Consider the following 57,671-nt stretch of genomic DNA (forward strand, 5'->3'; position numbering starts at 1 on the left):
ATTTCAATTGATGAAGCATCAAGATAAATTTCTACTGTTTGTTGGTGAAGTTTTCTTAAAGCTTTTCGCGGTCCTTCAAAGTCTCAAGTTGGATGTGCTGTTTCTTTTGAACGATCTAAAATAATTTCTGTCTTAGCAAATTCTATTTGTAGCTTTTCACCCTTGGCGTTAGCAACTTCAATTATTAACTCATCATTTAGGTCAAATTCTAAATGTAAAGCTTTATTAACTTTAAGAGTTTGAATTTCTGCAGTTTTAGAATTTTCTAAAATATTGTGTTTAAACTCACTAAAAGGTCTTTGTACAAGAATATTCTTATTTCATGAAAGTTCACGAGGAATTGTTAACATTGAATGTCATGAATATTTGTCAGTTGGATATTGTACATCAACTGCACCCAATCATCCAATCATTAACAATTTGTTATTACATCAATATGTTTGGGGAGCATAAAAGTCATGACCATAATCCATAGTTTTCATAATTGCACTTTCACCCAGCTGATTATGTTCTAAATCTAAGCTTTTGATGGCAGTATAAACAACATTACGAGAGTTATTTAATTCATACTCATCTTGAGGATTAAATCATCCCTCAGCAGAAATCATGAATAGTAACTGGTCTCCTAACAAATCTAAGTTTGGACATTCTCACATATAACCATAATCTTGATTTTCTAAAGTCGGTTTTAAAATGCGATCAAAAACAAATGTTTCATAGTCTTCGGTTTTGTAAAGTGCTAAGCCTCCTAATTTGTCTGCTTGGCATTGAACTCCGAATATCATATAAATTTGGTCTTGATATTTAAAGATCTTAGGATCGCGAGCATGGGGAGTAAATAACTCTGGGTCATGTTCAACTGCAATGCGCTTATTGACAATTTTATCATCAACTAAGTCTGCGCTAATTTGTACTTCACGAAGCATGTTTCCCATACCATCTTCAATGTTTCCAGTGTAGTAAATTTTAACTCCTTTTGGGGTTTCAAAAGCTGACCCTGAAAATGCTCCAGTAATTTCTCCCTCATGTTCAGGAATAATTGATACTCCTAAATCTAGATAGTTAACAAAATCTTTTGTTTTCAAATAATATCAGTGTTTCATTCCATGATATGGTTGAATTGGACTTCATTGATAATGTACATGGTGGTAACCATCTTTATAAATTAACCCATTAGGATCATTTAGCAACCCATGAGGTGGGGCAATATGATACAACGGACGATATGACTTATCTTGAGCTACTAGTTCTTCTGCAGCTTTTAAATCTTTTAAATCATGTTGATTAATTTTATTCATTAATATTTTTTTATTTACTTTCATTTTAATTTACCGAAAAATCTCTTTCTAAAACTTTATCATTCATTTGTTTGAATACTTTCAATTTTGATAATCCTATTGTACTTACGAATGTTACTACAAAGGTAACTCCTATAGCGACTGCCATTCATAAGTATGGACCACCAGAAATGGTTTGAACATTTAGGCGATCTAATGTTGCTGGATCTGATGTTACAGATAAGAAAACTAACAATGATGCATTTCCTAAAGTACAAACAACTCCAGAAAAAGTAGTAATTAAAATCCCGACTGTAGCTCCAATGCTTGCAGCAATAACTGGGAACATAAAGCGTAATGTTATTCCAAATAATGCAGGTTCTGTTGAACCACTAATATATGCTAACGCTGATGATGGAATTCCGGTTTTACGTAATTCTTTATTACTTCGGTTAATAAACATCAATGCCAATAAACTTGTGGCAACAGCAATGTTTAGTTGAGTAAACATTGGCATAATTGTTGTTCCTCCAAAGTTCGTAAATTGTTGCATGTTGATAACCACAAAGATTTGAATAAATCCTGTAACAACCATTCATGGTAACAATAATCCAAATGCGGGATTAAAGATATATTTTGCAACACTATTGGTTGTTGCTCAAACAATACCTAAATTCATTCCATATGTAAGCATTAATCCAATTGGACCTACAACTAACATCGCAATAAAGAATGTTAGAATTGTTATCATTGGAATTGCAATCATTTCTTTAACAACTGGATAGTTCATTTTTTTGTTGGCAAATCTTTCAATGTAAACGGCAACAAAACTCATTAGAACTATTGGTAAGATTTGACCTTCATATGAGATTTTTCATGGATATGCTCCGATAATGCTACCAAATGAAGCATCTCATTTAAAGATTGGATCTTCTAATCCCATAATTTGGTCAGTCAACATTAAGTCTTTACAACATAATACGACTCCAATGGTAATTCCAATTGCTTGACTACCCTTCATAACTTTGAAAATTGATCAAGGAATTAAAATTGTGAATGCTAAGTTAACCCCAGATTGCAAAACTTTTAGCATATTTCCAATTGTTTGAGCAACTTCACTAGTAGAAGCTAAAGTTCCCCCACCAAAGTCAATTCCATTAAAGACGTTGGCTAATGTCGAAACAATTGCTAACGTAATTAGCAGTGGAATAATTGGATTCATAATAATTGCAATTCCATCAGTTAATCATTTGAAAAAACTTTTTTTACCGCTGCCTAATAGGTTTACTTCAAAGGTATTTGGTAAACTACTATAAGAAATTCTTAGACTTTTAAGAAAGGCAATAAAGATATTTTCAACATCATGTTTAATGATTAATTGAACTGTATTTTCCTTAATTAAATAGTTTTGAAAGATAGTAGTTGTTTGTAGTGCTGTTTGATTGACTTTGCTAATATCTTTAAGTGTGATTCGAATTCTTGTTGAACATCGATTAATGGTTTCAATATTTTTAGAGCCCCCTATTGACTCTTTTAAAATTGAACAATCCTTTATATAAGGACCATCTTTTCTTATAAATTTCATACTCTCTCCTATTTAGAATTATTTCCGAAAATAAATAAACATTTTGGAAATAATATATTTTCATTATAAAAATATATTTTGCTCTTTTGTAAATTCGAGTAAAAAAATCTAGAAAAGTTATGATTATAAGTAATTTTATTTTTAACGAAGCAAAACAAAAAACGGACTATAATAAAAAGCCTTTATGTGTGTTCACATAAAGGCTTAGCTTATTAAGTTAATAATCTATTATCTAATAATTCTGCGACGGAATATTCAAAATCCTAAAGCTCCTAATAAGATATATACTATTAGCATTGCAAAATAACTTAAGGTTACATTAAAAGTTTTTCCGACTAATACAATTTCTTCATAATTGCGACCACCCGCAAACTTTCTAAAACCTTCAGAATAATCTTTTTCTTTGTATCCTTTAACATCATAAATATATAGTGGACTGCTTGAAGCAGCTGAACTAGATAAGGAGAATCGACTTCAAGCTAAATTGAAAGTTTGATTTGCTTGTACATTAAACATTTGTTTTCACATAATTTCAAATGGATTAATAGCATTCATAAACGCTAAGTTTTTTTGCACTTCTTTAGCTGTTAACTCTGCATCATTTCTAGTATCTGCTTGATATAGTGCTTCATCAACATCAACTGTCAGTTCTAACAATTTAAAAGCTATTTTCTGAATAGTTCTTTGTCCTAAAGATGTTCGCATTCCTTCAGCTCAACTAAAATCAGTTACTTTTTGTTGAATTCAAGTACCACCAATAGTACCATTAATGGATTGATCAACAATAAATGAAAAGTTCGGATCATCATATCAATTGTATCTACTAAAAGGATTATTTTCAGTTAAATATTTTGATTTTGCAAAGTCATCAAGAATTTTTAAAAAATCTCTAACTTCTGAACTAGATGCTTTTCAAGCTTTTTGATAATCCTTATTATAGTTAAACTGTCCTTTGAAAATGTTTTTGCGATTTAGATTGTATGCCTGACCATAAAAACTAGATGACCCTGAAAATACAAACATTGAATTATGAATTCCTTCAGCTCCAAAATCATTTTCTTCATTAAAATAAGTTTGGTCGAAATTAATAATTTTAGTTAATTCTTCCATTAATTTATAAGTTTTTAGTCCTTTAACTTCAGGTTTTAAAACCGGTTTAATTTCTATGTACTGATAGTTCATTGTGGCGTTTCCATCCTCAGTAATATACTTTAATGGCTTGTTTTCAATTTCAGTAAATAAACCTTCACTTAAAAGATCATAGATATACTTATTTTGAAGATCATTATACGAATATCTATCACCTTTTCCTATTTTTAGGTTTGCTTCAACTACGTCAAAACTATAAAAACTAGCTTTTTCAAGTTTTTCTTTAGAAACTTCATTATTTTCTTTATCTACAAATTTTTCAATACCATTTTCAAATTGTGGAATGTCTTTGATCATTTCTTCAATAACTGAATCTTCTCCATACTTTGCGGCAGTTTTATTAACTCGACTAGCTAAGTTATACTTCAAACTTCTGTCGGCCAAATTTGAAATATTTTTACCATTAATTAACGTCGCAACGCTTCCCATAATCGGACTAATAGCAACAAATGAAAAGAGAACAGTTCCAAATACACCCATCAAAACTGAACTTTTTAAAGTCACAATTAGCAATAAAACTGAAGTTAAAAACATATCGAACAATAGAACAAAAAATAAACCTGCTGTTGATTTTATGGCAATTAGTTTACTAGACTCATACGGTGAAATAATATGAATCAAAAAGAATAGTAGAATAAAAATTACGATTGCGATAAGTGAAAATGCCTTATTTGCTAAAAGACGTTCATAAAAAAGTCTTGATTTGGAAATTCCACTACGAATCTCTAAATTCATAACTCCGTTTCGCATTTCTTTGGCAAATGACGAAGAAATATAATGAATTTCAAAATATGCTAAATAGAAAACCATAATTGCGATTGGTAAGAATACGGCCGCTGTTTTGCTTGGATTTGCAGCCTTAACAAAAACAAATGCCGATCCAATATTGATCATTAATATTGCTACAAAACATAAAGTAGTCATTATAATTCAAGTTTTTGATGTTAAAAAACTTTTGACAATTCGTTTAAAAATGGGGAAATTTATTGTTGTTTCAAAATTATTCACTTGTTTTTGCATTTTTCTTAGTCTCGCTTTCTTCTTTAACTATCGATTTAATTTTTTCATAATTAATCGTTGTTTCTTTGTCACCAATTGCTTTCATGTAGACATCTCGTAAATTTTCTTTAGTTTTGTCAAAGTCATTTTCGTAAATGATCTCACCACGGTTTACTAAAACAACTTTATCAATTAATAAATTTAGTTCATCAATATTATGACTGGTAATCATAATTGTTTTGCCATACTCACGAGCTAAAAATCGTAAAACTTCCATAAACTCTAAACGTGACTTAACATCTAAATTAGCTGTTGGTTCATCAAGAATAATCATTTCCGGATCTGTCACTAATGTTGCAAGTAACAATGCTCGCTTTTGCATTCCAGCTGATAATTCATCAAAACGGCTTTTGCGAAATTTTTCTAAACTTAAGGCTTCTAAAAAACGGTCAAAATATTGATCAACATATTCTTTCGTAATACCTTTTAAACTAGCACAATAATAAGCATATTCCTTAATTTTATATTGATGTGGGTAATTATTTTGGTCTGGGAAAAAGGCAATCTTAATAAGCGCTTCACGTTGCTCAGTAGAGACTCCCTTTAAGAATACCTCTCCGGTATCTTTTTTATGTTCTCCAAAAATAAGCTTAATAGTTGTTGTCTTCCCAGCACCATTGTCTCCAATGAATCCAACAATTTGTCCTTTATTAATTGTAAAACTTTCGTTTTTTACTCCTGCTCCAGTTTTAAAGATTTTTGTTAAATTTTTGACTTCAAAATACGGAATTTGCTGATTTTTTACTTGTTTCATGAAGACTCCTTATTTGCGATATATGTCTCAATTGTATATAAAAAAAGAGAACCAAGTTCTCTTTTCCCAAACAATATTTATTTTTTATCATTTATAAAACAAATTTGGTTCCTGACTTACCATCTAAAACTGCTTCAACTTTTTCCAGTGACCCTACATAAGCTGGCTTACCATTTGTCATTTCGACAAATGATAGTGCTGCTTCAACTTTTGGTAACATTGAACCTGGAGCAAATTGTTTTTCACCAATATATTGCTGTGCCATGGCTTTAGTCATAACTTCTATTTCAGTTTGATCTGGTTTCAGATAATTGATAGCCACCCGGTCAATTGCCGTTAAAATTACTAATGCATCGGCATTTGTGATTTCTGCTACTTTAGCTGCCGCAAAATCTTTGTCAACAACAGCTGCAATTCCTTCATAAATTCCTTGTTTTTTAATAACTGGAATTCCACCTCCGCCAGTTGAAATTGTAATATATCCACTATTAACTAAAGTATTAATCATTTCCCTTTCAACAATATCAATTGGCTTTGGCGAAGCAACAACTCGTCTTCAACCTCTTCCGGCATCTTCTTTAACACTTCAATTATTATCGTTTGCCAATTGTTTTGCTTCTTGTTCTGTCATAAAATCCCCAATTGGCTTTGAAGGATTTTTAAACGCTTGGTCATTAATATCAACTACTGTTTGAGTGATTAGAGTTGCTACTGACTTATCAATATTACGACTTTGAAGTTCATTGGTTATTGCTTGTTGCAAATGATAACCAATATAACCTTGACTCATTGCTCCGCATTCAGGAAAATCAACAAGCGGTGATTTAGGATTATGTTTATGCGCAATATCAAATCCATTATTAATCATTCCAACTTGAGGTCCATTTCCATGAACAATGATCATTTCATTACCTTTAATAATAAAATCTACTAAATGCTTGGCAGTTTTTTTAACAATTTCTTTTTGTTCTTCAGGACTATTTCCCAAAGCATTTCCACCAACTGCCACAACAACTTTTGCCATATTGTGTCCTCTATTCTAAATAATTATTAAATTATTAATTAACTATTTGGTAATTAAGCAATTGACCCACCAATTGCTCCACCAATTGATAACATTACGATTGAAAGAACTACTGCTCCTAAAACTACTGGTCAAATTCCTTTTAAGAATCGGTCATAGCCAACTCTTGAAATGGCAACAGCTCCCATTACCACTCCTGATGTTGGAGTAAATAAGTTTAAGATTCCGTTTGCCAATGAGAATGCCATTACTGATCCAGACGCAGCTGCTCCTTGGAAGGCAAATTCTGGACTACCAATTGCCCCTGTTGATACTGTTGAAACTAACAGTGGGAAAATGGCTGCAGCGAATCCTGATGATGACGGAATTAAGAATGATAGTGGTAAAAATAGAATAAATAATACTAAAATTTTTCCAACTTCGCTTTGAATTCCTCCAACACTTTTTCCTAAAGCATTAACAAATAATTCTTGCATATGAGTGCTTTGCAAAATAACCCCAACTCCAGCTGCAGTTGCAATTACTAAACAAACGCTTAAAATGTCTGATGTTCCAGTCATAAATTCTTTTAAGAATCCTTGTTCTCCTAAATTTAAAACTAGCGCTAACGAAATTGATGAAATTAAGAAGAATGCTGCAATAACATCTAATCCTCCTTGACCTCAACCTGGAATTAATGATGTTAAGTATGGTAGATTTTGATTAACTCAATCACCAGTTCTCTCCATGAAGTTTGTTCCAGTAATTGAATCTCAATTTACCAAATACATAATCATCACTAAGAAAGTGATACCAAAAATTGCTAATGTAGTTTTACGTCTTCAATTCATGTCAATTTTTTCAGTAGTTTCTGACAAGAAAAACTCACGATCTCCTTGTGAAGTTGAAAATGTGACTGATTTTGATGGGTTCATTTTAACCTTACGTGCATAGTACATTACATAAGCAATTGCAGCAGTCGTAATTACAATTCATGTTACAAATCTTCATACTAGTCCATCTCCAGCACTCAATTGTTGCGCTGAATCAGTAATTCCACTATTTAGTCCATTTAAAGCTATGGTAATTACAAATGGGTTAACTGTTGAAGCCATAACTCCAGCTCCAGCTCCTACTAAGACAATCATTAGTCCTGTAAATGTATCAAATCCTGCTGCAATCATTAAGGGAATACAAATCATGTAAAATCCTAATGATTCTTCAGCCATTCCCTCAGCTGTTCCACAAATTGAAAAGAACAACATTAGAGGAATAATTGCAAAAATTTCACGACCTTTTAATTTAGCAATAATTCCTTGTGAAAATCCTTCTAATGATTTAGAAGCTACCACTATTTGGATGAACGCTCCTAAAATTAGGATAAAGACAATTACATCGCTTTTACCTAAAAATCCTTTAATTGGAGCATAAAAGATATCGATAATTCCCGCTGCTCCAATTCCAACAATTTCTTTTTCTGTTTTACCTGGAACTGGTTTCCCGGTTGTCGGATCTCATTCTACAATTTTGTCTATTTCAGTAGTTACTCCTGATCATTTTAAAATTCATGATAACAAGACTAAAACTGCAATAATTAATAGCAAAATGGTAAATGCTGAAAACATTTTGAAGTGACGCTTACGTTTAGGGTCTTTTGGTTTTAACTTTTCAAATTCAGCATTACTTAGTTCTTTATTCTCAACAACATTTTGAGATTCTTTTGTCGTATTTTTCTCAGTTGTCATAGTGCCTCCTTTTCTTTTTTAATATTGGCTACATAAAAATAATTATATATTTATTTACCAACTGTTGCCACCATGACTGCTTTAATAGTATGCAATCTATTTTCTGCTTCTTCAAAAACAACAGAATGTTTAGACTCGAAAATTTCATCAGTAACTTCCATTGCTGTTAGTCCAAATTTTTGATAAATATCTTGGGCAACTTCAGTATTTAAATCATGGAACGCTGGTAAACAGTGCATAAACAAAAAGTCAGGTTTAGCATTTTTTACATTCTCTGCATTAACTTGAAATGGTTTAAGTTGTTTAATACGTTGTTCTCATACTTCTGGTGCTTCTCCCATTGATACTCAAACATCAGTATAAATTACATCAGCATCAGTTGCAGCTTGTTGAAGATTTTCTGAAAGTTCAATTACAGCTCCTGTTTCTTTAGCAATTTCCTGACATTGACTAATTAAATCTTGGTCCGGTCACAATTCTTTAGGTGCCGCTGCTACAAAATGCATTCCCATTTTTGCTGCTCCAACCATTAACGAATTTCCCATGTTATTACGAGCATCACCAGCAAACACAAATTTTAATCCTTTTAGACTGCCTTTATATTCTTCAATTGTTAAGAAGTCAGCTAAAATTTGGGTTGGGTGTCATTGATCAGTTAGTCCATTAAATACGGGAACTCCTGAATGTTTAGCTAATTCTTCAACATCACTTTGTTTATATCCTCTAAACTGAATTCCATCATACATTCTTCCTAAAACTCTTGCTGAGTCAGCAACTGATTCTTTTTTACCAAATTGTGAACCTGATGGTCCCAAATAAGTAACATGAGCTCCTTGATCTAAAGCCCCAACTTCAAAGGCACAACGAGTTCTAGTTGAATCCTTTTGAAAAAGTAACACAATGTTTTTGCCTTCCATCATTTTCTGTTCAGTTCCAGCATATTTAGCACGTTTTAAATCACGTGATAAGTCTAATAAATATCTAATTTCTCTTGGTGTGAAGTCTAATAGTTTCAAAAAACTTCTACCTTTTAAATTTACTGCCATGTTTGGTTCTCCTTTTAATTTCAATATTTTTAAATGTCTTCTCTTCACAACGGCATTGTCATACATCTTGGACCACCGCGACCACGTGATAATTCTGAAGATGGAGTTGTGATAACTTCGACACCAGCTTTTCTTAATAAATCAATTGTTACTCAATTTCTTTCATACGCAATTACTTTTCCTGGTTCAATTGTAATAACATTAGTTCCGTCATTTCATTGCTCACGGCCCGCTGCAATTACGTCATCGCCTCCACAGCGAATAATTTTAACTTCACGACCTGTTAGTTCATTTAAGACTTCTACTAAAGGTTTGAATATTTCTTGTGTTCCTTTAGGAGTAATTTCAAAAATTTTGAATTCATTAACATTGTCAAAAATTAATGGGTGGGCAATAAACTTGTCATAGTCAACATTTGTAAAGACTGTGTCAAGATGCATAAAGGCACGAGATTTTGGTAAATCTAAGGCAATAATACGTTTATAGCTACCTTCTTCAAATAGTTTTTGAGCAACTTGTTCAATTGCTTTCATAGTAGTACGTTGAGAAACTCCAATAATTAAAGTTTCTTTATTCAATACTAAAATATCTCCCCCCTCAATTGGGTCGGGTAAATTACGTTCATAAAAGTATGGAACTTGTCCCGCAAATCTTTCATGATTTTTAAACATGAAATCAGGGAATAAAGTTTCACGATTTCTAGTAGTTGATCACATACGATGTAGGGTAATTCCATTTCCAACAGACGCAAATGGGTCTCTTTGAAATAAGACATTTGGTAATGGGTCAGCTATAAATGGGTAGTTATCTTCATCAACAATTCCCATTTCAAGTTTTTTAGTTCCCGCAATCATTTTTTTAACCATTTCTAAGTTACTCATATTTAATAAAAATTCTTTGAACTGCGCTTGGTATTTGGGGTCATTAAGTCCTTCTTCAATGAACTTATCAACAAATTGCTCACGAAGATCAGGGTTTTGATCTAATGCTTCAGCTGTAAGCTCTTCAATATATAGAACTTCAGTTCCATTTTGACGCATCAATTCCACGAATTTATCATGTTCTTCAACTGCTACTTTTTTAAAAGGAATGTCATCAAATAACAACCTTTCTAATAAATCAGGAACTAAGTTTTCAACTTCATCTCCTGGTCTATGTACTAATACAGATTTCAACTTTCCAATTTCTGAAAATACATTAATTTTTTTCATAAGTCACTAATCCTTTCATTAAATATTCAGTTATAAATCATAAGTATCTGGCTGTAATACCCTTCATAGTTATTACAATTTAATTAAAGCACTTTAATCAATGTTTTTACATTTTTTCCAAAAAAATTGAACCTTTTTGGAAAAAAATCTATTTTGAAATAAAAAAATAAAGCCTTCGCTTTACTTTGTTTATAACCCTGCTCCATTAAGTTCACTCTGCAATTCTCGATAATTTGGCAAATATTGTTCTACAAATCTTCAAAAATCTTTTGAATGATTATGGTGACGTAAATGCGCCAGTTCGTGAACAATTACATAGTCAATAATTTCTGGTCTAAAGTGTAATAGTTTAGTATTAAAAATAATTTTTTGTTGAACCGGATAACAAACCCCTCATTTTAGATTCATTATTCTGACACTTAAATTTTTAAACTGCACATTCATTTTAATTGCTCATTGAGAAGAACGATTAATAAACCAATTTTTATAATGATTAGCTAAAAAAGCATACAGCTTTGTTAACTGCAGTTCTAAATCATGATAATCTTTCATCATAATACCATCGCTAGTTTGTTTAGCATGAACATTTTGATCAATTAAAGTGACATTTACAGTATTGTCAAAAAGTTTGATTCAAGGTTGTGTGCCATAAAAGTCATGCTTTGAGCGAACCTCATAATTTGTTTGAACTTTAATTATTTTAGATAAGTTTTTATAGATAAGTTTTTCCACTTCTCAATCAGGAGAGTTATATGGTGCTGAAACATAAATTGTTCCTTCTCTAACTCTTAAGATAATATTTTTTTGATTTCCATAGCGAATATAATAGTTAATTTTATTGCCATTGGATGTTAGCGTTTTTTTAATTTCTGCCATTATATCCTTTCTTTATTGTGCAATTATTATTATATAAAAAATAAACCTTATTGGTCTATTTTTAATTATTAAATTTAAAGAAGCAAACATCTCCATCTTGCATAATGTATTGTTTACCTTCTAAACGCATTTTTCCTGATTCTTTAACTGCCTTTTCAGTTCCGCATTCTAATAAATCATTAATGTGATAAATGTCTGCTTTAATAAATCCTTTTTCAAAATCAGTATGAATGATTCCAGCACATTGTGGAGCTGTTGCTCCTTTAGGAAATTGTCAAGAACGAGCTTCTTGAGGACCCGCTGTGAAATATGTTTGTAAACCTAGTGTTGCATATGCTGCTTGAATTAATGAGTCTAAACCTGACTGTGAAGCTCCTAAATCTGCTAAAAATTCACTTTTTTCTTCAGCCGATGCTTCTGATAAGTCTTCTTCAATCTTGGCACAAATTTTAACTACCTGAGAATTTGATTTTTTAGCAAACTCTTTAACTTGTTGAACGTATTGATTATCTTCTTGTAGCTCGTCATCATTGACGTTACATACATAAATAAATTTCTTTGAAGTCAATAATTGAAAACCTTTTAAAATTTTAGTTTCCTCGTCATTTAACTCTAAAGTATTTAATAACTCTCCAGCAGCTAAACATGCCTGCAGTTTTTGTAAAACTTCATTTTCAAATAAGTGAGCTTTGTCACCGCTTTTTACTTTTGGAGCAATACGTTCAATACGTTTTTTAATTGTTGCTTCATCTGCAAGCATTAATTCTAAATTAATTATTTCAATATCACGAATTGGATCAACACTTCCTTCAACATGGGTAATATCTTTATTATCAAAACATCTTACCACTTCACAAATTGCGTCAGTTTCACGAATATTTGCTAAAAAAGCATTCCCCAATCCTTCTCCTTTAGAAGCTCCTGCAATCAAACCAGCAATATCTACGAACTCAATTGTTGTTGCAATTTTCTTTTTTGATTCAAAAATTCTTGCTAATTCATCAAGTCTTTTGTCTGGTACTTCAACTACTCCAACATTTGGCTCAATAGTTGCAAATGGATAATTTGCTGCTTCAACTTTTGAATTTGTAATAGCATTAAACAATGTTGACTTTCCAACATTGGGCAAACCAACGATTCCTGCTTTAAATGACATATTTTATTCCTCTTTCTTTTTTATAATTTTTTTAAGTTGTTTATTAATCGTTTCACGTTTTAACTCGATAAACAAATCAAAAATTTTTGTGCTACGAAATTTATATTTAGCACCAATTCTAATTAATTCTCACGTAACTGTTTGACTTGGATGTGGCTTGTTAAATTCGACTACATCACCAATTTCAAGTTCTTCTCAAGCCATTATTGAGACTCCTTTTTAATTTGCGAATACTTACGAGGATACATTGAATTTGTTGATCCTGTTTTTAGATAAAATAAGTTAACTCTAGTTCCAAAACCAACATCTTCTAAAACTTGTTTATCTACAAGTTTCAATTTCATACGTTCATCTTTGCCCTTTAAGTCTTTAATCTCGTCTTCAGCACGAGGACCTTTTAAGGCAATAAAATGACCATTAACTTTAACCATTTGTACGCCAATTTCTAACAAGATATCTAAATAAGCAACTGCTCGAGAAATTACTAAATCGTATTCTTCATGATGGTTTATTGAAAACTCTTCTGCTCGTTGATTAGAAACTTCAATTCCTGTCAAACCTAATTCCTTAATTAGTTGATTTAAAAAATTTACCTTTTTATTGTTAGATTCAATTAAAGTTACCTGAGTTTCTGGAAAAAATATCTTAAGCACCACTCCCGGAAACCCTGGACCTGTCCCAATATCGGCAATCTTTTGATCAACGATTGAATAGTTTTCTGTAAACAACAATGAATCTAAAAAGTGTTTTTCAAAAACTTCATCGATGTTTGTAATTCTTGTTAGGTTGTACTTTGCATTTTCACTAACTAAAAATTCATAGTACTTCATTAATTGTTCCTTAACAATTGGTGTTAAAGAAATATTACGATAGTTGTCAAATATTTTTCAATTTGTAAACATAATGTCCCTTTCTAAAAAGAGACCTGCTCTTTTAATTAAAATAAATTTTTGCGAGCATTGCAAAAGTAAAGCGTTCCGCTATAAATACTAAAGAATGTTGCAATATACATTGGAATCATAATTAATTGGTTAATTCAGCCATATTCTCCCGTAGCCTGTACTTCACTTCCAAAGAATTTAAAGTTAACGAAGAAAAGTAATGACAACCCAATCATTTGGAAAGTTGTCTTTAATTTTCCTCCCATTCCTGCTGCCAGGGTAATTTGCTTTGAAGATAAAATCATACGGATAAAGTCAACAATTGTATCTCGTAAAATTAAAACTAATACCATTCATAAAGGAATCATTCCAGTAACTGCTAATAATATTAACGCTGAGTTAACTAACAACTTATCAGCAATTGGATCAAAAAACTTCCCAAAATCTGTAACTTGATTGTTTCTGCGAGCCAAATACCCATCCAGAAAATCAGTCAATGAGGCTAAAATAAAGACTATTCCTGCAACCATTCACAAAATTGGTAAGCGATATTGATATTTACCAAAACTCCCAATTGCTCATTGTCAGTCAGGAATCTTAATATCTTTCATTTCAATGTAATAACTCGCTAATATTAAACTTATTACAACTGGTACCAGTAATAGACGAATTAGTGTCAAAATGTTGGGCACATTTAATGTTGTTTTTTTCTCCATAATTTACCTCATTATCATTAATAATTTTATCACAAATAAAAAATCCATTAGAAATGGATTTTAAGTATCTAAGGAAGTTTTTCTACTATCTTATCGTTTCAAAACTTTATTAACAGATGTTTTAATAATTTCAGAGGCTTTTCTTTTAGCAATAACTTCTTCAGGTTGAATTTCACCCTCAAATCCATTAACAAATGGATCTTTTTTGAATTTGTATTCTTGAATGAAATATAGTACTGCAATTGCACTAATTCCAGCTATTAGTAATAATAAGAAAATAAATCCTGATGATTCAATTCATTTTGTTTTGACATAGATATCATCAACTTTAACACCTTTATATACATCAATTGGCACTAAGAATGTATAAATTCCTAAAATAACAAACAACGCTAGTAGAATTCCTGAAACTCAAGCAACTGGTAAAAATCCCTTGATTTTTTCGACTTCCACTTTGTTTGTCATACGGTTTTTAATTGATGCAAATATTAATACTGTAATAAACGAAAATCCAAAACATGCAGCAGTTGAAGACATAATTCCTACATATTTAGCAGCATTTCCAAATACTAGTCCTTGATAAATATTATCTCCGTCAGCATTGACAATATTTGTGCTTGTTCCAAACCCTTGTCAATCTCCAGATGATAGTCCAAATCCTAATGTTAAAAATAAGGTAAAAATGATAATTGAAGCAACCATTTGAATGTATCCGGCTTTAATATAATCGATATTTCTTCCTTTTGAATAAACAACACGAGATTGAGCATCAGATTGCATTCCAACAACTCCGATGTAAGAGAAAATATTAATTCCCATGAAACAGATTACAATTGATACCAAGTTAGTGATTAAAGTCCCTGCTCCTTTACCACCAAATACTTGAACAAGTACATTTTCGATTGTTCCATCTGGTGATCCTAAGAATAATGAAATTGCCATTAATACATAGAAAATTGCTACGAAGATCATCCCAAATAATAACGCTTTGGGAACAACTTCTTTATGTTTAGCTGTTTTTTGGGCATTGGCAATATAAATGAATCCATCAAATGAGAATAAAATTCCTCCAAACCCACGAATAAATAGTCCTGGATCAAAATCAGAAGTTGATCATGATTGATCTCCAAATCCACCATTACTCATTGCTCCATTTGTTCCTGCTAAAATAAATCCAGCAAATAACGCAATAATCAACGGGATGAATTTAAAGAATGTTCCAAAAAGTAAGATTTTTTTTGAAGCATTAAATGGTGAATACATATTAATGAATAAGAAAATCACAATCATTGAAATTCCTATAAATAAATATAGTGAAAACATTGCTCCTGGTGGCAAGACCACATTGAAAATTTTAAATATATAAGTTACGAATAATACTGTAAAAATTCCTTGACAACTTGGTACATAAATAATTAGATACATCATGCTACATAGTGATGCCGCTTTACGACCCACAAATAGTTTAGTTCAGTTTCCAATTGTTCCATTTCCAAATTTTCTTGTAGCTGAAGAAATTTCAATAAAGACATAAACTATCCCCACACATACCATTCCTACAACAAATCACAAAATAATCGCAATAATGGGATTACCTGTTTCAACTAATAACTCGTTATTTTTGACATAAATACCAGTACCAACAACAGTACCAATAACCATCGTAAATAAAGTTAATAGTTCAAAAAGCTTAGCTTTATTTTTTATCATATAACATTTCCTTTCAACACAATTTCTATAAGTTTATAACATTACGTTGAAAAAGTAAAACACTTTCTTTTTGACACCTTGAAATTTTATAGTCAAGCTTTAAAAACTCGCTTATACCCTGCTTTAAACAGCTCACCCAAAGCCCATGCAAGTGCTAAAAGACCTACCAAAACTACATATCATCAATTTAAATTAATGCCTTGATGAGTTCCCGTCATAATTTTAAATCCCAAATTATTTAAATAATTATCAATTCCAATAAATAAAAATGGAATTGTTGCAAATCCTAATAGTCCATAAACAAGTTTTTTAGATGGTTGTGATTTAACAAACGAAATTTGTTCTGTTCGATATACAAAAATAATCACAATATGTGTCAAAATTGACTCTAAAAAGAATGCCGTTTGAAATTGTTGCTGATCTAATGCTTCATGAGCTGCAACTCCATTAGTTAATAAACCAAACACAAATCCTAAAATTACAAAGTTTAGAATACTAATAATTGTTAATACCATTCCATTTCAAAGACCAAAGGGAATAATTGATTTTGCATTTCACTTTTGTGGGTGACGAATACTACTGTCGTCAACAGAATCAAAGACAAAAATTAAGTTAGCAAAATCAAAAATTAAATTTTGTAGCAGTAATTGAATTGGTGACATTGATGGAAACTCAAGTCACAATGCTGAGATTAATAAGGTTAAAAGCATTCCAAAATTGGCAGCTACAGTGATTTTGATATATTTAATCGCATTAGCAAAAATTTCTCGGCCCTTGACAAAAGCATTTTCCAATACTCGTAAGTCTTTTTCCAATAAAATTACGTCTGCTGCCGCTTTTGCTAATGGTGTTCCATTATTTACTGAAATTCCTACATCCGCTGTTTTTAAAGCACCTGCATCATTAACTCCATCTCCTAAAAATGCAACTACATTATTATTTTTTAGAATTTCAATGATTTTTGTTTTATCACTTGGGGAAAGCTTTGCTAAAACATTAGCATCCTGCAAAACATTTTCTAATTCTACAGTTGATAGTGTTTCTAATTCTTCACCCTTTAACGCAACTGGTAATTTTAAGTTAATTTGTTGTGCAATATTAAGAGCAATATCTTGAGCATCACCAGTTAAAATTTTTAAATCAATGTTGTATTTTTCAATAACTTTCAACGTTTCTTTAACATCTGCTTTTAAGACATCTTCAAAAAAGGCCATTCCTTCTAAAACTAATTCCGCATCTTTAAAAGTTTTTGTTAAGGCACTTGCTACTAAAATACTTCTAAATCCTTGTTTAGTCCAACTATCAACTGTTTGTTTAACCATATTAGTTAGTTCTTCTGACAATTCAATAACTTTTTTATTGATTCTTATAAAATTTGCTCGACTAAGAATTTCATCAACTGATCCTTTGGAAATTTGTAAGTATTCTTTTTTATCTTTAACTAAAACTGAGGCAATTCGCGTTTCATGACTGAATGCTTGTTCTTCAATAAATTTAACATCACTTAAATCAATTTGAGAACCTAGTAAATCAACAATGGCTTGATCAATTTTATTGCCCAAGTTTTGTTGATAATTAGCATTTAAAAGCAATAGTCTTAATAAATAAGGGTCTTTTTGATTATTAAAATTTTGACAGCTATTTAGCTCAACTTTATCTAAAGTTAGCGTTCCAGTTTTATCAGTTGCCAAAATATTAACACTTCCCATATTTTGAACAACACTAAGCTTTTTAATTACAACTTTTTCTTTGGCAAGTTTTTTGCTTCCCAACTTTAAGTTAGAGGAAATAATTGCTGGCAATGCTTCTGGAGTTAGGGCAACCGCAATTGATAACGCAAAAACTAGTGCAGATACTCAATCTTGGGTTGTCCCTCCGCTTCGTAATCCGGCTGCAATCATAATAATTGGAACCATCACTAAAATAGAGGCAACTAAGATACGAGTAATTTTAGTTAATCCTTTTTCATAGTCGCTCGGTTCGTCATCATCAACCATTTCTAGAATTGCTGAGGCGTAGTTTTTTGTTCCCACATTAATGATTACAGCTATACAAGTTCCTGTAGTAATTGTTGTTTGAGCAAATAAAATATTTTCTAATTCAATTAAGCGTTGTTTAGAATTGGTTACGTATTTCTGAATCGCTTGTGATTCACCTGTTAAAGATGACTGATCAACTGCTAAATTATTGATTCACAAAATTCTTGCATCGGCAGGAACAATATCGCCTTGATGTAAAACTATTACATCCCCATAAAGCAAATGTGACTGATCACAGTTAATTAAATTATTTTTGATATTTAAAAAGTTAAGATTTTTAAAGTCTGTTAGCGAAGAATTTAAAACTAGAAAATTGTTTTCAATAATTTTATTTAATTCAATATTTGTTTTATAGGCTTTATACTCTTGAATATAATCAATTATTCCGGCTAGAAAAATCATGAAAAAAACAATTAACGACGAAATTAAATTGATCAAATCATGCTTACCATTTTCAGTAACAAAGATATAAACCAATAACTCTCCAATTGCAATTAATCACAATAATAAATTAAATGGTTCAGTGATAGCTTCTAAAAACTTTTTAATATGAGGAAACTTGGCAACTACAATTTCGTTATTCCCATACTTATTTTGTTGATCAAAGCGCATATTTTCATTAACTCCGATGCCTGTTTTTAGTAATGACGAAAGCTCATTAATTTCTGTATTAGCAATTTCAATTACTTTAGAAGTTTCAGAATAGTCAAATTGTTTCATAAGATTTTGCCTCCAACTTATTAAAATAATTTTAACACTTAGGATAAAATCAGAACAAAATAAACTGTATTTATGTGTAAATGTCTTTATATAACAACTTTTGTTCTATACTCACGCTTCATAAAGAACCATTATTATTAGTAAAAAAATCTAGTTTGTATCAACTAGATTTTTTGTTCAATTTATACGATAAATTCCATTTGTAAATTTACTTTTCCTACAATATTAGTTAAACCTTCTTTAGCTATAATATTAACATTTTTCAATATGTCATTATTATTGCTATCTTGGGCAAACTTTGAAAGAGATGGAGTTAAAACTTCAACAGTATACAAATCTTCTAATTTTTTGTACATATAGTTAATAAATCTAGTCGCAGCAGTTTTATAATCAACATTTTCTTCTGCTCGACAATAGCAACATTTTACATTTCTGTAAACTAAATTGTTTTCAATAATATCACTAATTTGCATTGGTTCTGTAGCTTGTTTTATATCATATTTAACTTCAACACTTCCTGAAAAGTAACCACCATTAAATTTTTTATCTCCTGCAATTATTAAAGCTGAATTTTCAGTTATATTAGTCACTTTTATATTTTCTCGAACTACTTTTTGACCATATCTACGAGTAAAAAACGATCTCTTTGATTCCTTTTCGGGTCACAAAGGTTCTCCTGTTACGGGGTCTTTTATCCATTCTTGTGCCGCCATATATTTATGAAGACGATATATTCGATTTCATATTTCGGCTTCAGATGGTAACCTTCTTTTTTCTTCAATTTTCTTTGGATAATAAAAAGTTCCCAACTCCCTCTTACCTATAACATTTTCCATTTTTGGAATTGGATATTTTCTTCTTATAAATCAAAAACATGAAACAGTACTTGAAGTCATAATTGCAGATAAAGAAATAGCTCCTAGTATATTTAAAAATTTCTTCATACATCTCCTTTATTAAAAAATGATTATTCGTGAATTCCGTATCAATATCCGAGACTAAGCAAACTAAATAGTTTTAAAGCAGGTATGGTTTTCATATGCTTATCTTCTCATCCCAAATGGACAGCATATTTATTGCTGACTTTATCATAACCATAAATTAAAAAACTGTGTTCATAGTTTCCAGAAACTACAATTACAGGCACCTTATATTTTTCAATTCATTGTTCAGGTCTTGAAGTATGCATTCATGAAACACTATAATCATCTTTTACTCAGTTACCAACGAAATTTCTAGTGGTTCTTCGCAAATCACTTCCGTATCATAAATTAAATCTTCGATTATTGGCAACTCAAAGATCATAAGCTGTGCTTATCACTTCACCATTCTCCATTCTTGTTGGTTCTACATGTTCAAAATTATCTTGATCCAGTTTTCCATTTCTAAAGTATTTTTTTATTTGTTGCTGTGTAAAGTAATTGTTTTTACCATATATGTGAAAATACTTATACAACATCACTAATGAAACATACTCGCATAATCCTCCATCATCGGGACCTATGTGATACTTGCTTTTGTTTTCGTCGCTAACAATATCGCTAGCATTAGATTCTTTGGAAAATAACACATCTCCAATGGCGTAATAACCTATTTTGTTTTTGCTATCTAACTTTGTAAAAAATTGTCAGTTATTTGGTAACAATGAAAACTTACTGATTTGTTCTTCAGAAATATTTTCTGTATCAACATTAATCATGTCTCCATAATCCTTGCTATAACTTACTTTTTCATTTTCAATTTAGCTATTTATTTTTAAGGTTTCTTGTTGTGGGATTTTTAGTGCCTTAGTTGTTGTACTAAAAGGTGCTGTTATAAAAACTGATAAGGCTAACAATGATAAATATTTAATCATAATAGATTATCTCCCTTCTTTTATACTTTAATTTTATTCTCAATTTTAGTAATCACTAAGGAAGCAAACAACAAACTAATAATTGATTTAGGGTTAATACATCTTAAAAACTAAGCTATAAAAGTATAAAATTTTATAAGAAGCAAAAAACGCATTGATTTTCATCTTTGCGTTTTTTATTTATTTTTTTGATTTGGTTCATCAACCAACAACAAAGTACCCAATACAAAATAATAGATTTACTCCTAACAAGATCGCTGGAGTCAACACTACAACTCCTCAAGAAGTTTTTAAAATTGTTAAACTAATAATCAAAAACACTAATAGTGCAATTGATCCTACTAATAAACCACTCAATAAACCTATTTTAAGTCTTTTTTGGTGTTCTTTGAGTGGAATTATCTTAATCAATCAATAAATACTTAAACCTATTCCAAATAAGGCACAAACACCATTAAGAATTAAATGCCCAATTTCAATTGTTGACAATTGCATTAAAACACCAACTTTCCATAATTTTTATAAGAATCAGTTTGTCCAGCGTCATCTCTAAATGCGGCAAATTTATAATCTTTTTGTTTTAGTTTTTGAATAAGTTCAGGTAACCAAACTTTAGCATAGCTTCGAGTATGACAAACGAAAATTTTTCCTTTTGACAAATGTGACATATATTGATGTATTATTTTATCTTTTCCTGTTTGTGCTTCATTATAATCAGTTCCCAAGTACCCTCTTACTAAGTACTTAATTCCAACTTGCTTTTGAACATAGTCTATTCCTTTAAAATACTGCAAGTATGCTAAACGTACAGGAATATCTTGTTCTGCAATTGTAACTCCATTTTGAGCATAAACATGTTTAATTAACTGATTAGTTTCTTGCAGTTCTTTAACTAACTTTTTTTGATCATGAAGATACTCATCATGAGTGTAAGTATGATTTCCAATTGTATGTCCTTCATTAATAATTCTATCAACAACTTTTTTTGTATCTTCATTAGTTTCGTATTTCACAAGATTAATTCCGGTCATAAAAAATGTTGCATGAATATTTTCAGTTTTTAAAATATCAAGAATTGCTAAATCATCAGTTGTTGGTCCATCATCAAATGTCAACATTACAACTTTTTGATTAGTCTTAATACGATTAACTTCATACCCATGCTTAATTGTCACAATATTAAAAATACTTGTAACCAAAGCCATAAGCAAAAAACTTATCGCAATAATTTTCATAACTTTTGCTTTCATAAATCTCCTATAATTTATTATTCTATCTTAAAATATATTAAACAAAAAAATACTTAAATATCCCACAATAACAAAAATTTTTTTATTTTGCTAAATTGGATTTTAAGTATTTTAGTTTTGAATCAACGAAAAAGTATTTCTATTTCATTTTTTCTTTTAAAGTTTTTGACGGTTTAAATTTAACTCCAGTTTGTGCAGGAATATTAATTGATTCACCAGTCAATGGATTACGTGACACTTTTGATGGTTTTGCAATTGTTACTAATTTTCCAAATCCAGAAATTGTTACTTCTTCAGATTCTTCTAATCTTCTTTGCATTGTCGCAAACACATCATCAACCACAGCCTTAACACTTTTTTTAGTCATATCTGGGTTGTTTGCAATAAGCTCTTCTAAAATCATTTTTTTAGAAACTTGTTCACGCTTAATTCGTGGTGCTCTTGGAGCTTTAGTTTTAACTGGTTCTTCAGTTAAAACTTCTTCACTAACTAAAGCTTCTTCCACTACAACTGGGGTTTCAGCTTTTTTGCTAGCTACTTTTCTTTGCGGTTTTTGTGCTTTTTCTTCAACTTTTTGTTCAATCACTTCTTCGCTATCCACAACTTCAATGATCGCTTCATCTTTCTGAACTTCTTCAACGACAACTTCCTCAACTACTTCTTCTACAACAGGTTCTTCAACAACTTCTTGAGTTGCTGTTATTTCATTGCTATTACTAAGTGGTGTTTCTTCGTGTTTCCCACAAACACAATTAATATTAAAAATTGGTGAAAAATCTTTAAATTCACATTTTGAGTCCTCAGCAATTGCTTCATCACTTTGTTCAATTACGATTTCATCATTAGCTGTATAAATTGCAACAATTGATAAAATGATTCATAATAAAAATGTAGATGGTGCTACGATTAATAAAAAGATATTCGCAATTAAATCCACTCTAAACGCGATTCCGTTATTTCAGTATTCTAAGCTAAAGTTAATTACTCCTGCTGGTCCAAAGAAAAAGTCTTTTGTAAGTCCTTCTTCTTGGTTAAATACTGGGTTTAAAACTTTAATCAACATTGCTACAGCAAATGTTGTCAAGAAAAGAGTTAAAAAGAAAACCAATCAATAATTGATCGCTCTTCTATTACCCTTTTTTTCTACTACAGTTATTTCCATAATGCCTCCATATAATAATTAATTATATTTCTAAAAACATTAAAAGTCATTATAATCTTTAAAATATTTTTTTAAATATCTTTTTTGTTTGACGCATAAAAAATTCATTGTCAAACAAAAGGGCTAATTCTGACTCAGAAATATAGTCAACGATTTTGCTTTTTAAGATCGTTGTTTTAAAATCAGCATGATCTCGTAGGCATTCTAAAGTTGCTTCTTGAATAATGTCGTAGACTGTTTCACGAGTAACTTCTTTATTAAACATTAAGACATATGTCAGTACTCTTTGAGAAAAGTAAATATTTTTAGCATCAGCAATATGTTGATTTATTACATCATAATTAATAACTAAATTTTCTAAGGTATCTTTCATTCGACGAACTGCATAAACTAAAACATTATAAATATCAGGAAAAATAATTCGTTCATTTGAAGAATGCGAAATATCCCGCTCATGTCATAAGTTATTATTCTCTAATCCTACAATAACTTGTGCACGAATATAACGGGCTAAACCAGAAATATTTTCACTTGAAATCGGATTTTTTTTATGTGGCATTGATGAAGAACCTTTTTGATTTTTGGCAAAACCTTCTGCCATTTCATTAACATCAGATCTTTGAAATAAGCGAATTTCTGTAGCAACTTTTTCTAAAGTTGAAGCAATATTTGCAAATACTTCAATTAAGAAAGCATGACGGTCACGTTGGGTAACTTGGGTTGATAAACTGTCAATTCCAAGTTCTAGTTTATCAGCTACATAATCTTCAATTTCTAACTCTAAGTTAGCATAATTACCCATAGAACCTGATATTTTAGCAACTTCAATATGAGATGCTGCTAATTCAAAACGCTCAATTTGACGCATAAATTCTTCATATCATAAGGCAAATTTTAAGCCCAAAGATGTTGGCTCTCCATACATTCCATGAGTACGGCCCATAATTAAAACTTCTTCGTTTGCAATGGCCATTTTTTTCAAAACTTCAGTAATTTGATACAACTCTTTGAACAAAATTTGATTAGATTCTTTAATCATATAATTTTGGGCAGTATCAACAATATCAGTTGAAGTAATTCCTAAGTGAATTCATTTGCTTTCTAGTCCCAATTGTTCAGAAAGCATTCTTGTAAATGCCACAACATCATGCTTAGTAACTTCTTCAATTATTGCCATGCGTTTTAAATCAACATGAGTTTTTTGATTAATTAACTCAATATCTTTATTGGGTATCACGCCAATTTTAGCTCAAGCTTCACACACTAATTGTTCAACTTTTAATCAAATATTATATTTGTTTTCATCATTTCAAATATTTTCAATATCTGCAACCGTATATCTATTAATCATCAAATTCTCCTTTTAGCATGATTGTTTGTGTACGGTCTGGACCAACTGAAAATCCTAAAAATTTAGCTCCTGTTATTTCCGAAATTTTGGCCATATAATTTTTAGCATTTTGCGGTAGTTCTTCATAACTACGTACTTTAGTAATATCTGTTTGTCATCCTGGCATTTCAATATAAATTGGTTGGCATCTTAATAAATCATTATCATTGGCTGGCATAGTTTGAATTTGTTTTCCATCAAGTTCATAAGCAACACATATCTTAACAACTTTTTCAGTATCAAGAACATCAAATAAAGTTAAGAATAGTTCATCAACTCCACCAACTCTAACGGCATACTTCATTGCTACAGCATCAAATCACCCAATACGTCTTGGTCTTCCTGAATTTGAACCATATTCGTTTCCACGTTCACGAATTCTTAAACAAGTCTCATCGGTAATTTCTGTAGGCATTCCTCCTGCTCCAACACGAGTGTTATAAGCTTTTGCAACTCCAACAACTTTTTGAACATGTTTGGCATGAATTCCTGTTCCAATTGACGCATTGTTAGCTGAACATGATGAAGATGTTACAAACGGGTAAGTTCCATGATCAATATCTAATAAAACTCCTTGAGCCCCTTCAAATAAAACAAAACTATTGTTTTCAATTGCTTTAGAAACAATGTCTCCTGAATCAACAATTTTGTCAGCAATAAAGTTGTAATATTGCATTAACTTTTCATAAACATCAGTAAATGAATACGGAGTTCCTTGATAAATTTTTGTGATGATTTCATTATGGTATTCTAAGTTTTCTTGTAAAACAGTTTTAAAGTTTGGTTGTTTAATATCACAAATTCTTATTCCATAACGTGAAGCTTTATCAGCATAAGTTGGACCAATTCCACGTTTTGTAGTTCCAATTTTTTGAGCTTTACGAGCTTCTTCTTGCAACTCATCAATTTGACAATGTCAATCAAAAATTAGATGTGCTCGATCTGAAACAAATAAATTGTCAGTATTAACTCCCGATGCTTGTAAGCGTTGCATTTCCAAAACTAATTTTTCTAAATTAACTACTGCTCCGTTACCAATAACATTTAAAACTTTTGGGTTAAAAATTCCTGATGGAACAATAGTAACTTTATGACGTTTATTGTTAAATTCAATCATATGTCCAGCATTATCTCCACCAGCAAACCTTACAACCATTTCTGCTTTTTGGGCAAAATAGTCAGTAATTTTTCCTTTACCTTCATCTCCCCATTGAGTTCCAACCACAACTAATGATTTGTATTTTCTTTCCATATTTCCTCCTTGAAAACAAACAAAAAACCAGCAAAAAAAGATTACGAAAACCCATAGCTTTTTTTGCTAGTTCTAATAACTCATAATCTTACATCGGTGTAAGGTAGAGACTCCTGCCCAATATGCAGGATTATATAAGTTTTCTATATTAAATTACATAATCAATTATACTCTATATCTTTTAAATAACTTTAAGAAATGTTTTCAAAAGCAGGTTATTTTGTAGAAATTCAGTAGCGATTAAACATAACTTTTTGTTTTGGTTCATATCGTTGGTCTTCTAAAATTCCTTGATTATTTTTGATCACTTTGATTGATCCAATATTGTCGGCTTTACAAGTAACTAAAACTGAGCTCAAGTCATGTTTAGCAGCTTCTTGTAATGCTAGTTGTAAAATTTTTGTACCATAGCCTTTTTGGCGATGATGGGGACTAACTGAATAACCAATATGACCACCATAGTTTAGTAAATAATCATTTAAAGACAATCTGATATTAACCATTCCTACTAATTGATTCGTAGTGCTATCAACGGCCAAAAATTGTAATGATCGAACTCAGCCACTTGGTAAATTTACTCCAGCTTTTTGGTTTTCTAAATAATCTAGTCATTCTTCAACGCTGGGTATCAGAAAAAGTTGTGAACTACCTTCAATTACTTGATGGTCAAAATCTTTACGATATTGTTCAATTGCTGTTTTATATGCTATAGTTGGAATAACTAAATTTATCTCGTTTACCTTACCCATAAAACTCCTAAAAAACACACTATAAAAATAATTATACTCTTTTTTTGAAATCTTTTGTGGAAATTTTTCCATTTTGGTTGGCAATTCACAAAATGTTTTCCGAATTATATTCATTATATTTACCGTTTCTCCTTATTATAAGAAATAAAATTATAGGTGGAGAGATACTCCAAAAAAAATAGGAGGAATTACAAATAATGAAAGTAATTGTAATCGGAACGAATCATGCAGGAACAACTGCTGTCCGCACATTAAAACGTTTAGACCCAAGCATTACTGTAACAACTTATGATAGAAATGATAATATTTCTTTTTTAGGTTGTGGTATTGCTTTATGAGTTAAAGATGAAGTTAAGGACCCTCAAGGGTTATTTTATGCTTCACCCGAAACTTTAGCAGCTGAAGGCATTGAAGTTCATATGCAACATGAATGAGTCGGAATTAATCCTGACACAAAAACTGTTCTAATCAAAGATCTTAAAACAGAAAAAACTTTTGAAGATAGCTATGACAAGTTAATCGTAGCTACTGGTTCTTGACCAGTTCAACCACCAATTCCAGGAATTAATTTAGATGGTGTACAAATTTGTAAAAATTACCACCATGGAAAAATTTTAAAAGGAATCAATAACGATAAAGATATTAAAAACATCACTATTGTTGGAGCAGGTTACATTGGAGTTGAACTAGTTGAAGCCTTCCATGAAGCTGGTAAGAAAGTAACCTTAATTGATGTTGCTGACCGAATCATGCCTAACTATTACGGAGAAAACTTTACTTCTTTAATTGAAAAACGCATGACTGATGCTGGAGTAAAATTAGTTCTTGGTGAAAAAGTTGTTGAATTTGTTGGTCAAACAAATAAAGTAGTTCAAGTAGTCACTGAAAACAGTGTCATCGATACAGACTACGTAGTGTTCTGTCTAGGAATCAAACCTCAAACTGGAATGCTACAAGGAATTGTAGACTTAGCAAGCAATGGCAGCATTAAAGTTAATCGCTACATGCAAACTTCTAACGAAGACATTTATGCTATTGGAGATTGTATTGAAGTTTATGACAATGCTACTGAAAGAAACCATCCAATTGCATTAGCAACAACTTCAGTTCGTACAGGAATTTTGGCAGCAATGAATATTATTAAACCAAATTCATTGCCATCACCAGGATTTTGTGGATCAAATGCAATTGATGTTTTTGGAATGAAAATGGCATCAGTTGGAATTACAGAAAAAGTTGCTCAATCATTAAATATTGACTACGATAAAATTTTCTTTACTGACAACGACCGTCCAGAATTTATGTCAACAACTAAACCTGTTTATTTAGAAATTATTTGAGACAAAGCAACAAGAAAAATTATTGGTGCACAAGTGGCTGGGGAAAATAACCACACAGAGATTATTCATATGTTTTCATTAGGAATTTGAAAAGGACTTACAATTGACGAATTACCATTAGTTGATATGTTCTTTTTACCACACTTTAATAAACCTTATAACTTCGTAACTTTAGCAGGATTAGAAGTTTTAGGATTAAATTACTTTAAAAAAGATAAGTAAAAAATTATGATTAATTTAGTTGTATCTAAGCACACAAACCCTTATTGAAATCTTGCATGTGAGGAGTATTTGACTTATAACAAAAATATAAAAACCCCAATTTTCTTTTTGTGACAAAACCAAAATACAATTGTTGTTGGGCGTAACCAAAATGCTTATTCAGAAATTAATATTGAAAAAGCAAACGCCAATAATGTGACTATCGTTCGTAGAAATACCGGTGGAGGAACCGTTTATCAAGATTTAGGAAATATTTGTTTTTCTTTGATTGTTGAAAATGATCAAAAAAGCATCAATGAAAATTTTCAAAGAACTCTAAGTCCGATTGTTGAATTTTTAAGAAGTAAAAATTTAAACGCTAACTTTTCTGGACGTAACGATATCGAAATTGATGGTTTTAAAGTTTCTGGTAACGCTCAATTAAAAACAAATGATCGAGTATTGCAACATGGAACACTATTATATGATGTTGATTTAAGCAAAATTAATGATTATTTAATTGTTGATCGTACTAAAATGGAATCAAAAAAAATTGCTTCTGTTAGTTCACGAGTAGCTAATATTTCAGCATTATTAGAAGAACCAAAAGATTTAGAAAAGTTTATTAGCGAACTTAAAGACTATTATTTAAAAAATCAAGATATTCAAGAAATTGAATTAACCCCTGAAGAAGTTGCAATTATAGATAAACTTGCAGAAGAAAAGTATGCAACCTGAGAATGAACTTTTGGAAAAAATACGACTTTTGCCAAAACAGCAAAAGTTTATCTTCCTAATAAAGGTTTATTAGAAATCAGATTTACCACTTCTGAAGGTTACATTACTGAAATTAAATTTTATGGAGATTTTTTAGGATATTTAGGAACTGAAAACTTAGAAAAAATTCTTGTTGGTCAAAAATATGAAAAAGCAACAATTACCAATGTAATACGCCATCTTAATATCGCTGAAATATTTGGAGATACATTTGAGATTGATGATATTACTAACTTATTATTTTAATCAAATTTAAAAGGAGGATATATGAAATATATTGGCAAATTTGATGTAACAAAAGACGAAATTATTCGTGTAATGGATAGCACTGGAAAAATCATTAATAAAGATTTAATGCCAGAAATTAGCTTGGAAGAAGTTTTAGAAGCTTATAAAATTATGAACCTTTCAAGAAGACAAGATATTTTCCAAAATCTTGTTCAAAGACAAGGGCGTTTACTATCATTTTTAAGTTCAACAGGGCAAGAAGCTTGTGAAGTTGCTTATTCTTTAAACTTAATTAAAGGTAAAGATTGATTTGTATCTGGATATAGAAATAACGCTGCTTGAATTACATGTGGTGTACCAATCAAAAATGTAATGCTTTACTGAGCTGGAAACGAATACGGAGCAAAATCACCTGATGGAGTTAACGTTTTACCACCAAACATTGTAATTGGTAGTCAATACAGCCATGCAACAGGAATTGCCTTTGCTGAAAAATACAAAGGATCTGACGGAATTGCTTTAACTACTACTGGTGACGGTGGAATGAGTGAGGGTGAAGTTTTCGAAGCGATGAACTTTGCTAAAATTCATGAAGTTCCAGTGATCTTTGTTTGTGAAAATAACCAATGAGCCATTTCGACACCAAGAGGTGAACAAACAAAATCATTAAACTTTGCAATCAAGGGTATTGCTGCTGGAGTTCCTTCATTAAAAGTTGACGGAAATGACTTCTTGGCTTGTTATGGAGTCTTTAAAGAAATTGCTCAATGAGTACGTGAAGGTAACGGACCATTCCTAGTAGAATGTGAAACTTACCGTTTAGGACCTCACTCAAGTGCTGATAATCCTGATGTTTATCGTGATCCTAAGGAATTTGAGGATGCTAAAACTCGTGACCCATTAGTAAGATTAAAAGCTTACTTAATTAAAAACAAAGTTTGAAGTGATGAACAACAAGAAGCATTAGATAATGAACATGATCAATATGTTAAAGAACAATTTGATTGAATGGAACAAAATAAAGCTTATCCACTTGAAGATATCTTTGATTACACATTCGCTGAAAAAAATGATCAGCTTGAAGAACAATATCTTGAAGCAAAAAGATTTTATGAAAAATATCCTAATTCAGTTAAGGGAGGACACTAATCATGCCACTAATTAATAATATTAAAGCCGTTAATCAAGCGCTTGATGTTGCAATGGAAAGAAATAAAAATGTTGTAACTTACGGAGAAGATGTTGGGTTTGAAGGAGGAGTTTTTAGAGCTACTGAAGGACTTCAACAAAAATATGGTGTACACAGATCTTTTAATGCACCAATTTCTGAAAACTTATTTGTTGGAGCAGCTATTGGAATGGCAATCAACGGTTTAACACCAGTTGTTGAATTACAGTTTGAAGGTCTTGGACGTTCAGCTTTACAAAACATTACAACTCATTTAGGAAAAATGCGTAATAGAACTCGTGGAAAATACACATGTCCAATGGTAATTAGAACTCCAATGGGTGGAGGAATTAGTGCTCTTGAACACCACTCTGAATCATTTGAAGCGCTTTATGCTCATACAGCTGGTTTAGTAGTAATTATTCCATCAACACCTTATGATACAAAAGGTCTACTTTTAGCAGCAATTGACTCACCAGATCCAGTAATCTTTTTAGAGCCAACTAAACTGTACCGTGCTTTCAAACAAGAAGTTCCTGAAGGATACTATACTGTACCAATTGGAGTTGGTTATAAAATTCAAGAAGGAAACGATTTAACAATTGTTACTTATGGAGCACCAACTGTTGATTGTCAAAAAGCTTTAGAGCTATTGAAAGAAACTCATCCTGAAGTGACTGTAGATTTAATTGATTTAAGAACAATCAACCCATGAGATCGCGAAATGGTTTTTGAATCTGTTAGAAAAACTGGAAGACTATTAATTGTTAATGAAGCTGTGAAATCATTTGGAGTTGCCAGTGAAATTATTGCTTCTGTTAATGAAAATTGCTTTGACTATTTAAAAGCACCATTAACACGTTGTACAGGATACGATGTAAATATTCCGTTTGTTCAAGGAGAACGTTGATTCAATATTAATCCTCATAAAATTTTAGATAAAATTCATGAAGTTTTAGAATATTAGAACTATAGAAAGAAGAAAAATATGTTTAAAGTTAAATTTACCGATATCGGAGAAGGTTTACACGAAGGAAAAGTGACAGAAGTTCTAGTTAACGTCGGTGATGCTGTAAAAATGGGTCAAAGCCTATTTGTTGTTGAAACTGATAAAGTTAACGCAGAAATCCCTTCTCCAGTCGATGGAAAAGTCTCTGAAATCCTTATTAAAAAAGACCAAGATATTAATGTGGGAGAAGTTGTTTTTGTAATTGATGACGGGTCAGCTAGTGCTGATGAGCCTGTGGCTGTTGCTACAACAAAAGAACCTGAATTAAGCGGTGGTTCATGTACACCTAATCTACCAGAACCAGAAGAAGAAGAAAATGCCAGTGTTGTTGGATCTACACCAGTTTCAAATCATGTAATTACTCGTCAAGTTCCTCAACCAGCAGATATTAAAAAACCGGCAGTTGACGTTCGTGCAACTCCACAAGCTAGAAGACTGGCAGCAAAATTAAATATTGATTTGACCAAAATTACTGCTTCTTCACCAAGTGGAAGAATTTCAATTGAGGATATTGAGGCATACAACAGTCAAGCACAAACTGCAACTGTTCAAACTCCTTCAGTTCAAACTGCAACTCGTCCTAATTTACCAACAACAGGTTTAGAAGTTGAATCTATGGCAATGTCAGGAATTAGAAAAGCAACTGTTAAGGCCATGAAATACTCACACTCAACAAATGCTTCATTTACATCATTTAAGAAAATTGATATTACAAATATCTATGACTTACGTAATAATTTAAAAGATTTTGCACAACAAAGTAATATTAAATTAACTTATTTAGCATTTATTGTAAAAGCAGTCGCTAAAGCTCTTGTTGATAACCCAAATATTAATGTTCGTATTGATGAAGAAAACAATGCTATTCAATACATTAAAAATATTAATATTTCTGTGGCAGTTGACACTCCATATGGACTTGTTGTTCCTGTCATCTTCAATGCAAACAATTTAAGTTTGTTTGAAATTGCTAAAGAAATTACAAATATTGCTGCTAAAGCTAAAGACAAAAAATTAGCAGCTGGTGATATGAGTAACGGAACATTTACAATTTCCAATATTGGAAGTGTTGGTTTAGAATATGCAACTCCAATTATCAATTCTCCTGAATCAGCAATTATGGGAGTGGGAATTATGAAAAAAGAACCTGTATATGTTGGAGATGAAATTAAACCAAGATATATGATGCCATTTTCAATTACAGCTGACCACAGAGTGATTGATGGGGCCGACGTTGGGCGTTTCTTACAAAAAGTAGAAGAATACTTAACTAACCCAATTATTTTATTAACATAATTATGAAAGAAGGAAATTCTATGAATTCACAAAATGCTCATGGAACATGCCCTCTAAACTCTAATTCACAACCTAAATTAAACAACATCGAAGATAAATTCGATGTTGTTGTTATTGGTGGTGGAATTGGTGGGTATGTTTGTGCCATCAAATGTGCACAGTTAGGTTTAAAAACAATGATTGTTGAAAAAAATAGTTTCGGAGGAGTTTGTTTAAATATTGGATGTATTCCCACAAAAGCCCTATTAAAAACTGCAAAAGTTTTTGACCAAATTGTTAAAGCCGAAAAGTTTGGGATTGAATTTGAAAACGACCCTAAGCCTAAGTTAAATTGATCTAAAGCACAAGATCGTAAAAACTCAGTTGTTAAAAAGTTAACTACTGGTGTTGAATATTTATTGAAAAAAAATAAAGTAGTTATCATCAAGGGTGATGCTGAAGTTACTGCTAAAAATGTCGTTACTGTTGGTGACAAAAACTATGAGTTTAAAAATATTGTCTTAGCTACTGGTTCAGTTCCAATTACATTAAACTTACCTGGTTTTGATAAAGGTTATGAAGCGGGAACAATTATAACTTCAACAGAAGCTCTATCACTACCTAAAATTCCTGATTCAATTGTTATAATTGGAGGAGGGGTTATCGGAGTTGAGTTTGCATGTTTATATGCTCAACTTGGAACAAAGGTTACTTTACTTCAAGGACTACCAACGATCTTAGAAATGTTGGATGAAGATATCATTGCAGAAATGACAAAAGTTATTGTTAACAAATATGGAATTAACTTAGTTACTAATGCTAAAGTTAAAGAACTATCAAATAATGAATTGATCTATGAAGTTGATGGTAAGGACCAAAAAGTTAAAGCAGATTATATCTTGCAATCAGTTGGTCGTAAAACTGTAGCTAAAGGATTTGACATTTTAAATCTTAAAATGACTGAGCGAAATGCTATTGATGTTAACGATTACTGCGAAACAAACGTTAGTGGTGTTTATGCAATTGGAGATGTTACTGGTAAATCAATGTTAGCCCATGTTGCTAGTCACCAGGGATTAGTTGTTGCCAATCGTATTGCCAAAAACCTTGATTTGAAAATGAACTACGATCGAATTCCAAGTTGTATCTATACTTCTCCTGAAATTGCTGCGATTGGTAAAACTGAAAAACAATTGAAAGACAGCAATATTAAATACGAAAAATTTAACTTCCCATTTGCTGCAATTGGAAAAGCATTAGCCGATGATGATAGTGTTGGATTTGTTAAATTGATTATGGATCCTGAAACTAAAGTTTTATTAGGAGCTCATATTATCGGTAATCGTGCTACAGAAATGATTTCAGAAATAACAACATTAATTGAATGTGAAGGAACAATTTACGAATTGGCCCGTGCCATTCATCCTCACCCAACTATGAGTGAAGCAATCGGTGAAGCAGCTGAAGCATTAGAATCTGGAAAACCATTAAACTTATAGGAGAACCATATGTATACAATTGAAGAAATTAAACAATTTATTAAAAAATCAAAAACTAAAAAAAGAATTGTTTTACCAGAAGGTAATGAACCTTCAATAATTGAAACTGCAAATTACTTAATTGAAAATGATCTGGCAATTCCAATTGTGATTTTTGAGACTAGTGCAAGTGTTTCTCCAAACCTGAGTTCTCAGGCTCAGACAATTATTTTGGATTCTTATGATTCAAGTGAGTTAAGCCAAGCTTTTTTAAACATTAGAAAAGACAAAGCAACAGTTGAGATGGCCAACGCAATTGTAAAACAACCTAATTATGTTGGAACATTGTTAGTTGAATTAGGCCATGCTGATTGTATGCTATTAGGTCTTACTTATACTACAGCCGATTCTTTAAGACCAGCTCTACAAATAATTAAAACTGCTCCCGGTTACAGCTTAGCTAGTTCAGTTTTAATTATGCAAAAAAATGGTCAAAGTCTATTATTTACAGACTGTGGGTTTAATATTAAACCAGACGCTAACCAGCTTGTCGATATCACTAAAATGACAGTAGAGTTTGCTCGTTCAATGAACGTGCTAAATCCTGAAGTTGCATTATTAAGTTACTCAACAAATGGTTCAGGTAAGGGCGAAGATGTTACAAAAGTACAAACTGCTGTAGCTACTTTGGATACTCAAAAAGTTGACTTTAATTACGTTGGAGAAATTCAATTTGATGCTGCTTTTGATAAAACAGTTCGTATGAAAAAAATTCCTTCAAATACATTAACTAAAGAAATCCCGGATGTATTCGTTTTTCCTGACATTAATGCTGGAAACATTGGTTATAAAATCGCTCAAAGGATGGGAAATTGAAATGCAATTGGACCCTTCATTTTGGGACTTAACAAACCAGTTAACGATTTAAGTCGTGGTGCTTCTTTAGAAGACATAATTACAACTGCAATTATTACAATTTTCCAAGCAAGTGAGGTGGCTTAATGGTTTTAGTTATTAACTCAGGAAGTAGCTCAATAAAGTTTAAACTATATAGCAAACAACCTTCACAACATGAACAAGTAATTCTGGAAGGATTAGCCGAAAGAATTACTCTTGATGGTGTTTTGACAATTAAATACAAAAGCGAAAAGACAACCTGACATATGGATTTTCAAAATCATGAAAAAGCTGTTAAAGGAATATTAAGTAAATTTCAGGAATTAGGAGTTATTAAGACAATTGATGAAATTGTTGCTGTTGGATTCCGCGTTGTTAATGGTGGTTTAATTACAGAACCAACAGTCATTAACGAAGTAGTCTATAAAGCAATCTTTGATAATATTGAATTTGCCCCACTTCACAATCCAGGTGCATTGGTAGCAATTGATGCTTTTAAAAAGGTTACTCCTAATGCAGTGCTTGTTGGAAATTTTGATAATGCTTTTCACCATACAATCCCAAAAGATAACTTTTTATATCCTTTACCTATTGAATGATATCAAAAATATAATGTTAGAAAATTTGGGTTTCATGGATTAAGTTATCAATATATTGTTGAAAAGTTTGCTGAATTGTCTAAACTAAACAAAGAAAATCTTAATTTAGTTGTTTGTCATTTAGGAAGTGGTTCCAGTATGGCTTGCATCAAAAATGGTGAGTCATTGGACACAACAATGGGATTTACACCTTTAGGTGGTCTGATGATGGGAACCCGTTCAGGAGATATTGATCCTTCAATTCTAGAATTTATGACCAAAAAACTATCAATGACAATTTCGGAAGTAACTGAACTTTTAAATAAGAAATCAGGATTGTTAGGATTAAGTGGTATTTCTGCTGATATGCGTGATCTAACTATTGCTAGTGCCAAAGGCGACGAGCAAGCTAGTTTAGCTGTTAATAAATATGAACAACTTGTGGCTGACCATATTGTAAAGTTTATTAACAAACTACCCTATGTTGACGCAATTATCTTCACAGCTGGAATTGGAGAAAATTCTTCAGAAAATCGTCAGGGAATAATTGATAAAATTAAAATTTTAAATATTAACCTTGATCAAACCGCTAATAATGAAAAAATCGAAAATTTTAACCTTATTAGTGCCGAAAATTCAGCAATTCCAGTTTATGTTATTAAAACAGACGAAGAGAGCATGATTTATCAAAATACATTAAAGTTTTTATAATAAATAAAAAGTCGCAAGAAATTGCGACTTTTTTAATTAAATATTTATTTTTTCACCATTTCAGTAAACAAAGACACTTCCATATCTGATGACTTAAAAAATAATTGCGGATATTCTCCATCACTTCAAAGACCTGTTATTGCACGAATTCTTGAATCTTCTGGGAAAATAAAAGAATTAAACGCTAAATATGCTGTTCCATCTTCATTTTTCTGTATCATTAATGCAATGTAAGTATCTCTATACGGTATCCCAAAATACTCTTTTTCCCTAATGTCTTCCGCATCTAGATAGTATTCACGGTTGTTATCAAAATCTTTAATAATAAAATAGACTGTATCAATTCTATTAAAGTCCTCTTCGTTATTTACAAAATGATCTTGAAATTCATTTGCCAAATCGCTAAATAATGAATCAGTATTATTTTCCCAAGTCCCATCATAATCTTCAATATCGACTGACCATTTTTCACCATGAACAACTTCATAAGTATCAAAAAGTTCAAAAAATACTGTAATACTAAAGTTTGACAAGATTTGTCATGAAGTAAAGTATTGTCTTTCATTATATCCTGATAAAGAAACATTTGAGTATTCTTTGCCATCGATTATAAAATCACCAACAATTCCAATTGTATATTGAGATTGTTCCTTATCGTATATGTGAAACTGTAAGTTCAAAACTTCAACATTATTGGATCTCAATAAATTCTTGTAAAACATTTTATCAACGTCATTACCAGAACTATTTAGGGCATCAAATTTAGTTTCAATTTTGTCATAGTTAAATTTATGAATTGAATTAGTTTTCTTATAATCTTGTCATTCTTTTAATAAACTTTGCATTTCTGCTGTTTTATCATATGCCCGATTCGGCACTATTTCATTATTATCATCCACCTCAAAATTTTCAGTTAACAAAGACAATTTAAAAGTATCCGTTGCTTCTTTTTCCATTTTTCTATTTGATAAAAATGTCGGATTTTCAATTTTACTATTTTTAATTGTGCTAATAGTTGCTTGTGCTAAACTTGTTGAAATTAAAGAAACTGCTCCCAGACTTATTAATAGTTTTTTCATAGTTGTTCTTTCCTTTGCTTTTATATACAAACGACTACCATAATTGATAATCACCTCAATTATAAGTTTATTTTTAAAGCATTTTCCAATAACAACTACTATTTATTAAATATCTCTATTATTCGGATAGACTGATTTTAAATAAAATAATAACATTTGAATATCAGCTGGATTGACTCCAGTAATTCTTGAAGCTTGACCAATGTTTAAAGGACGAACTTTGATTAACTTTTGACGGGCCTCAGTTGCCAAATTCTCAACTTTGTTATAATCAATATCTTGAGGAATTTGTTTACGTTCTAATTTAACCAATTTTTCAACTTGTTGACGTTCTTTTTTTACATAGCCTTCAAATCGAGTTTCAATAGTTATTGACTGCAACTGATTTACTTTTAAGCCTTGCAATGACTTAACATATGGTACTAATTCATTGATATCTACAGTCGGAATTTTAATAATTTCCAATCCACTATAACCGTGAGTCAAGTCTGCTTGACCTTTTTCTTTTAAAGTAATTGCCAACTCTGATTTAGGAGTAAAACGAATCATTTTAAGCTCTTCAACAGCATTTTCCATTTCCTGTACATATTGTTGATACTCGGCTCATTCTTGGTCACTAATTAACCCTATTTGATACCCGTACTCTTTAAGTCTTAATTCAGCATTATCGTTTCTTAATAACAAGCGATGTTCTGCTCTTGAAGTTAATAAGCGATATGGTTCTCAAACTCCTTTGTTAATTAAATCATCTACTAACACTCCTAAATAAGCTTCATCACGACGTAAAATTAATGGTGGTTGATTATCAATCTTTCTAACTGCGTTAATTCCTGCTAATAGCCCTTGTCCAGCTGCTTCTTCATATCCACTAGTTCCGTTAATTTGTCCAGCTGTAAATAAGTTTTTTACTGTTTTTAACTCCAAGCTAGGATTTAGTTGCATTGGATCTAGACAATCATATTCAATTGCGTAAGCTCATGATTTTACCCGCATATTTTCAAAACCCGGTAAAGATTTCAACATTTGCTCTTGTACTTCAATTGGCATTGAAGTAGAAAACCCTTGAATATATCAAGCGTCATCACTTAGTGATTCTGGTTCGATGAAAATTTGGTGAGTTTCCTTATTTCCAAAACGAACAATTTTGTCTTCAAAACTTGGGCAATATCTTGGTCCAACTGATTCAACAGTTCCTGAATACATTGCTGATTTTTCTAAGTTATCTTCAATAATTTTTTTAGTTTCTGGTGTAGTATGAATTAAATAACATAATTCTTGTTCAGCTAAAGGCGTAAATTTAGTTGTTGAAAAACTAAATGCCAGCGGAGCATCTGTTCCTGGTTCTTTTATTGCTTTGCTTAAGTCAACAGAATTTTGGTAAACACGAGCAGGAGTTCCGGTTTTGAAACGAAGCAACTTCAAACCTAACTCTTGTAATGACTGACTAATTCCTGTGGTTGTTCGTTCTTGGTTAGGACCTGATTCAAAACGTTCAACTCCTTTAAGAATTTCTGACTTTAAATATGTCCCTGTGGTCAAAATAACTGCCTTAGCATGCAATTCTGTACCGTCTTCTAGTTCAACTCCATAAACCTCTTTTGCAGCATTAAATAGCAGTTTTTGAACTGCTTTTGCAATCAAGTCAAGATTTTCTTGCTCTTTAACTTTTCGCTGCATATACTTTGAATATTCAATTTTATCGGATTGAACACGAAGTGCTCAAACTCCTGGTCCTCTTGATGAGTTTAATAGTTTTGTTTGTAGTGCAGTTGCATCGGCTGCTTTTGCCATTTCGCCACCCAAGGCATCAATTTCCCTAACAACAATTCCTTTAGCAGGCCCTCCAACACTTGGATTACATGGCATTGCTGCAATTTTATCTTCATAAAGATTTATTAAAGCTGTTTTTTTGCCCATTCGCGCAGCAGCCAAAGCCGCTTCGACTCCAGCATGTCCACCACCAACAACTAAAACATCATAGTTTTTATTTTTCATAATATAGTAATCTTCTTTCTGTAGATTTGTTATATCTTTGACATATAAACAATAAAGTTTAGTTATTAATCCTTTGACAATTATTAACTAAAATATATTATAGAATAATATTAGTTAATTTAAAAGGAGAATAAGATGAAACACGCTTTATTAATTGTCGACTATCAATATGATTTTGTTAGTCCCGAAGGTAATTTATATGTTCCCGGGGCAGAAACAAAACTTGAACATATAACAGGTTTAATATCTAAGTTTAAGCAAGAAAACAATTTGGTAATTGCTTCTAAGGATTGACATCCGGCAGATCATTATTCTTTTGCTGAATGAGGTAATCATTGTGAGCAAAACAAACAAGGTGCAAGTTTAATGATTAATGAAACTGATGTTGATCACATAATACTAAAGGGGCAAAATAAAAATATTGAAAGTTATAGCGCTTTTTTTGATGAAAAAGGTAATTCTAATGGTTTAGATGAATTACTAAAAAAACTAAATGTTAACGAGCTAACAATTGTTGGTGTTGCTACTGATATTTGTGTTGCTAACACTGTTTCTAGTGCAATAAAGGCAGGATACATTGTGCATTTGGATTTAGACGGTTGTGCTGGATTTTCAAATAGCATAACTTTTCAATAAAAAGTACTATTATTTCTTACAAAGCAAGTTGACAACATTGCAAACAAGACGAAAAAAAGGTCTCATAAACTGTTCACTAATAGTTTATGAGACCTTTTTTTTATATCCATTATAGTTTAAAATTCGTAAAGCGATAAGCTATTTGACATACTTAAAAACAAAATATTTTTTAGTTTAATAGTATCTAATTTGCATCCGGCACATTTATAACATCAATTTCAATTTGTTTTTTAAATTTTTTATTTTCTACAGTTACATCATTAGCAAAAACATACTTTGGTTTAAGTGTAACTGTAATAGAAATTTTCGCTTTCTGCGAAGCAAATGAATCACTTGCCTCATTTTCTGGAACATTTGCTTCAACTTCAGTTCCTTCTAGACTTCAATTTTCATTAATATCTCCAATAGCGTTAGGGACATCATCATAAACTTGATCTGTAATTTTTTTTATTTCATCATCTAGCTGTTTTTGTGTTATTTCTACTTCTTGCAATTCTGGAATTTCGATTTCTTTAGTCCCATTAATTATTTTTGATTGCTCGCTTGCAGAAATAATAATATTCCCTTTGCTTTGTAAAGTCGCCTTTGTAACTTTAATATCAAAGTCTTCTAATGTTACATCACTCAAACCTTCAACTTCATGCAATGCTCTTAAAACATCTTCTTTTACAGTATTATTTGTTGCAGTAAAATTTTTTAAAGTAATTGTATTTAAATCAATTAATTCTTTTTGTTTTTCAAATTTGACCACTAAATTCTCAGGAGTTAAATATCCCTTTTTAGCAATAAATGCTATTTGAATTTGATCATTATCTAATATCGATACTTCTATCTTTTCAATTCCTTCAGGCAATTTATCAATATCTTCAATCGCTATTTTTGCCTGCTCAATTGTCTCATGTGCTCCTTGTGCTTGCTTATTCACAAGAGCCTCAAATTCAGATATATCAATTGCTTTATCCTTACTTGGATTCCCACATGCAACTGCTGTTGCTCCAATAGATACAGTTAATCCAACCGCACCTAGTAATGCTAATAGTTTCTCATTTTCTTCCTTTTCATTTTATTTTACTTATATACTTTATTTACTCATATTTGCTTAGAAAAAACATACACAAAGTAAATTATTTAAGTCTTTGAAACAAAATTTTCTTAGATCCCAGTTTTTTAAACTCAAGATTTGTGAATGTTTTTAAACTTTCAAAACTCAACTCAACATTTTCCAATCCACATTGTTCAATCATATCTTCATAGTTTTCAACTAAGACTGGTTTCAATAAGTATGAAATGATTGAAATACAACGTTGCAATGTCATAAGAACTGTTGTTAATTCCTTAGTATTTCCTTCTTTATCTAAATTTCATGGAGTAGTTTCTTCAATGTATTTATTACATGCAGCACTTAAATCTAATACGACTCTCATTGCAGCACTTATTTTATATTGATCCATTAATGTTTGATATTGATTAATTGATTCATTAGCTAAATTAATCATTGTTAGATCAACATCATTAATATTTCCCTCAATATAACCTTGGAAATATTTAGTAATCATATTATTTGTTCGGGAAATTAAATTTCCCACATTATTTGCCAAATGAGCATTATATGATTCCTTAAATAAATCAATTGTGAAGTTTCCGTCTTTTTCAGTCGGAAGTTCATAGGAAATGTAGAAACGTAACCCATCAGCTCCGAATTCATCAATTACTTCAAGAGGGTCAATTACATTACCCAATGATTTTGACATTTTTGTACTATTGCTTAAAATTCATCCGTGTCCTAATAAATGAGATGGTTGACGTAAGTTTAAGGCTTCTAAAATTATTGGTCAATAAATTGCGTGAAAACGAATGATTTCTTTTCCTGCAAGCTGTAAAATCTCTGTTTCAGGATCAGCTCAAAATTTGATAAATAGTTCGTCATCTTCTTGCAGGTAACCTAAAGCAGTAATATAGTTTGTCAAAGCGTCTAATCACACATAAACAACATGCTTGGGATCTTCGTTAATTGGAATTCCTCATTTGAAAGATATTCTTGTGACCGAAAGGTCTTTAAGCCCCGGATCAACAAAGTTTTTTAACATTTCTGTGCGACGATAATCGGGAATTAAAAATTCACTTTCTAAAATAGTTTCAATAAAAGTTTGAAACTGAGATGTCTTTAAAAAATAAGTATCTTCTTTAATTAATTCTGGTTTATTATTTGATATTTTGCAATTTCCTTGCTCATCGATTTGATCTGTGTTTAAAAACTCTTCACATGAAATACAATAAAGACCCTCATAAGCTCCCTTATAAATTAAACCTTTTTCAAATAAAAATGAGAAAATTTTTTTTACAGTTTGTTCATGATAATGATCTGTTGTTCTAATAAACTTAGAATAATCAATACGCAACTTAGTTCATAAATTTTTAAAGTTCTCAATTTTGTCTTCTAAATAGGCCATTGGTTCTAAGCCCGCTTCTTTAGCTTTTGTTTCAATTTTTTGGCCATGTTCATCTGAACCAGTTAAAAAAAATGTCTCATAACCTTGCATATCTTTATAACGTTTAAGGACGTCTGCCAATGTTGTTGTATATGCATGACCTAAATGTAATTTACCACTTGGGTAATAAATTGGTGTTGTTACATAAAATTTTTTGGGCATATATGATACCCCCTTCTACATTAAAAATATTTTACCATTTAAAATAAAAAAAGACCTAAGTCTTTTACTTACTAGTAATTTTTTTGAGTCAATCCAAAAATATTGGGCTTACAATTCCAGTAGATTGTAGAATCGCTCAAACTGATAAGGCAAGAACTAACAAAATCACAACTGCTGACAAACCTGACAGAATAAACTTGACAAATGGTATTCTTTTAAACATATACATAAGCAAGAAAGAAGCGCCTAAAATCAAACCGACAATTCCTGCAACAAGTAGTATTTTTTCTTCATAGTTCATGTTTTTATCCTCCTAAAATAGATTATATTTTAAAAAAATGTATTTAATTAAGAAAAATAAACAAAAAAAGATGGATAAACCATCTTTAGTGAATTTTACTTATTTATACAGTGAATTGTACTTAGTCATTACCGTCTTGAAGTCTTGCTCATTATGTCATTCTAGAATAAATTCTAAGCTTTTAGAAATACTTAACTTAATATCTTCTAATTCTTGTTCATTAAATTTTGACAAAACTCAATCAACAATTTGTCATCCTGGCTCAGGATTTCCAACACCAATTCGAAAACGTTTAAAATTTTCTCCATTTAAATATTGAATAATTGACTTTATACCATTATGTCCGGCAGCAGAACCTTGAATTTTAAATTGATTCTTAGCAACAGGGAAGTCCTTTTCATCATGAAAAATAATTACATCATCTTTTGATATTTTGTAATAATCCATCAACTCTCTTACGGCTATTCCTGACTTATTCATATAAGTTTGTGGTTTAGCAAATAAAACTTTCTCTCCCTTAATAGTCGAAAAGAATACTTCAGCATGATGCTCATTTTTTTGAGTTGTAAATCCATATTTTTCTAAAAACAAATCAATCGCAATTCAACCAGCATTGTGGCGTGTTTTGACGTATTCTTTGCCTGGATTACCTAATCCCACAACCAATTTCATAATTAGTTATTTCTCACGTATTCTTCGGTTTTATCTAGAATCGCTTGTTTCTTTTGATTATAGACATTAGTTAATGACTCATGATTTACTGAAGCTTGAATCATATCAGCAATTAAATGAGCTACAGAAATAATTTTTAGCCCTTTAAATTTTCGGTCTTCAGGAATATTTATTGTATTTGTAACCACAACTTGATCTACATAACCCGCAGCAATTGCTTCTTCCATACGATTTTTAGCTGGTCCATTAAATAGACCATGACAAGCAAAAATATAAACTTTTTTGGCTCCATTTTCTTTCAAAGCCTTTGCAGCATTAATAATTGTTCCACCAGTATCGATCATATCGTCAACAATAAAACATGTTTTGCCTTCGATATCTCCTAAAACAAATTCAACTTCAGCCTTATTTGGTTCAGGACGACGTTTTGCAATAACAGCAATTCCGTTAGTCATTGCTCCTGTGTAAGAATCAACTTTATGAACACGAGTTAATCCCCCATGATCTGGTGAAACTAAAATACATTCGTTTCTATCAAATTTATTAGCAATAATTGTATCGATAATTTCATTTGCCAAAATTTGTGATGTTTGAAAGTTATCCATAGGAATGTCGAAAAATCCCATTGACTGTTGAGAATGAATATCCACTGTAATTACTCGATCTGCTCCTGCTTTTGTTAACAAATCAGCGACTAATTTAGCAGTGATTGGTTGACGTCCTTTCGCTTTACGATCTTGTCTTGCATATCCAAAATAAGGAATAACCACGTTAATTTTTTCAGCACTTCCACGTTTAAATGCATCAATTGCAATTAAAAGCTCCATAATATTGTCATTAACTGGTGTTGATGTTGATTGAATTACATAAATTTCTTTTCCACGAACTGAATCTAAAGCTTCTACAAGCATCTCCCCATCTGCAAATGTTACTGTTTGTACTCTTTGTTGTTGAATCCCTAAAGCCTCACATACCTCATTTGTCAAACGTTGATTTGAACTTAACCCAAAAATACTTATTTCATTTTTACTATTCATTTTAAACCCCTTTAAATAAATAATAACATTAAACAAAATATACTTTATATAAAAAAATCTATAAAGCCCTTATAAATAAAGAAACTTTTATAGATTTGTACTTTTACTTTTTAAATTTAAATTAATGTCTTAAATTTGACTTTCGGTTTTTTGTCTTTCAATTTCATTTTTTTTAGTTTTATCAATGTATTTTTTGAAATGAAGTGCGCTAGTGGGATCCGCAGTTTCTAAAAAAACTGTTTTTCATCAAGACAATTTAATTTTGATATAAATTCGTGATTTTAACTTTAAGTCTTGTTTTAAATTAATATATTTAAAATTGCTAAAATCAAAATTTCGATTATGTAATCTACGTTCTCCTGTTGAAATAGCCATGTGAATCTTATCTTCAGTTGCAACTAATAAAAAGTATTTCGGAGTTAGCGATGAAGCAAATGATTTTGCCATTAAGGCTGTCTTACACTTTTCATCCTCAGGAACCAATTTTGATGCTAGCTCTCAGTAACGTTTAATTGACAATGGCGACAAAGTATCATTACTTCATTTTGCTATTCTCAATTCCGTGATAACTCGCTTTGATCTTTTATATTTTATATCTTGTGCCATAGGTTTCCTTTTATTTTAATATTTATGCTTTGTCTTATTTTACACTTTGAGATTCTAAATACAAAGCATATGCAGCTTTAATATTTTCACTATCGTCTTTTGTGACTAATTTTCCGTTAATTTTTGTGCGTTTATAAAATACATACAATAGCGGCGCAATTAAGACTGCAACAACTAAATCTGTTAGTCCCGAAAAGAAGAAAAATCAAAACGCATCATTAGTTGCTTTTGAAACTGCAAAACCAATTCCGATCATTGGCAACAATATAGTCATCGTTCTTAGTGAAGTACATCAAGTAGCAACTTTACTACGTTTTGTCCCTTGAAATAACCCTAAAGAAATATAAGTTAGACAAGCAAGTGGATAAGTCATAAAGTTTACAAATTGGTATCAATAAAATGTTGTTCCATATCCAACGTGTTCAGATGGGAAGGCAAACATTGTTAACATTCATGGTCCTGCAATAATAATTAGTACAAAGATGAACATAAATCATCCAAACATTAATCATGAAGATTTTTTTAGAATATCTAAAATTCGCTTATTATTTCCAGCTCCATAATTGAAAGCAATAATTGTTCTAACCCCTTGGTTTAATCCAATTACTGCTGACAAAATAAATTCATTTCATGGTGTCATTGAAGAAATCAATTGTTGAACTATAGAAGTTCCCCCACTATCTTCGATACTTGGATAGCCTTCGGGAATTGGTAATTGAACAACAAGTGAAGTCGCCACATAGGCGTTTACGAAAACTGCAAAATAGATTACAAAGTTGGGGACTCCAGCTTTAATTGTTTCAGTGAAATTTCGGGGATTTAGAATATATAAGTCTCTAAACTTAAAATTTGAATATGTCACTTTTGAAAAGAACATCACGATTAAGCAATAAACAAGTTGATAAAAGTATGCCATAACTGTTCCCAATTGAGCTCCAGTTAACTCTCATCCTAAAACATCCATTGAAAAAATTGACACAGCACATTTAACTCCTAATGAACTAATGGTCATGATCATGATGTGAATCATTTTTCCTTCGCTACGGACCATGTTCATACAAAAGTTAGCCATGAATAAAATTCAAATTCCATAAATTAATGGTTCAACATCTCTTCAAGCCAATTCTTCAATAACTAAATTTTTATGATCTCCCATTTGTGAACTAATTAATGCTTGACCTCAAGGGCGAAATGACACTGAAAAAAGTAGTGCTCCTACAAATAGTGAAACTAAGAAACTATAAGTTAGACCATTTCCTGAGATTTTTCCAAGTTGAGTTTTATTGCCACGCCCAAATTCAATAGCAAAAACCATTCCTGCTCCAATTGCCATAATTTGATTAAATGAATAAGCTAAGTTGTAAGTTTGAGCAGTATATTGGGTAGTAATATTGATATATTTTTTCATTAAATCTTCATTAATAGTTAAACTAGTAACTTCTTTAAGCTGGTCAAGTGTTGTTTGAGCTTGATCAGGTTTAAAATTTGAAATAATTTGTAAAACTTTATTATAATCTGCAGCATTTAACACACCAAACAGCTCTTTAACTGCTTGTTCTGGAGTATTCCCAATTTGTAAGAAATCTGCCAAAATACTATGATTTCCTTGGCCATCACCAATAATCATTAATTCGATATATTTTCAATTTTTAATTGCATGTGGTGTCGCAAATTGTAATGCTAATGATTTATCTAAAATATTATAAAGCCCTTGAACAAGCATTAAAATAACTGTTGGTAAGCAAAAGAAAATGATTGCTTTTCAAACGCTCGAATAACGTAACATAACTTCACGTTTAGTCATTGGTTCTATTAACTTTTGTTGCTTGTTTTCTAAAGAATCCTCAAGGTAATTCTTATCAGTAGAAGGTTTAGTAGAAGGTTTTTTAACTTCGAATAGTCAATTTCAAAATTTATTGTTTACATTCATACTATTTTTACCCCTAAACTCTATTATTTTATTATATACTTTTGAATATTCAAAAGAAAAATATATAATTAATATTATGGAAAAATTTATTCTTATAAAAGAAAAATAATTTAGAAAGGAACCCAAATTATGAGTATTGTTTTAATTGAAGGACTAACACACCAAAATGGTGGGAAAAAGTTATATCAAGATTCATCAATGCGAATTAACAAAGGCGAACATATTGCCTTATTAGGAGCAAATGGAACTGGAAAAACAACATTATTAAATATCATTGCTGGAAAAATTGTTCCTGATCATGGAACTGTTGAACTACACCCTCGCTCAAAAATGGGTTATCTTGATCAACACCAGGATGTCGATATGACAATTATTGTTGAAGACTATCTAAAAGACACTTATAAAGAACTTTATGAAATTGAAGCCAAAATTCATAAAATTTATGAAGATATGGCAATCGAATACAACGAAGAGGACCTTGTTAAAGCTTTAGCGATGCAAGAAGACTTAAGTTTACGTGGATTCGATACTATTGAAAAAGAAATTGGGAATTTAGTTTCAGGTTTGGGAATTAACGCCGAAAACCTTAAAAAACAGTTAGGCCAATTGTCTGGAGGACAACGTGGAAAAGTCTTATTAGCAAAATTGCTTTTAAAACAAGATGATTTCATCTTATTAGACGAGCCCACAAACTTTTTAGATATTGAACAAGTAGAATGACTAGCAAAGTTTTTACAACAATATGAAAATGCTTTTTTACTTGTATCTCACGACGAAGATTTTATTAACAAAACAGTCGATGTAATTTATGCAATTGAAAATATGGAAATTAACCGTTACGTTGGAAACTACGAAAAATACGTCGAACTTTCTGCTCAACGCGCCGAACAATATGATCGTGCTCGTGAATCTCAACAACAACAAATGGCTAAGCTGAAAGAATACGTGGCCAAAAATGCCGCTCGTGCTTCAACAGCTCGAAGTGCTCAATCTCGTCAAAAGCAACTTGATAAAATGGATGTTTTGGACGAGCGTCGTAAATTGGCAAAGCCCAAAATGTCTTTTAAATATAAACGCCCAAATTCAGCAGTGATTGTTAAAGCTGAAAATTTGGAAATCGGTTATGGTTTTGCTTTAACCGAGCCATTAACATTTGAACTTCGTGAAGGACAAAAATGTATTGTTAAAGGATATAACGGAATTGGGAAAACGACTTTCTTAAAAACTGTTGCTGGAGAAACACCAAAAGTTAGTGGAACTGTAATGGTTGGAAATGGTGTGGAAACTGCTTTTTTCCATCAAGTTGAAGATAACAATGAAATGACTCCAATTGCTTATTTAATGAATCTTTATCCTCAAATGTTAGAAGGAGAAGTTCGTGCCACAATTGGAAAGTTTGGTGTTAAATCAGAATTAATGATGAACCCTATGAAATTACTTTCTGGGGGAGAGCAAACTAAAGTTAGACTAGCTGCATTAAGTTTAGTACCTGCAAGTTTGTTAATCTTAGATGAGCCAACTAACCATATTGATGTCCTTGCAAAAGAAGCACTGTTAGAAGCAATTCAAGCTTTTGAAGGCACAGTTTTAATCACAACTCATGATATTAACTTTGAAACTAACTGAGCTGATAAAGTGTTAAATTTTGAAGATTTAGTAGAATAATTGGTAAATATAAAGATAAAGCAAGACAAATTTCTCATTTTGAGATAGTTTGTCTTGTTTTCACTTTGATGAAACCAAGTATCTTCTCGAAGAGAATTCCGCAGAGACAATTTTGGAAATGTCAGAAGAAGATATTCTTCAAAAAATTGCAGAAAAAGTTTCTGGAATTGATATAAATGATTTGGAAACAGACCTTATGAGCAACAATTCAGCTAAGATTATTGCAAAAACTGATTCAGAAAAATACAAAAATACTGTGAATGTAATCTTCACAATAAAGGCAGAACTTAATAGCATTATTTCTAATGAAGATCGTTACTTAGGAATTTATGATCAAAATCCTACCGAAGAAGATATTAAAAAATACTTAATTAATAACGGTTATGATTTTATATGAAACGATGTAGAAATTACTTTTAATAGCGATTCTCAAACAGCAACTGTAAAAGCAAAAGATAAAAGTATTTTATATTATGGATCTGTTGATTTTTCATACTTTGTACGTAAGGATCTACAAGAAGTTATCACTTCAACAAATCTCGAAATTAGTGGTCCCCTGACAATAAATTCCTATTTAGAAGTTCTAAAAGAGCAAAATCCAGAACTTGATATAAACTCAATGACAATTATTGATATAACTCGTGATTATTCTCAAAAAGAAAGCCCTTATCGATATTCAGCTACAGTTGTGCCTACAAATAATAATGTTTATTATGGAGCAAAAAAATAACCCTATTAACTAATGAAAAAAATAAATAACTTTCATAGCAAGACAAGAATAGCTTAGTAATGATTAGTTTATCAATTTTAGCAGGAATCACAGTTGCAGGAATCACAATTGGTTTGGTATTTTTAAAGAAAAGAAAGTAGTGGAATAGTATGAAAATAAATTTTAATAAAAAATATCGAATTTGACTTTTGCCAATACTTTTTGCTCTTACAATTTTGTTAATTGTTATTTTAAAATTACTTAACCAATATTATTATGGAACTTCAAAATGATTTCTTTTAGTTGAAGATTATATAACAAGCGATCTACAGGAACAGTGATTCACTGGCCAAAACATCATTCAAACTTTCTTATTAGGACCAATAGGATTAAAATCAATAATTTATTTTAATCTATAGCAAAATGAACTATTTATGATGCCCGTTTTTTGGGACTTTTTAATTAACTGATTATTGATTTTCGCATTACTATTTTTTTAATTATTACTATCAAAATACTAGTTTTCAATAGACTTTACAAAAGTCAGATAAAAGTTTCCAAATCTTATGTTCCTTTAAAATTAGTTGTAAATAATTTAAATGAAGAAATGGATAATCAAATAACCAATATTAGATATCGAAAAGAAACAAAAGTTGAACATAAAGTTATTAACAAAAAACATTATCAAAAAATAACAAAGCAAAATCTGCTGAAACACTTACATGAATCTTTTCCAAATGAAACTAAAAAATCTCTTAAATTGACATTTGAAAAAGTCTTTTCAATTTTTGAAGAAAAATTAAGCAAAAGAGAAGAAATTACAATTGCTAATTTCGGAAAACTAATGCTAATTAGAACAGATCCTCATGAAAAAATTAATCCTTTAACAGGAGAACCAGTTTTTGTTCCTGCGCAAAATACTATTAAGTTTAAAACATCAAAGTATTTGCGTGAAAAAATGACAAATACTAAATGAACTGGAAAGTATAAAGCCAAGCGTAAGGTTTTTAAAACTATAACAATTGAAGAAAAAGTCAAATAAATACTTTAGAAAATGGGGAACCAAAAATGGTTCCCCATTTTTTTTTTTTTTTTGGACCAAAGGAAAAAAATAAATTGATTCTACAGTTTAAAAGTTCAATTATTAAGGTGTAAAAAGAAGCGATCAAAAAAAGAAAGTGTAAAGATATGAAACCTAAAATTACAAAATCAGAGTTTGAATCTACTTACAACAAAATTAGTAAGTTTATTAACGTTACTCCAACAATATACGCTGTTAATTTAAGTGGAATTACTCAAAATGAAGTTTATGTAAAATTAGAAAATTTACAAAAAGCGGGCTCTTTTAAACTTCGTGGAGCCTTATCAAAAATTCTTTCAATTGACGAAAAAGACTTAGCCAAAGGAATTGTCGCAGCTTCTGCTGGAAATCATTCACAAGGAGTTGCCTATGCTGCTAAGATGCTTGGAATTGAAAAAGAAACGATTATTGTTATGCCAGAAAATGCTCCTAATGCAAAAATAAAAGCAACTAAAAGTTATGGAGTTGAAGTTGTTTTACATGGAAAGTTTTTTGATGATGCAAACAATAAAGCATTAGAAATTGTAAAGGAAACTGGAAAAACTTTAGTACATGCGTTTAATGATCTTGACATTATTAAAGGTCAAGGAACTATTGGAATTGAAATTTTGGACGCTGTTAAAGATTTGGAATATATTTTTATTCCTGTTGGTGGTGGTGGTATTTGTTCAGGAATTGGGCAATACGTTAAATTAGTGAACCCTAATTGTAAAATTATTGGAGTTGAAAGTGCTAATGTTCCATCATACTTTGAAGCCCGAAACTTAAAGCATCCAACTTTAGTTAAAGGCAAAACATCAATTGCTGATGGAATTGCTGTTAAGGAAACAGGTAACGTCACTTTTGAAATTCTTCAAGACGTAGTTGACGATGTTGTTCTTGTTTCTGAAGAAGAAATCGCGCAAGCTATTCTATTACTTTTCGAACACTGCAAAATTGTTGCTGAAGGTGCAGGAGCTACTGCTGTTGCTGCTGTTCTATTTAACAAGTTAAATTTAAAGAACAAAAAAATTATGTGTATTTTATCTGGAGGAAATATTGATGTTACTTCATTTTTAAACATTACCAATCGTGCTCTAATTGATTTACACCGTCGTGTAGTTTTACAAATAAAAGGTAACATTGATAAAAGTAACTTAGCTAAAATTACTACAATTATTTCTAATAATAAAGTTCAAATTCATTCAATATATCAATCACAACAAGAAAACTATTTAAAAATAAATGAAGAAACATATCATGTATGCATTGATATTAATGACCCTCAAGAATTATTTACAATTATTGAGCAAATTAAAGAGAAAGGATTTGTTTTAAATAACGAAGATTATTTAAAAACAATTTTATAAATTATGAAAATGTTTAATACAAAAAATGCCCCTGCTGCGGTTGGGCCATATTCGCAAGCTGTTATCTTAGACGATAAAAAAATCTTTGTTTCAGGACAGTTAGGTTTTGATTTAAAAACTATGACTTTACCAGAACATATTGAACAGCAAACACTAAATATATTGGAAAACATTGACAACATATTAAATGATGCTGGTTATACTAAACGAGATATTTTTAAAACCACAATTATGTTGAAAAATATCGATGACTTCTTAATTGTTAATGAAATCTACAGCAATTTTTTTGAAGATCACAAACCAGCTCGTAGTTGTTTTGAAGTAAGCAACTTACCAAAAGAAGCTTTAATTGAAATTGAAGTTATCGCTCAATACTAAAATAAAGGAGAAATTTATGATAATTGGAATACCAAAAGAAATTAAAAATAATGAAAATAGAGTCGCCATTGTCCCTGCCGGAGTTCGTACATTAGTCCAAGGCGGACATACAGTTTTTGTACAAACTGAAGCTGGACTTGGTTCAGGAATCACTGATGCCGAGTATGCTGAAGCTGGAGCTGAAATTGTTTCGCTTGCTAAAGTATGAGATGCTCAGATGATTATGAAGGTTAAAGAGCCTTTAGAACAAGAATTTAAATATATTAAGAAGGATCAAATAATTTTTACATATTTACACTTGGCTGCTAATAAAAAGTTAACTGAGTTTTTGAAAAAATCAGGAGCAATTGGAGTTGCCTATGAAACTATGGTTGGTCCTAAAAATGATCTTCCTTTATTAACTCCAATGTCTGAAGTAGCCGGACGTATGTCAATTCAAATTGGTGCGCACTTCTTAGAAAAAAATAATGGTGGTAGCGGAGTTCTTTTAGGCGGAGTTCCAGGAGTTGCTCCCGGTAAAGTAACAGTTATTGGTGGTGGTATTGTTGGTTATAGTGCAGCAAAAACTGCCGTTGGACTGGGTGCGGAAGTAACACTTTTAGATATTAATCCTAACCGTTTAAGAGAACTGGACAATATTTTCAATGGTCGTGTAAAACTATTAATTTCTAACTCAACTAATATTTCTGAGGCAGTTGCTAGTGCTGATTTAGTTGTTGGAGCTGTTTTGATTCCTGGAGATGTTGCCCCAAAAATTGTCAAAGAAACAGATATTAAAAAAATGCGACCAGGATCAGTAGTTATCGATATTCCTATTGATCAAGGAGGAATCTTTGAGACATCTGAAAAAATTACTAGTCATGAAAATCCTATTTTTATTAAACATAACGTAATTCATTATACTGTTCCTAATATGCCTGGAGCTGTTGCAAAAAGTTCAACTTTTGCGTTGACAAATTCAACTATTCCTTATGCTTTAGAAATTGCTAACAAAGGAATTATTGCAGCCGCTTTAGAAAACAAAACTATTAAAACTGGAATTAACATTTTCAAAAATGCAATTACTTTTGAAGCTGTTGCTAAAGCCTTCAATGAAGACTTTATAGATTTCATGAGTCTTATTTAGTATCCATAGAAAGGAAACATACATATGCAAAAAAAGACAAAAAAAATTAATAAAGCATATGAATTTATGACTCTGATTACAATGGTAATGGGAATGATGATTGGATCGGGAATTTACATTAAAAATCACTCAGGTGTTGGGGGAATTTTAGGTAATGCCGGTAACAATCCTTGAATTGCTATTATGATGTGATCAATATTTGGGGTAATCGCGACAATGATTATTTTAGTCTTTATTGAGGTTGCTTCTTCTACAAAAAATAAAGGTCATTCAACTTTACAAAACTGAGGTTCAAAATTTCTTGGACGAAAAGCTGGATCATTCTTTTCATTATTTTTAGTAATATTTTTTACTCCTGTTTTAACATGCGTTGGAGCGTTTTTATCAGTAAAAGTTGTATTTGATGGAATTGACGCTCTTTATGGTAAAGAATGGGCCGGTGAAACTTTACGTTTGACACTAAGAACACTATTTACTTTAATAGTTTTGTTAGGCTTCATGGTTATGAATATTTTTACAACAAAGCCTGGAGTAATTGTTCAAACTGTAACAGCTTTACTTAAATTTGTTCCCTTAATTTTGGTAATAATTGGCGGGATAATCTTACGTTCTCAAGGAAACGAAAATGCTTTTACTAATTCAAGCGGTAAATGAGAAATAAGTCATATTATTTTGACAATTACTCCAATAATGTTTTCATTTATGGGCTTTATTGAATCTGCTAGTTTACAAAAGGATATTAAAAATAAAGAAGTTGTTGCTCCTGCCCTATTTTGTGGAGTAATTGGAGTTTCTCTATTTTACGTGTTAATTTCTATAGCTATTTTCTTTGGAAGTAAAAATGGAAATGTATTTACATTATTTGATAACTTATTTGAAAAAGCCCCTGGATGAGCAATGTTTTTTAAAGTTATTGTAGCGATTACTGCAACAAGTGTTGTTAACGGCTACGCCATAACTGGAACAAAAGGAATTCTTTCTAGCTTTGAAGATGATTTATTTTATGCAAAACAAGGCTTTAAAGTTTCGCTTGTAAAAGCTGGAATTTTACAATCTGCTATTACTTTATTTCATGCAATAATTTACATAATCTTGGGTTGAATTTTTTACAAAGACATTATTCAAGTTGTGGATTTAATATCTAATACTGTTGCAATTGCAACGTTCACAATTTACTTGCTCATTATTTTTGGAGTAATCAGGAATCGTTTTACAAACAAAGTACAAGTGGACAAAGTCAAATATCTATTTGGTATCGCTGCATTCCCTTCAATCGCTCTTTCCCTATCACTTGTATATATTTATTACGATCTATTTTCAAAATTAGGTGATGCTAAAGGGTTCATTGAACCAGTCATCTTTATTGTAACTATGATTGCTCTAATAGGTCTATTTTTCTACAATGAACTTAAAATTAAACAAATCGGCACATTAAATTTCCCTGTGCTTACTCAATCAATTTCAAAATAATAAAAAACTTAGAGATTTTCTCTAAGTTTTTAGTTTTTGAATAACTCACTAAATTCTGACTCATTCATAATTTTTGCTTTCTCAAACTCTGCTTGTTTTTGCAAGTCATCATCAAAAGTGTAATGTTCTTGATTTTTAGAATTATAAATTTCATAATAATCAATTTCAGGAATATCTTCAAAAATATCGGTAATTAGCTGTTCATAGAATTTAAGTTGCAAAATTTCTTTCGCTTTATTTAATCGTGCAGTAGTTTTAAAATCAACTAAATGTCATTTATTATTATGGTCTAAATACAGCAAATCAAAGGTTCCATTATATCGACCATTTGACAGTGATACTTCACTATAAATTTCTTGGCAAGAAACATTTGCTAATTGTTCTTTAATTCATAAATATTCTTTAGTATGAGTTTGAATCGGTCATCCATTATAGGTATGTTGACACTTGCTGTCATCTTTTGCTTTAATATATTCACTCAGGCGATTGTGAACACATACTCCTTTTTCAATTCCTGCTTTTAAAGCATCAGCAGGTATGTCTTTAATCTTGAAAGGATAAATCACTTCAATTAGTTTGGTGATACTTGGTCCTTGTATGATTTCATTAGTTGCTGTTCAATAATATTCATGTGTTGCCTCATTAAGCTTAACAAGCGGATTTGCGTAATAGTCTTTAATTTTCATTGTTACCTCATCTTTATTCTAATTTTATCTTAAAAGGGCAAAAAACCATAAAAAAACGCCAAATACGGCGTTTCTAATTATTCAGAAACTTCTGTTTCTCCTTTAATGATTGCCATTAACTCAGCTACTTGTTTTTCCAAAGCTTCAATTCTTTCTCCAAAGCTTGGTCCTTCTCTTCTTGGACCACGGTCTCCACCAAAACTTCTTCCGCCGCGATTTCCACCACGATCTCCACCAAAGCTTCTTCCACCACCGCGATTTCCGCCACGGTCTCCACCATAACTTCTTCCGCCGCGATCTCCGCCACGATCTCTATCTCTGTCTCCACCGAAGTTTCTTCCACCACGGTCTCCACCATAGTTTCTTGGACCACGGTCTCTATCTCCGCCACGGTCTCCGCCATAGCTTCTTTCTCCACGGTCTCTATCTCCACCGCGATCTCTATCTCTTCTATCTTCACGGTCACGTGAAAATTCTCTATCAGAATTTCTTTCTGATGAATTTCTATCTCTTTTTTCCATTTTTCCTTTACGACCTCTTACGTCCAACTTCTGGTACTGGATCTCTTTTCAAGACCTTACAACATAATAACTTTTGGCAACTTATTCACGTTTTAATATCTCATATGTAATTGTATATGGTTATTTATGAAAAAGATAATTTATTTATAGATTATTAGTCTAGCGATTTTGTTTTAGACGATTAACAATATAGTTTAATGTTTTACACATTGACGGAACTGCTACTAAAAATAAAACGTAATCGACAGTTGTGTTTATAGCATTTAACGCCAATGAATATACTCAAATGCTATAGTTTTCTCAAGCGTAAGCAGCGTAAAATAAAACTCCTGCAATTACACGTGATAAATAAATAATAATTGTCGGAACAGTTACAAAAATAAATCAACTTGTAACATTAACCATTTTTGAATTAGTCTTAATTGGTCTAATAAAGCAACAGATTGAAATTGTAACGATTGGTAAGAAGTAGTCAAACATAAATGCTCCTGGCATTCCTGCGTCTAAATTACCTGGCATGAATCATGAAACAACTCCACAAATTGCACAAACGATAAACGTTTTAACGAAATCTGCAGCATAAGCCATAAAAAATAACGGTAAGAATTTTAATGATAGCGAAGTATATGCTGGAAGTTGTACAAATCCCATTACATAATCCAAAATTATAAACAAAGCAACGATCATCCCCATAAAGGTAATATCAAGAACTTTGAATTTTTCAATTCTAAGTTTTTTTCACTTTCATTTAATATGCATACTATTTCAAATTACTGATACTAAATTTAAGGTTACAATTGATAAAATTAAAAATTGCTTTGCATTTGCAGTCTCAATTTCTGAATCTTCAAAAAATGAAAATCCTAATAGGACTTGAACTGCAACGATAATTATATTTAATACAACCATCGCAAAAGTTAAAATAATTAAATTACCTGAAGAATCATTAACTGATCTTTCCTTGATATAAATTGTTGTTAAAGCTACAAATGCACTTACAAATAGAATACTATATAGTACACTTGCTCAAAAAAATATTTTTTTTTGCATAATTTATCCTCTCGAAAAGACAGAATATATAAATAATAAGGACTTCCTACGCTAGTATTAACTAGATCAGGTTCTAAGAGTATTTCTCAAACTTTTCAGTTACCTCTGCCTTTTCCCTTTCATTATAACCTATGAAAACAAATAAAAAAACATCCAAAGATGTTTATTCTAACACTAATTTAGTTTTAATTTTAAACAATTCTTGAGCATTGTCGCGAGTTGCTGCAGCAATTTCCGTACTTGTTGTCCCACGAATTTCCGCAATTTTTTGAACTGTTAATGGCAAGTATTTAGAATGATTGATACGTTTGTCAAATGGTACTGGTGCTGAATACGGTGCATCAGATTCCACCATTAAATAATTTAAAGAAATATTTTTGGCAATTCTTTGAACCTCAGCAATTTTAGTAACTTCTCCATTAAGTGAAATTGAAATTCCTTGATTAATAAATTTTTGAGCAATTTCTCAGGTTCCTTCAAAT

The 57,671-nt window shown here is 31.0% G+C and carries 52 protein-coding genes, 1 pseudogene and 2 riboswitches (2 of these 55 running past the window's edge); of the genes and pseudogenes, 16 read left to right on the plus strand and 37 right to left on the minus strand.

All coding sequences use genetic code 4. From position 1 onward, the window contains the following. The 23 genes from L872_RS0103335 to L872_RS0103450 all read right to left on the minus strand — a co-directional run. Positions 1-1,298 carry the 5' portion of a glycoside hydrolase family 32 protein gene (locus tag L872_RS0103335; RefSeq protein WP_169729900.1) on the minus strand. Its footprint begins 127 nt before the window's first position, so 1,298 of the gene's 1,425 nt are visible here — the first part of the coding sequence; it begins with the start codon at positions 1,296-1,298; its stop codon lies beyond the left edge, outside the window. A gap of 25 nt (positions 1,299-1,323) precedes the next feature. Beyond that, entirely contained in the window at positions 1,324-2,862 is a 1,539-nt protein-coding gene (locus tag L872_RS0103340; RefSeq protein ID WP_027063427.1) for a PTS transporter subunit EIIB, read from the minus strand. A gap of 228 nt (positions 2,863-3,090) precedes the next feature. After that, the gene (locus L872_RS0103345; RefSeq protein ID WP_027063428.1) at positions 3,091-5,031 is read right to left on the minus strand and encodes an ABC transporter permease; all 1,941 of its coding nucleotides are present in this window, start codon (positions 5,029-5,031) and stop codon (positions 3,091-3,093) included. Then, positions 5,012-5,824, minus strand: coding sequence for an ABC transporter ATP-binding protein (locus L872_RS04750; protein WP_051418459.1), 813 nt, complete (start codon positions 5,822-5,824; stop codon positions 5,012-5,014). Before L872_RS04750 ends, L872_RS0103345 begins: the two co-directional genes overlap by 20 nt. 91 nt (positions 5,825-5,915) lie before the next feature. Further along, positions 5,916-6,848, minus strand: a complete 933-nt coding sequence (arcC, locus tag L872_RS0103355) for a carbamate kinase (protein WP_027063429.1) — start codon at positions 6,846-6,848, stop codon at positions 5,916-5,918. A 53-nt stretch (positions 6,849-6,901) separates the two neighbouring features. Further along, positions 6,902-8,452: a YfcC family protein gene (locus L872_RS0103360; RefSeq protein ID WP_027063430.1), complete on the minus strand. Its 1,551-nt coding sequence runs from the start codon at positions 8,450-8,452 to the stop codon at positions 6,902-6,904. 170 nt (positions 8,453-8,622) lie between these two features. Beyond that, positions 8,623-9,618, minus strand: coding sequence for an ornithine carbamoyltransferase (argF, locus tag L872_RS0103365; protein ID WP_027063431.1), 996 nt, complete (start codon positions 9,616-9,618; stop codon positions 8,623-8,625). A 29-nt stretch (positions 9,619-9,647) separates the two neighbouring features. Then, a complete protein-coding gene (locus L872_RS0103370; protein ID WP_027063432.1) occupies positions 9,648-10,829 on the minus strand; it encodes an arginine deiminase in 1,182 nt (393 codons plus the stop codon). 189 nt (positions 10,830-11,018) lie between these two features. Next, positions 11,019-11,705 carry a M48 family metallopeptidase gene (locus tag L872_RS0103375; RefSeq protein ID WP_027063433.1) on the minus strand — a complete coding sequence of 229 codons (687 nt, stop codon included), beginning with the start codon at positions 11,703-11,705 and terminating at the stop codon, positions 11,019-11,021. A gap of 61 nt (positions 11,706-11,766) precedes the next feature. Next, positions 11,767-12,861 (minus strand): redox-regulated ATPase YchF, encoded by a 1,095-nt coding sequence (gene ychF / locus L872_RS0103380; protein WP_027063434.1) that lies wholly within the window; start codon positions 12,859-12,861, stop codon positions 11,767-11,769. A gap of 3 nt (positions 12,862-12,864) precedes the next feature. Beyond that, positions 12,865-13,065: a DUF951 family protein gene (locus L872_RS0103385; RefSeq protein ID WP_027063435.1), complete on the minus strand. Its 201-nt coding sequence runs from the start codon at positions 13,063-13,065 to the stop codon at positions 12,865-12,867. Further along, positions 13,065-13,763, minus strand: coding sequence for a 16S rRNA (guanine(527)-N(7))-methyltransferase RsmG (rsmG, locus tag L872_RS0103390; protein WP_027063436.1), 699 nt, complete (start codon positions 13,761-13,763; stop codon positions 13,065-13,067). The genes L872_RS0103385 and rsmG overlap by 1 nt, the downstream gene beginning before the upstream one ends. A gap of 35 nt (positions 13,764-13,798) precedes the next feature. Then, a complete protein-coding gene (gene pgsA, locus L872_RS0103395; RefSeq protein ID WP_027063437.1) occupies positions 13,799-14,458 on the minus strand; it encodes a CDP-diacylglycerol--glycerol-3-phosphate 3-phosphatidyltransferase in 660 nt (219 codons plus the stop codon). 90 nt (positions 14,459-14,548) lie between these two features. Further along, complete coding sequence (locus tag L872_RS04755; RefSeq protein WP_051418460.1) at positions 14,549-16,168, minus strand: APC family permease; 1,620 nt, start codon at positions 16,166-16,168, stop codon at positions 14,549-14,551. Between the two features lie 86 nt (positions 16,169-16,254). Beyond that, a complete protein-coding gene (locus L872_RS0103405) occupies positions 16,255-18,927 on the minus strand; it encodes an HAD-IC family P-type ATPase (RefSeq protein ID WP_036268984.1) in 2,673 nt (890 codons plus the stop codon). A gap of 182 nt (positions 18,928-19,109) precedes the next feature. Next, entirely contained in the window at positions 19,110-19,871 is a 762-nt protein-coding gene (locus L872_RS0103410) for a hypothetical protein (RefSeq protein WP_027063439.1), read from the minus strand. Between the two features lie 23 nt (positions 19,872-19,894). After that, complete coding sequence (locus tag L872_RS04955; protein WP_051418461.1) at positions 19,895-20,626, minus strand: putative cysteine peptidase; 732 nt, start codon at positions 20,624-20,626, stop codon at positions 19,895-19,897. 336 nt (positions 20,627-20,962) lie between these two features. Next, the gene (locus L872_RS0103425; RefSeq protein ID WP_027063440.1) at positions 20,963-21,277 is read right to left on the minus strand and encodes a hypothetical protein; all 315 of its coding nucleotides are present in this window, start codon (positions 21,275-21,277) and stop codon (positions 20,963-20,965) included. Beyond that, on the minus strand, positions 21,277-22,032 hold the full coding sequence (locus tag L872_RS0103430) for a polysaccharide deacetylase family protein (RefSeq protein WP_027063441.1): 756 nt from the start codon (positions 22,030-22,032) through the stop codon (positions 21,277-21,279). The genes L872_RS0103425 and L872_RS0103430 overlap by 1 nt, the downstream gene beginning before the upstream one ends. A 139-nt stretch (positions 22,033-22,171) precedes the next feature. Continuing rightward, positions 22,172-23,194, minus strand: coding sequence for an HU family DNA-binding protein (locus L872_RS04960; protein WP_051418462.1), 1,023 nt, complete (start codon positions 23,192-23,194; stop codon positions 22,172-22,174). A 58-nt stretch (positions 23,195-23,252) separates the two neighbouring features. Further along, positions 23,253-24,545 (minus strand): adenylosuccinate lyase, encoded by a 1,293-nt coding sequence (gene purB, locus L872_RS0103440; protein ID WP_027063443.1) that lies wholly within the window; start codon positions 24,543-24,545, stop codon positions 23,253-23,255. Then, the gene (locus L872_RS0103445) at positions 24,538-25,836 is read right to left on the minus strand and encodes an adenylosuccinate synthase (protein ID WP_027063444.1); all 1,299 of its coding nucleotides are present in this window, start codon (positions 25,834-25,836) and stop codon (positions 24,538-24,540) included. Before L872_RS0103445 ends, purB begins: the two co-directional genes overlap by 8 nt. A gap of 63 nt (positions 25,837-25,899) precedes the next feature. Continuing rightward, positions 25,900-25,994: riboswitch (purine riboswitch) on the minus strand. A gap of 57 nt (positions 25,995-26,051) precedes the next feature. Next, positions 26,052-26,585 (minus strand): GNAT family N-acetyltransferase, encoded by a 534-nt coding sequence (locus L872_RS0103450; RefSeq protein ID WP_051418463.1) that lies wholly within the window; start codon positions 26,583-26,585, stop codon positions 26,052-26,054. 197 nt (positions 26,586-26,782) lie between these two features. Here L872_RS0103450 and L872_RS0103455 point away from each other — a divergent pair, with 197 nt between their 5' ends. The 8 genes from L872_RS0103455 to L872_RS0103490 are packed head-to-tail and all read left to right on the plus strand — an operon-like array spanning position 26,783 to position 36,247. Continuing rightward, positions 26,783-28,147 carry an FAD-dependent oxidoreductase gene (locus tag L872_RS0103455; RefSeq protein WP_027063446.1) on the plus strand — a complete coding sequence of 455 codons (1,365 nt, stop codon included), beginning with the start codon at positions 26,783-26,785 and terminating at the stop codon, positions 28,145-28,147. 6 nt (positions 28,148-28,153) lie between these two features. Beyond that, positions 28,154-29,149 carry a lipoate--protein ligase gene (gene lplA, locus L872_RS0103460; RefSeq protein WP_027063447.1) on the plus strand — a complete coding sequence of 332 codons (996 nt, stop codon included), beginning with the start codon at positions 28,154-28,156 and terminating at the stop codon, positions 29,147-29,149. 21 nt (positions 29,150-29,170) lie between these two features. After that, complete coding sequence (gene pdhA, locus L872_RS0103465; RefSeq protein ID WP_027063448.1) at positions 29,171-30,280, plus strand: pyruvate dehydrogenase (acetyl-transferring) E1 component subunit alpha; 1,110 nt, start codon at positions 29,171-29,173, stop codon at positions 30,278-30,280. A 2-nt stretch (positions 30,281-30,282) separates the two neighbouring features. After that, on the plus strand, positions 30,283-31,266 hold the full coding sequence (locus L872_RS0103470; RefSeq protein WP_027063449.1) for an alpha-ketoacid dehydrogenase subunit beta: 984 nt from the start codon (positions 30,283-30,285) through the stop codon (positions 31,264-31,266). 21 nt (positions 31,267-31,287) lie between these two features. Continuing rightward, on the plus strand, positions 31,288-32,604 hold the full coding sequence (locus L872_RS0103475) for a dihydrolipoamide acetyltransferase family protein (RefSeq protein ID WP_027063450.1): 1,317 nt from the start codon (positions 31,288-31,290) through the stop codon (positions 32,602-32,604). A 20-nt stretch (positions 32,605-32,624) separates the two neighbouring features. Then, positions 32,625-34,082: a dihydrolipoyl dehydrogenase gene (gene lpdA / locus L872_RS0103480; RefSeq protein ID WP_156923109.1), complete on the plus strand. Its 1,458-nt coding sequence runs from the start codon at positions 32,625-32,627 to the stop codon at positions 34,080-34,082. Between the two features lie 9 nt (positions 34,083-34,091). Beyond that, entirely contained in the window at positions 34,092-35,063 is a 972-nt protein-coding gene (gene pta, locus L872_RS0103485) for a phosphate acetyltransferase (protein WP_027063452.1), read from the plus strand. After that, on the plus strand, positions 35,063-36,247 hold the full coding sequence (locus tag L872_RS0103490; protein ID WP_027063453.1) for an acetate/propionate family kinase: 1,185 nt from the start codon (positions 35,063-35,065) through the stop codon (positions 36,245-36,247). The genes pta and L872_RS0103490 overlap by 1 nt, the downstream gene beginning before the upstream one ends. Positions 36,248-36,291: 44 nt before the next feature. Here L872_RS0103490 and L872_RS0103495 read toward each other — a convergent pair whose 3' ends face one another. Both L872_RS0103495 and mnmG read right to left on the minus strand, forming a co-directional pair. Beyond that, the gene (locus L872_RS0103495; RefSeq protein WP_027063454.1) at positions 36,292-37,326 is read right to left on the minus strand and encodes a hypothetical protein; all 1,035 of its coding nucleotides are present in this window, start codon (positions 37,324-37,326) and stop codon (positions 36,292-36,294) included. 105 nt (positions 37,327-37,431) lie between these two features. Further along, positions 37,432-39,321 (minus strand): tRNA uridine-5-carboxymethylaminomethyl(34) synthesis enzyme MnmG, encoded by a 1,890-nt coding sequence (mnmG, locus tag L872_RS0103500; protein WP_027063455.1) that lies wholly within the window; start codon positions 39,319-39,321, stop codon positions 37,432-37,434. A 135-nt stretch (positions 39,322-39,456) separates the two neighbouring features. Between mnmG and L872_RS0103505 the strand changes: the two genes are divergently transcribed. Then, positions 39,457-39,957 carry an isochorismatase family protein gene (locus tag L872_RS0103505; protein ID WP_027063456.1) on the plus strand — a complete coding sequence of 167 codons (501 nt, stop codon included), beginning with the start codon at positions 39,457-39,459 and terminating at the stop codon, positions 39,955-39,957. A gap of 184 nt (positions 39,958-40,141) precedes the next feature. On the opposite strand, the gene L872_RS0103510 is transcribed toward L872_RS0103505, so the two are convergent. The 8 genes and pseudogenes from L872_RS0103510 to L872_RS0103540 form a co-directional block, all read right to left on the minus strand. Continuing rightward, complete coding sequence (locus tag L872_RS0103510; RefSeq protein WP_027063457.1) at positions 40,142-40,882, minus strand: hypothetical protein; 741 nt, start codon at positions 40,880-40,882, stop codon at positions 40,142-40,144. Between the two features lie 51 nt (positions 40,883-40,933). After that, positions 40,934-40,993, minus strand: a pseudogene (locus tag L872_RS05265) (hypothetical protein); the annotation flags it as partial. An 88-nt stretch (positions 40,994-41,081) separates the two neighbouring features. Beyond that, positions 41,082-42,608 carry a methionine--tRNA ligase gene (gene metG, locus L872_RS0103515; protein WP_027063458.1) on the minus strand — a complete coding sequence of 509 codons (1,527 nt, stop codon included), beginning with the start codon at positions 42,606-42,608 and terminating at the stop codon, positions 41,082-41,084. A 64-nt stretch (positions 42,609-42,672) separates the two neighbouring features. Further along, entirely contained in the window at positions 42,673-42,909 is a 237-nt protein-coding gene (locus L872_RS0103520) for a hypothetical protein (RefSeq protein ID WP_027063459.1), read from the minus strand. Positions 42,910-43,008: 99 nt separating this feature from the next. Continuing rightward, entirely contained in the window at positions 43,009-43,581 is a 573-nt protein-coding gene (gene pth / locus L872_RS0103525) for an aminoacyl-tRNA hydrolase (protein ID WP_027063460.1), read from the minus strand. A 2-nt stretch (positions 43,582-43,583) separates the two neighbouring features. Then, a complete protein-coding gene (locus L872_RS0103530; protein ID WP_027063461.1) occupies positions 43,584-44,618 on the minus strand; it encodes a ribose-phosphate diphosphokinase in 1,035 nt (344 codons plus the stop codon). 129 nt (positions 44,619-44,747) lie between these two features. Beyond that, positions 44,748-45,224, minus strand: a complete 477-nt coding sequence (locus tag L872_RS0103535) for a hypothetical protein (RefSeq protein ID WP_027063462.1) — start codon at positions 45,222-45,224, stop codon at positions 44,748-44,750. A gap of 34 nt (positions 45,225-45,258) precedes the next feature. Continuing rightward, on the minus strand, positions 45,259-47,154 hold the full coding sequence (locus L872_RS0103540; protein WP_027063463.1) for an MATE family efflux transporter: 1,896 nt from the start codon (positions 47,152-47,154) through the stop codon (positions 45,259-45,261). A 129-nt stretch (positions 47,155-47,283) separates the two neighbouring features. Between L872_RS0103540 and L872_RS0103545 the strand changes: the two genes are divergently transcribed. The 7 genes from L872_RS0103545 (at position 47,284) to L872_RS0103580 (ending at position 54,932) form a co-directional block, all read left to right on the plus strand. Next, positions 47,284-48,819, plus strand: a complete 1,536-nt coding sequence (locus L872_RS0103545; protein ID WP_027063464.1) for an ABC-F family ATP-binding cassette domain-containing protein — start codon at positions 47,284-47,286, stop codon at positions 48,817-48,819. A 118-nt stretch (positions 48,820-48,937) separates the two neighbouring features. After that, positions 48,938-49,549, plus strand: coding sequence for a hypothetical protein (locus L872_RS0103550; protein WP_027063465.1), 612 nt, complete (start codon positions 48,938-48,940; stop codon positions 49,547-49,549). A gap of 586 nt (positions 49,550-50,135) precedes the next feature. Continuing rightward, positions 50,136-50,570: an HU family DNA-binding protein gene (locus L872_RS04765; RefSeq protein ID WP_036268989.1), complete on the plus strand. Its 435-nt coding sequence runs from the start codon at positions 50,136-50,138 to the stop codon at positions 50,568-50,570. Between the two features lie 146 nt (positions 50,571-50,716). Then, positions 50,717-51,958, plus strand: coding sequence for a threonine ammonia-lyase (ilvA, locus tag L872_RS0103565; RefSeq protein WP_027063467.1), 1,242 nt, complete (start codon positions 50,717-50,719; stop codon positions 51,956-51,958). Positions 51,959-51,961: 3 nt separating this feature from the next. Continuing rightward, a complete protein-coding gene (locus L872_RS0103570; RefSeq protein WP_027063468.1) occupies positions 51,962-52,336 on the plus strand; it encodes a Rid family detoxifying hydrolase in 375 nt (124 codons plus the stop codon). Positions 52,337-52,352: 16 nt separating this feature from the next. Beyond that, positions 52,353-53,462, plus strand: a complete 1,110-nt coding sequence (gene ald / locus L872_RS0103575; RefSeq protein ID WP_027063469.1) for an alanine dehydrogenase — start codon at positions 52,353-52,355, stop codon at positions 53,460-53,462. A 24-nt stretch (positions 53,463-53,486) separates the two neighbouring features. Beyond that, positions 53,487-54,932 (plus strand): APC family permease, encoded by a 1,446-nt coding sequence (locus L872_RS0103580; protein ID WP_027063470.1) that lies wholly within the window; start codon positions 53,487-53,489, stop codon positions 54,930-54,932. Positions 54,933-54,961: 29 nt separating this feature from the next. On the opposite strand, the gene L872_RS0103585 is transcribed toward L872_RS0103580, so the two are convergent. The 4 genes from L872_RS0103585 to L872_RS0103600 all read right to left on the minus strand — a co-directional run. Beyond that, positions 54,962-55,618, minus strand: coding sequence for a PD-(D/E)XK nuclease family protein (locus L872_RS0103585; protein ID WP_027063471.1), 657 nt, complete (start codon positions 55,616-55,618; stop codon positions 54,962-54,964). A 77-nt stretch (positions 55,619-55,695) separates the two neighbouring features. Beyond that, positions 55,696-56,139 (minus strand): hypothetical protein, encoded by a 444-nt coding sequence (locus L872_RS05170; protein WP_027063472.1) that lies wholly within the window; start codon positions 56,137-56,139, stop codon positions 55,696-55,698. A gap of 159 nt (positions 56,140-56,298) precedes the next feature. Further along, positions 56,299-57,189, minus strand: a complete 891-nt coding sequence (locus L872_RS0103595) for an energy-coupled thiamine transporter ThiT (protein WP_027063473.1) — start codon at positions 57,187-57,189, stop codon at positions 56,299-56,301. 26 nt (positions 57,190-57,215) lie between these two features. After that, a riboswitch (TPP riboswitch) is annotated at positions 57,216-57,306 on the minus strand. 46 nt (positions 57,307-57,352) lie between these two features. Continuing rightward, a protein-coding gene (locus L872_RS0103600; RefSeq protein WP_027063474.1) for a TatD family hydrolase crosses the window boundary here: on the minus strand, positions 57,353-57,671 show its end. 491 nt of this gene lie beyond the right edge of the window; only the last 319 of its 810 coding nucleotides appear in the window; its start codon lies beyond the right edge, outside the window; the stop codon is at positions 57,353-57,355.

This window comes from Mesoplasma seiffertii ATCC 49495, assembly GCF_000518725.1.
In the GTDB taxonomy this organism is placed as follows: Bacteria; Bacillota_I; Bacilli_A; order Mycoplasmatales; family Mycoplasmataceae; genus Tullyiplasma; species Tullyiplasma seiffertii.